This is a genomic window from Vibrio sp. TRT 29B02, from assembly GCF_050113655.1.
Lineage (GTDB): Bacteria > Pseudomonadota > Gammaproteobacteria > Enterobacterales > Vibrionaceae > Vibrio.
On the sequence record NZ_JBNJOJ010000013.1, the window covers coordinates 57672 to 115342 of the forward strand.

General features: G+C 42.0%; 53 protein-coding genes and 4 pseudogenes (1 of these 57 only partly in view). 24 read left to right on the plus strand and 33 right to left on the minus strand.

The genetic code is table 11. The features are described from left to right. From pseG to cysD, 10 genes are all read right to left on the minus strand, one after another. On the minus strand, window positions 1–586 hold the beginning of the coding sequence (gene pseG / locus ACQEXT_RS10010) for a UDP-2,4-diacetamido-2,4,6-trideoxy-beta-L-altropyranose hydrolase (protein ID WP_426951881.1). It extends 917 nt beyond the left edge of the window; the window shows 586 of its 1503 coding nt (coding positions 1–586); the start codon lies at window positions 584–586; the stop codon falls past the left edge of the window. A gap of 15 nt (window positions 587–601) precedes the next feature. After that, the gene (gene pseF, locus ACQEXT_RS10015) at window positions 602–1294 is read right to left on the minus strand and encodes a pseudaminic acid cytidylyltransferase (protein WP_426951883.1); all 693 of its coding nucleotides are present in this window, start codon (window positions 1292–1294) and stop codon (window positions 602–604) included. Continuing rightward, window positions 1294–2457 carry a UDP-4-amino-4,6-dideoxy-N-acetyl-beta-L-altrosamine transaminase gene (gene pseC / locus ACQEXT_RS10020; protein WP_426951884.1) on the minus strand — a complete coding sequence of 388 codons (1164 nt, stop codon included), beginning with the start codon at window positions 2455–2457 and terminating at the stop codon, window positions 1294–1296. Before pseC ends, pseF begins: the two co-directional genes overlap by 1 nt. Before the next feature lie 8 nt (window positions 2458–2465). Beyond that, window positions 2466–3479: a UDP-N-acetylglucosamine 4,6-dehydratase (inverting) gene (pseB, locus tag ACQEXT_RS10025; RefSeq protein ID WP_426951886.1), complete on the minus strand. Its 1014-nt coding sequence runs from the start codon at window positions 3477–3479 to the stop codon at window positions 2466–2468. Window positions 3480–3540: 61 nt separating this feature from the next. Further along, entirely contained in the window at window positions 3541–5322 is a 1782-nt protein-coding gene (locus tag ACQEXT_RS10030; protein WP_426951887.1) for an ABC transporter ATP-binding protein, read from the minus strand. Beyond that, complete coding sequence (gene cysN, locus ACQEXT_RS10035) at window positions 5319–6731, minus strand: sulfate adenylyltransferase subunit CysN (RefSeq protein WP_426951888.1); 1413 nt, start codon at window positions 6729–6731, stop codon at window positions 5319–5321. Before cysN ends, ACQEXT_RS10030 begins: the two co-directional genes overlap by 4 nt. A 9-nt stretch (window positions 6732–6740) precedes the next feature. Further along, on the minus strand, window positions 6741–7706 hold the full coding sequence (locus ACQEXT_RS10040; RefSeq protein ID WP_426951889.1) for a DHH family phosphoesterase: 966 nt from the start codon (window positions 7704–7706) through the stop codon (window positions 6741–6743). A gap of 1 nt (window position 7707) precedes the next feature. Next, window positions 7708–8337, minus strand: a complete 630-nt coding sequence (cysC, locus tag ACQEXT_RS10045) for an adenylyl-sulfate kinase (protein ID WP_426951932.1) — start codon at window positions 8335–8337, stop codon at window positions 7708–7710. A 3-nt stretch (window positions 8338–8340) separates the two neighbouring features. Next, the gene (locus ACQEXT_RS10050) at window positions 8341–10056 is read right to left on the minus strand and encodes an SLC13 family permease (protein WP_426951891.1); all 1716 of its coding nucleotides are present in this window, start codon (window positions 10054–10056) and stop codon (window positions 8341–8343) included. A gap of 34 nt (window positions 10057–10090) precedes the next feature. Then, window positions 10091–11005: a sulfate adenylyltransferase subunit CysD gene (cysD, locus tag ACQEXT_RS10055; RefSeq protein WP_426951893.1), complete on the minus strand. Its 915-nt coding sequence runs from the start codon at window positions 11003–11005 to the stop codon at window positions 10091–10093. A gap of 262 nt (window positions 11006–11267) precedes the next feature. On the opposite strand from cysD, the gene rfaD reads away from it, so the two are divergent. The 7 genes from rfaD (at window position 11268) to ACQEXT_RS10090 (ending at window position 19402) form a co-directional block, all read left to right on the plus strand. Beyond that, the gene (rfaD, locus tag ACQEXT_RS10060) at window positions 11268–12209 is read left to right on the plus strand and encodes an ADP-glyceromanno-heptose 6-epimerase (RefSeq protein WP_426951895.1); all 942 of its coding nucleotides are present in this window, start codon (window positions 11268–11270) and stop codon (window positions 12207–12209) included. A 93-nt stretch (window positions 12210–12302) separates the two neighbouring features. Further along, window positions 12303–14084, plus strand: a complete 1782-nt coding sequence (locus tag ACQEXT_RS10065; RefSeq protein WP_426951896.1) for a polysaccharide deacetylase family protein — start codon at window positions 12303–12305, stop codon at window positions 14082–14084. Continuing rightward, a complete protein-coding gene (locus ACQEXT_RS10070) occupies window positions 14081–15274 on the plus strand; it encodes an O-antigen ligase family protein (protein ID WP_426951897.1) in 1194 nt (397 codons plus the stop codon). The genes ACQEXT_RS10065 and ACQEXT_RS10070 overlap by 4 nt, the downstream gene beginning before the upstream one ends. Next, window positions 15271–16296, plus strand: coding sequence for a lipopolysaccharide heptosyltransferase II (gene waaF / locus ACQEXT_RS10075; RefSeq protein ID WP_426951899.1), 1026 nt, complete (start codon window positions 15271–15273; stop codon window positions 16294–16296). The genes ACQEXT_RS10070 and waaF overlap by 4 nt, the downstream gene beginning before the upstream one ends. 1 nt (window position 16297) lies before the next feature. Next, entirely contained in the window at window positions 16298–17086 is a 789-nt protein-coding gene (locus ACQEXT_RS10080) for a glycosyltransferase family 32 protein (protein WP_426951900.1), read from the plus strand. After that, window positions 17064–18368 carry a lipid IV(A) 3-deoxy-D-manno-octulosonic acid transferase gene (waaA, locus tag ACQEXT_RS10085; RefSeq protein ID WP_426951902.1) on the plus strand — a complete coding sequence of 435 codons (1305 nt, stop codon included), beginning with the start codon at window positions 17064–17066 and terminating at the stop codon, window positions 18366–18368. The genes ACQEXT_RS10080 and waaA overlap by 23 nt, the downstream gene beginning before the upstream one ends. Beyond that, complete coding sequence (locus ACQEXT_RS10090; RefSeq protein WP_426951904.1) at window positions 18365–19402, plus strand: glycosyltransferase; 1038 nt, start codon at window positions 18365–18367, stop codon at window positions 19400–19402. Before waaA ends, ACQEXT_RS10090 begins: the two co-directional genes overlap by 4 nt. A gap of 17 nt (window positions 19403–19419) precedes the next feature. Here ACQEXT_RS10090 and ACQEXT_RS10095 read toward each other — a convergent pair whose 3' ends face one another. The 4 genes from ACQEXT_RS10095 to ACQEXT_RS10110 are packed head-to-tail and all read right to left on the minus strand — an operon-like array spanning window position 19420 to window position 22638. Continuing rightward, window positions 19420–20298: a hypothetical protein gene (locus tag ACQEXT_RS10095; protein WP_426951905.1), complete on the minus strand. Its 879-nt coding sequence runs from the start codon at window positions 20296–20298 to the stop codon at window positions 19420–19422. Between the two features lie 8 nt (window positions 20299–20306). Next, entirely contained in the window at window positions 20307–20840 is a 534-nt protein-coding gene (locus ACQEXT_RS10100) for an acyltransferase (protein WP_426951907.1), read from the minus strand. Then, window positions 20841–21875: a glycosyltransferase family 9 protein gene (locus tag ACQEXT_RS10105; RefSeq protein WP_426951908.1), complete on the minus strand. Its 1035-nt coding sequence runs from the start codon at window positions 21873–21875 to the stop codon at window positions 20841–20843. A gap of 52 nt (window positions 21876–21927) precedes the next feature. Then, complete coding sequence (locus ACQEXT_RS10110) at window positions 21928–22638, minus strand: 3-deoxy-D-manno-octulosonic acid kinase (protein ID WP_426951909.1); 711 nt, start codon at window positions 22636–22638, stop codon at window positions 21928–21930. Window positions 22639–22743: 105 nt separating this feature from the next. Between ACQEXT_RS10110 and ACQEXT_RS10115 the strand changes: the two genes are divergently transcribed. Both ACQEXT_RS10115 and ACQEXT_RS10120 read left to right on the plus strand, forming a co-directional pair. Then, the gene (locus ACQEXT_RS10115) at window positions 22744–23799 is read left to right on the plus strand and encodes a glycosyltransferase family 9 protein (RefSeq protein WP_426951910.1); all 1056 of its coding nucleotides are present in this window, start codon (window positions 22744–22746) and stop codon (window positions 23797–23799) included. Then, window positions 23796–24584, plus strand: a complete 789-nt coding sequence (locus ACQEXT_RS10120) for a glycosyltransferase family 2 protein (protein ID WP_426951912.1) — start codon at window positions 23796–23798, stop codon at window positions 24582–24584. The genes ACQEXT_RS10115 and ACQEXT_RS10120 overlap by 4 nt, the downstream gene beginning before the upstream one ends. A gap of 42 nt (window positions 24585–24626) precedes the next feature. Here ACQEXT_RS10120 and ACQEXT_RS10125 read toward each other — a convergent pair whose 3' ends face one another. Continuing rightward, a complete protein-coding gene (locus ACQEXT_RS10125; protein ID WP_426951913.1) occupies window positions 24627–25661 on the minus strand; it encodes a glycosyltransferase family 9 protein in 1035 nt (344 codons plus the stop codon). Window positions 25662–25768: 107 nt separating this feature from the next. On the opposite strand from ACQEXT_RS10125, the gene coaD reads away from it, so the two are divergent. Then, entirely contained in the window at window positions 25769–26263 is a 495-nt protein-coding gene (gene coaD / locus ACQEXT_RS10130; RefSeq protein ID WP_138972948.1) for a pantetheine-phosphate adenylyltransferase, read from the plus strand. A 308-nt stretch (window positions 26264–26571) separates the two neighbouring features. Here the strand turns inward: coaD and mutM are convergent. From mutM to radC (ACQEXT_RS10155), 5 genes and pseudogenes are all read right to left on the minus strand, one after another. Then, window positions 26572–27379 (minus strand): annotated as a pseudogene (mutM, locus tag ACQEXT_RS10135) (bifunctional DNA-formamidopyrimidine glycosylase/DNA-(apurinic or apyrimidinic site) lyase). Window positions 27380–27498: 119 nt separating this feature from the next. Further along, complete coding sequence (locus tag ACQEXT_RS10140) at window positions 27499–27987, minus strand: hypothetical protein (protein ID WP_426951915.1); 489 nt, start codon at window positions 27985–27987, stop codon at window positions 27499–27501. 129 nt (window positions 27988–28116) lie between these two features. Then, the gene (gene rpmG / locus ACQEXT_RS10145) at window positions 28117–28287 is read right to left on the minus strand and encodes a 50S ribosomal protein L33 (RefSeq protein ID WP_004410866.1); all 171 of its coding nucleotides are present in this window, start codon (window positions 28285–28287) and stop codon (window positions 28117–28119) included. A 13-nt stretch (window positions 28288–28300) separates the two neighbouring features. Beyond that, window positions 28301–28537 (minus strand): 50S ribosomal protein L28, encoded by a 237-nt coding sequence (gene rpmB, locus ACQEXT_RS10150; RefSeq protein WP_004743834.1) that lies wholly within the window; start codon window positions 28535–28537, stop codon window positions 28301–28303. Window positions 28538–28999: 462 nt separating this feature from the next. Continuing rightward, window positions 29000–29668 carry a RadC family protein gene (gene radC, locus ACQEXT_RS10155; RefSeq protein ID WP_138972944.1) on the minus strand — a complete coding sequence of 223 codons (669 nt, stop codon included), beginning with the start codon at window positions 29666–29668 and terminating at the stop codon, window positions 29000–29002. A gap of 233 nt (window positions 29669–29901) precedes the next feature. Here radC (ACQEXT_RS10155) and coaBC point away from each other — a divergent pair, with 233 nt between their 5' ends. From coaBC to lpxM, 4 genes are all read left to right on the plus strand, one after another. Continuing rightward, window positions 29902–31107: a bifunctional phosphopantothenoylcysteine decarboxylase/phosphopantothenate--cysteine ligase CoaBC gene (gene coaBC / locus ACQEXT_RS10160; protein ID WP_426951916.1), complete on the plus strand. Its 1206-nt coding sequence runs from the start codon at window positions 29902–29904 to the stop codon at window positions 31105–31107. 114 nt (window positions 31108–31221) lie between these two features. After that, the gene (gene slmA / locus ACQEXT_RS10165) at window positions 31222–31812 is read left to right on the plus strand and encodes a nucleoid occlusion factor SlmA (protein ID WP_138972942.1); all 591 of its coding nucleotides are present in this window, start codon (window positions 31222–31224) and stop codon (window positions 31810–31812) included. A 5-nt stretch (window positions 31813–31817) separates the two neighbouring features. Next, window positions 31818–32768: a Kdo(2)-lipid IV(A) acyltransferase gene (locus ACQEXT_RS10170; RefSeq protein ID WP_426951917.1), complete on the plus strand. Its 951-nt coding sequence runs from the start codon at window positions 31818–31820 to the stop codon at window positions 32766–32768. Between the two features lie 15 nt (window positions 32769–32783). Further along, a complete protein-coding gene (gene lpxM / locus ACQEXT_RS10175) occupies window positions 32784–33746 on the plus strand; it encodes a lauroyl-Kdo(2)-lipid IV(A) myristoyltransferase (RefSeq protein ID WP_426951918.1) in 963 nt (320 codons plus the stop codon). A 306-nt stretch (window positions 33747–34052) separates the two neighbouring features. Here the strand turns inward: lpxM and pyrE are convergent, their stop codons facing one another. Together pyrE and rph are read right to left on the minus strand one after the other, a co-directional pair. Then, window positions 34053–34694 (minus strand): orotate phosphoribosyltransferase, encoded by a 642-nt coding sequence (gene pyrE, locus ACQEXT_RS10180; protein ID WP_138972939.1) that lies wholly within the window; start codon window positions 34692–34694, stop codon window positions 34053–34055. 114 nt (window positions 34695–34808) lie between these two features. Beyond that, window positions 34809–35525, minus strand: coding sequence for a ribonuclease PH (gene rph, locus ACQEXT_RS10185; protein WP_138972938.1), 717 nt, complete (start codon window positions 35523–35525; stop codon window positions 34809–34811). A 185-nt stretch (window positions 35526–35710) separates the two neighbouring features. On the opposite strand from rph, the gene ACQEXT_RS10190 reads away from it, so the two are divergent. After that, the gene (locus ACQEXT_RS10190; protein WP_331416700.1) at window positions 35711–36577 is read left to right on the plus strand and encodes a YicC/YloC family endoribonuclease; all 867 of its coding nucleotides are present in this window, start codon (window positions 35711–35713) and stop codon (window positions 36575–36577) included. A gap of 235 nt (window positions 36578–36812) precedes the next feature. Further along, window positions 36813–38033 (plus strand): tyrosine-type recombinase/integrase, encoded by a 1221-nt coding sequence (locus tag ACQEXT_RS10195; protein ID WP_426951920.1) that lies wholly within the window; start codon window positions 36813–36815, stop codon window positions 38031–38033. 192 nt (window positions 38034–38225) lie between these two features. On the opposite strand, the gene ACQEXT_RS10200 is transcribed toward ACQEXT_RS10195, so the two are convergent. The 3 genes from ACQEXT_RS10200 to ACQEXT_RS10210 all read right to left on the minus strand — a co-directional run bounded on the left by ACQEXT_RS10200 (window position 38226) and on the right by ACQEXT_RS10210 (window position 42839). Next, complete coding sequence (locus tag ACQEXT_RS10200) at window positions 38226–38966, minus strand: hypothetical protein (RefSeq protein WP_000133662.1); 741 nt, start codon at window positions 38964–38966, stop codon at window positions 38226–38228. Between the two features lie 201 nt (window positions 38967–39167). After that, window positions 39168–41642, minus strand: a complete 2475-nt coding sequence (locus tag ACQEXT_RS10205) for a S8 family peptidase (protein WP_426951921.1) — start codon at window positions 41640–41642, stop codon at window positions 39168–39170. Between the two features lie 18 nt (window positions 41643–41660). Then, window positions 41661–42839 (minus strand): AAA family ATPase, encoded by a 1179-nt coding sequence (locus ACQEXT_RS10210; RefSeq protein ID WP_426951923.1) that lies wholly within the window; start codon window positions 42837–42839, stop codon window positions 41661–41663. A 306-nt stretch (window positions 42840–43145) separates the two neighbouring features. Here ACQEXT_RS10210 and radC (ACQEXT_RS10215) point away from each other — a divergent pair, with 306 nt between their 5' ends. From radC (ACQEXT_RS10215) to ACQEXT_RS10240, 6 genes are all read left to right on the plus strand, one after another. Further along, a complete protein-coding gene (radC, locus tag ACQEXT_RS10215; RefSeq protein WP_426951925.1) occupies window positions 43146–43619 on the plus strand; it encodes a RadC family protein in 474 nt (157 codons plus the stop codon). Beyond that, the gene (locus ACQEXT_RS10220) at window positions 43616–44053 is read left to right on the plus strand and encodes a DUF2787 domain-containing protein (RefSeq protein WP_061898271.1); all 438 of its coding nucleotides are present in this window, start codon (window positions 43616–43618) and stop codon (window positions 44051–44053) included. Before radC (ACQEXT_RS10215) ends, ACQEXT_RS10220 begins: the two co-directional genes overlap by 4 nt. Before the next feature lie 50 nt (window positions 44054–44103). Further along, on the plus strand, window positions 44104–44547 hold the full coding sequence (locus tag ACQEXT_RS10225; RefSeq protein WP_061898272.1) for a DUF2787 domain-containing protein: 444 nt from the start codon (window positions 44104–44106) through the stop codon (window positions 44545–44547). Window positions 44548–44865: 318 nt separating this feature from the next. Then, window positions 44866–45600 (plus strand): WYL domain-containing protein, encoded by a 735-nt coding sequence (locus ACQEXT_RS10230; protein ID WP_426951926.1) that lies wholly within the window; start codon window positions 44866–44868, stop codon window positions 45598–45600. Window positions 45601–45630: 30 nt separating this feature from the next. Then, window positions 45631–45999 carry a hypothetical protein gene (locus ACQEXT_RS10235; protein ID WP_061898274.1) on the plus strand — a complete coding sequence of 123 codons (369 nt, stop codon included), beginning with the start codon at window positions 45631–45633 and terminating at the stop codon, window positions 45997–45999. Window positions 46000–46046: 47 nt separating this feature from the next. After that, window positions 46047–46274 (plus strand): hypothetical protein, encoded by a 228-nt coding sequence (locus ACQEXT_RS10240; RefSeq protein ID WP_061898275.1) that lies wholly within the window; start codon window positions 46047–46049, stop codon window positions 46272–46274. Window positions 46275–47112: 838 nt separating this feature from the next. Here the strand turns inward: ACQEXT_RS10240 and ACQEXT_RS10245 are convergent. The 3 genes from ACQEXT_RS10245 to ACQEXT_RS10255 all read right to left on the minus strand — a co-directional run bounded on the left by ACQEXT_RS10245 (window position 47113) and on the right by ACQEXT_RS10255 (window position 52283). Beyond that, window positions 47113–50199 carry an efflux RND transporter permease subunit gene (locus tag ACQEXT_RS10245; RefSeq protein ID WP_426951927.1) on the minus strand — a complete coding sequence of 1029 codons (3087 nt, stop codon included), beginning with the start codon at window positions 50197–50199 and terminating at the stop codon, window positions 47113–47115. Next, a complete protein-coding gene (locus ACQEXT_RS10250; protein WP_426951928.1) occupies window positions 50196–51548 on the minus strand; it encodes an efflux RND transporter periplasmic adaptor subunit in 1353 nt (450 codons plus the stop codon). The genes ACQEXT_RS10245 and ACQEXT_RS10250 overlap by 4 nt, the downstream gene beginning before the upstream one ends. Window positions 51549–51677: 129 nt before the next feature. Further along, window positions 51678–52283: a TetR/AcrR family transcriptional regulator gene (locus tag ACQEXT_RS10255; RefSeq protein ID WP_158125583.1), complete on the minus strand. Its 606-nt coding sequence runs from the start codon at window positions 52281–52283 to the stop codon at window positions 51678–51680. A gap of 351 nt (window positions 52284–52634) precedes the next feature. Here ACQEXT_RS10255 and ACQEXT_RS10260 point away from each other — a divergent pair. Both ACQEXT_RS10260 and ACQEXT_RS10265 read left to right on the plus strand, forming a co-directional pair. Then, window positions 52635–53549, plus strand: a pseudogene (locus ACQEXT_RS10260) (IS5 family transposase). Window positions 53550–53605: 56 nt separating this feature from the next. Beyond that, window positions 53606–53743 (plus strand): annotated as a pseudogene (locus ACQEXT_RS10265) (OsmC family protein); the annotation flags it as partial. A 75-nt stretch (window positions 53744–53818) separates the two neighbouring features. Here the strand turns inward: ACQEXT_RS10265 and gdhA are convergent. The 5 genes and pseudogenes from gdhA to ACQEXT_RS10290 all read right to left on the minus strand — a co-directional run bounded on the left by gdhA (window position 53819) and on the right by ACQEXT_RS10290 (window position 57657). Next, window positions 53819–55171, minus strand: coding sequence for an NADP-specific glutamate dehydrogenase (gdhA, locus tag ACQEXT_RS10270; protein ID WP_004729629.1), 1353 nt, complete (start codon window positions 55169–55171; stop codon window positions 53819–53821). A 233-nt stretch (window positions 55172–55404) separates the two neighbouring features. Then, window positions 55405–55941, minus strand: a pseudogene (locus tag ACQEXT_RS10275) (IS5 family transposase); the annotation flags it as partial. Between the two features lie 318 nt (window positions 55942–56259). Beyond that, window positions 56260–56706, minus strand: coding sequence for a ribonuclease HI (locus ACQEXT_RS10280; RefSeq protein WP_055467300.1), 447 nt, complete (start codon window positions 56704–56706; stop codon window positions 56260–56262). An 82-nt stretch (window positions 56707–56788) separates the two neighbouring features. Next, complete coding sequence (locus ACQEXT_RS10285; RefSeq protein WP_001211742.1) at window positions 56789–56989, minus strand: AlpA family transcriptional regulator; 201 nt, start codon at window positions 56987–56989, stop codon at window positions 56789–56791. A 68-nt stretch (window positions 56990–57057) separates the two neighbouring features. Beyond that, window positions 57058–57657, minus strand: coding sequence for an inovirus Gp2 family protein (locus ACQEXT_RS10290; RefSeq protein ID WP_047954747.1), 600 nt, complete (start codon window positions 57655–57657; stop codon window positions 57058–57060). Between the last annotated feature and the right edge of the window lie 14 nt (window positions 57658–57671).

Below are 57671 nucleotides of genomic sequence, written 5' to 3' on the forward strand. Positions count from 1 at the left end.
CCCCTCCCATAGAGACAAGAACTCTAAGAGATTGATCAGATAACAGCCTAGAAAGAGCGGCTTCTCGCTTATTAGAGAAGTCCATTCGCAACAGCGCATACTCACTGCCAACGAGAGCCTTGGTATTGGACGAAGCGTAATCCACTTCACTTCGCCCTAAGGTTTGATCTAGAACCAAGTCAGCTCTATGGCATCGTCCTAAATCATCGATAGCAAGCAAGCAACAATCTAGTACTGCAACGATTTTTTCTTGCCATTCAGCATCAATAGCGTAATGGTCAGTAACAACAAGATCTGCCGCCTTGACCGCTGCTAAGAAGTCTTGTGCGTCTTCTGTGACACTCTTTTGAAGCCAAGCCTTATAGTCAGCGTTATGCTGTGGTTCGATGATGCTTTGAGGCTCAGTAAGGGTGATAACATTGAAGCCACGCTCACAAATAAACGTTCGCATATCTCCTTTTAGTGGAGAACAAGCGAATTCAACTTGGTGTCCATTTTTACTCAAAGCCTCAGCAAGGACTAAGCATCGCATAACGTGGCCACTGCCGATCAATACAGAGGCGTCAACCCGAAAAATAACCTTCATAGCATACCCTATTTGTTACTTAGCGAGCTTTAGCGCCGAAAACAAGGACTCCGCCAATTCCCAATCTTCTGGAGTATCAATATCTTGAACTCGATTACGAGGTAGGATCACAGCCTTAGAGTGAGAAGAAAACATAGAGAGCTTTGCTAAAAATGCACTCGTTTTTCCCCAGTAAAACTGCCCTGCATCATGGTAAGCTTCTTCAAGATCTTGCGATCTTACCTGTTCATTCTCAGGCGAAAACATAGAAACCGAGCCAAACTCATCAAGTTTGATAGCTCTTTGAATTGGGAATGGAAATGAGGTTGCACTAAAGGCAAATTGTACGTCAGTGTCTCGCAAAAGGGCATAACTTTGCCGCAAGTCCTCTGGCATTACAAATGGTGCAGTCGCATATAAACAGCAAACTGCTTCAACATCCCAGCCTTCACTTTGGCACCAATGGATAGCATGAGCCATGACATCCATTGTTGTTGCATAATCATCCGAAATATCCGTGGGGCGCAAAAACGGTACCTCCGCACCATATGTTGTTGCGACTTCGGCGATTTCTGAATCGTCCGTAGAAACTATGACTTTATCAAAGCAGCCTGATGCTTTAGCAGCTTCTATCGAATAAGCGATCATAGGTTTACCGTGAAATGGTTTAATGTTTTTTCTCGGAATCCGCTTACTACCACCGCGAGCCGGTATGATTGCAACTTTCATCAGTGTCCTCGCAAAATATCCGCCAAAGTGTTAATTACAGTGTCTTGCTGTAGTTTGGTCATTCCATGAAACATAGGAAGTGAGATAGCTTCTTGGTAATAACGCTCAGATTCAGGGAAATCTCCTTCCGCAAAGCCCATATCTTGATAGTAAGGCTGAGTGTGAACTGGGATGTAATGGAGGTTAACACCGATACCGCGCTCGCGTAGTGCATCAAATATCTGTTTATGAGTTAATTTCAGCTTGTCTAGACTTAAACGAATGACAAACAAGTGCAAACCAGAGTAAGTTTCAGGCAGCTGATATGGCAACACTAGCTGTAAGTTGGCTAGTTTTTCATTGTAACGTTTAGCTAATTGATGACGTTTAGACACAAACTCGTCAAGACGTTTCATTTGACTAACGCCGAGTGATGCTTGAAGTTCGGTCATCCTATAATTAAAACCTAAATCAATTTGCTGATAGTACCAACCACCGTGAGAGTCGCCACTCATTAGTTCAGGATCGCGAGTAATGCCATGACTCCGTAGCAGTGCCATCTTATCAGCGAGCTCCTTACTGTTTGTAAGTGCAGCACCTCCTTCAGCAGTGGTGACTATTTTAACAGGGTGAAAGCTAAATACGGTAATATCCGAGTATTCACAATTCCCAATCGGTTGGTCTTGATATCTGGCGCCAATGGCGTGCGAAGCATCTTCAATCAATTTGAAGCCATACTCCTTAGCCAACTTACCGATTGCTGCCATATCACATGGCTGACCACACAAATGCACAGGCACCACCACTTTTGGCAGCTTGCCTTCAGCTTTTGCTTTAATCAGTTTTTTCTCTAGACGTTGAGGACACATATTGTAAGTGTCTGGATCAATATCAACAAAATCGACCTGAGCACCACAATACAAACCACAGTTTGCTGACGCGACAAAAGTTATAGGAGATGTCCAAAGCCAATCTCCTTTACCTAAACCTAAAGCAAGACAAGCAATATGTAGTGCCGAAGTCGCACTGTTCACAGCTAACGCATAGTTAACACCAGTATGCTCAATAAGTGCTTGCTCAAACGCAGGCACTTGTGGTCCCTGAGTCAAAAAATCCGACTTCAATACATCAAGAACACTATCAATATCTTCTTGAGTAATATCTTGTTTACCGTAAGGAATCATGGCTTATCTCACACTGTAAAACTAGGGTCTACGTGCTCTTTAATTAATTCGCGCAAACCGTCAACAGTTTCCCATTCAGTATTGGTACCTGAATTATACTTAAAACCAAACGGTACTTTTTCAGCTTTATGATGATTAATGTATTCATCTTCTGTGTATGTAAAAGACACAGATGGAAGAATCGCGTAATAGCGACCTAAGTCGATCGTATTAAGAGAGTCGGTATCTGTAATCATTTCTTCATGAAGTTTTTCTCCTGGGCGAATACCAACGATCTTAGTTGGCATCCCAGGAGCAACGGCCTCAGCAATATCTAGAATTTTGTATGAAGGAATCTTAGGAATAAAGATCTCCCCACCTAAGTGGTTTTCAAGCGCATACATCACCATATTTACACCATCTTGAAGAGATATATTAAAGCGAGTCATATCTTCATGAGTAATAGGTAAAACGCCCTCTTCTTTTTTCTGCATGAAGAATGGAATTACAGATCCCCGAGAGCCCATGACATTACCGTAACGGACTACACTAAAACGAATATCTTTTGACCCTTTAATATTATTCGCAGCAGCAAACAGCTTATCTGAAGCCAGTTTTGTTGCCCCATATAAGTTAATCGGAGCGCAAGCCTTATCTGTCGAGAGAGCAACAACATCCTTGACCCCACACTGAAGGGCTGCATTGATCACATTTTCAGCACCATCTACATTTGTTCTAATACATTCTGTTGGGTTGTATTCTGCAGTGTCTACTTGTTTGATTGCCGCTGCGTGAATTATGACATCAACACCTTCACACGCTTGTATCATTCGGTTTCTATCGCGAACATCGCCAATAAAAAATCGTAACTGCGGGTAGTCTTTTTGAGGGTATCGTTGTTTGATTTCAAATTGCTTCAACTCATCGCGTGAGTATATAACAATTTTTCCCACCTCCGGATAGCGCTCTAGAATAGTTTTAATAAACTGTTTACCAAAAGAACCCGTACCACCTGTGATTAACACTCTTTTATTATTTAACATTTTAAACCTAATCATTAAATTACTTAGTTCTATAAGAAACATTAATCATTTTTGTGAGCTATCACGCAAACTTATCCATTTCCCTAAAGCATTCATTATTATCAACTAAATACTGATAACTACCTTCATCAACTAACTCACCTTGTTTCATAAAATATATACGGTCGCAGTTTCTAATAGTTTTTAGTCTATGTGCGACCATAATAATTGTTTTTTTCCCTGATAATTTCTCAATAGATTCCATTATCTGGTTTTCGGTAATGCCATCCAGTGCACTAGTTGCCTCATCGAAGATCAAAATTTCTGATTCTGCATATAATGCTCTAGCAATGCTGATTCTTTGCCTTTGACCACCTGAAATTTGTATACCATTTTCACCAAGCTGGCTGTTAAGACCCTCAGAAAAGCTATCAACGAGATCCGTCAAACAAGAAAGTTCAACAGCTTTATTAACCTTATCCCAATCAATCTTTTCGTAATCGACACCAAATGCAATATTTTCTGCAATCGTAGCATCCAATAAGTTCACAGATTGAGGAACATAAGAGACATTATGATACCAAGCAGATAGATCCTCTATAATTTTACCATCTACTTTAAACTGTCCTCGATTTAATGACAACAAACCACAAAGAACATCAATTAATGTTGACTTTCCTGAACCAGAATGACCAACAAAACCAATTTTTTCATACTTTCTAATCTTCAAGCTAATTTCGTTTAAAGCCAATCGTTCATTATTATCGTATGAGAAACACCCTTGGGATATTTCAAGTGACTCTTCAAAGGGTATTGGATGTATATCCTCCCTTGGCTTGCTATCAATTACACTGAGAGACAATTCCGATTTAAGGATGTCTATCACCGAAATGTTACCTTTGATTGTAGCAAGACTATTATAAACCTGCTGTAGTGACGGTAGTAATTTAAAAGCAGCCAAACCATAAACAGTAAGCAAAGGAATCATGGTTGAAAAGTCATCACCTTTAATAATTAAATTAAACATAATGATAAGAACCATAACTATGTAAGCTAGCCACTCCATCATATATCTCGGAGCTCCTGCCATCGTTACAGTGCTTGCCTGAGCTTGTGATTGCAGAAAACTTTGCTTTTCAAAAGAGTCCACAAAATATTTCCTTTTATCCAAAAGAATTGCAGATTTTGTATTAGTAAGTGCCTCGTTTACTATCTTACTTTTTTGTTGGTTCGCTTCTGAAATCAAAGAACCATTTTTTTGTAGCCGCTTCCTGATCATTATTGAAATAAAAAAGTAACCAGAAACAAATAACAGCATAACAAGTAAACTCGTTTCTATATCATATGATAATATAGCAAAACTGACAAAAAAAATAAAAACCAGTCGAGACAACATGTTAACCGCCGGCATAAGTATGGCATTTTTAAGTCGGTTACTTTCAATTAATACTCGATTTGATAGAATGCTCGAGTTATTCTTTACATAGAAGATCCAGTCTCGAGTTTGATAAAAATCAAACAAACGAACTGTTAGGTCATGTCCAAAACCTAAGGATATTTGATTTATTTTTTTTGTCATAAGCACAGATAGCAAAGAGCTCACGGTTAAAAAGATAAAAATCAAACACGATATAGAAAATAACACGACACTGAATGTTGCACTTTCTGGTAGAGTAATACCCAAATTATTTAGGTAAACATCTAATTTACTTTTGTCTGAAACAATTCCCATAAATCCAGCAATCATACCAATAGTAACAAGCTCAAACAACGAAATTACAACTACCATAATTTGCAATAGCCCTAGCTTTCTTCGTTGCTCATAAGATAGAACTTCCCATAAGTGTCTAAATTGTCTTATCATTTTATCCTCTCACATCCCCACTCAGGAAAGTATTTACGTACATAGGCGTTCAGTTGTTTCTCTGCTTCAGAATAAATGCGAGAGTTCGTACCTTCAGCAGAGTAAACATGATGAACCATACCCGCACCAACCGTTACGTTACTAATGCGATCAATAACTATAAAAGCGCCTGTCTGTGGTAATTGATGGTATTCATCCATCACCACATTATCCATAAGTTTGACGCTAGTTAATGCAATCTCGTTAAGCTCTAAACTTTCAGCCTCTTCCGCATGCTTTTCAAGCGTATTTACATCCACTTTATGGTAGATGTTTGCAACCTTGCCAGAGCAGCTCTTAGTTGCGAACTTGAACAAGTATTCTTTATGCGTCAGCATTGGCTGTTCACCCATCCAAACAAGGTGGGCTTCACACTGGTTAGTCACGTTAGGTTCATGACCTGTATGAACAATCATATCACCGCGAGATATATCAATTTCATCTTCTAGAGTGATAGTAATTGCTTGGCCTGGCTGCGCCGTTTCTAATTCACCATCATGTGTGAATACCGATTTAACTTTAGACGTTTTACCTGATGGCAATGCAGTTACGTCATCGCCTACCTGAACTTGTCCAGACGCTAGTGTGCCGCAGAACCCGCGAAAATCTAGGTTTGGTCGGTTCACATATTGCACAGGAAAACGCATGTGTTCTAGGTTTTTATCTTTATCGACTTTAACCGTTTCTAGCAACTTCATTAATGTCGCGCCCGGGTACCAATCCATTTTGTCACTTGGCGTCACTACATTATCACCTTTAAGCGCTGAAATTGGCACAAAACGGATATCATCAATATTGAAATTCTTTGCCATTTTGCGGTAATCCGCTTTGATTTGCTGGTATACCTCTTGGCTATATTCCATTAAATCCATTTTGTTGATAGCAACAATAATGTGCTTAATACCTAATAGAGAACAAACGTAGCTATGGCGACGCGTTTGCGTCTGAATACCACGACGAGCATCTACCATCACAATAGCTAAATCGCAAGTCGAAGCACCTGTAACCATATTACGCGTGTATTGTTCATGACCTGGAGTGTCAGCAATAATAAACTTACGCTTATCGGTAGAGAAGTAACGGTAAGCAACATCAATCGTAATACCTTGCTCACGCTCAGATTGCAGGCCATCAACCAGTAGCGCTAAATCAAATGCTTCATCCGTGGTATTGAACTTTTGGGAATCTTTCTCGATCGCCGCCATTTGGTCTTCATAAATTAGCTTTGAATCATAAAGTAGGCGACCAATGAGTGTAGACTTACCATCATCCACATTCCCACACGTTAGAAAACGTAATAGATCCTTGTTTTCATGCACTTTTAGATATGCTTCGATATCTTTAGCAATAAGGTCCGAAGAGTGTGACATGTCCTATTCCTACTTCTTATAAAATTCATTTAAAGCCTGAACGAAGTTTTCTATTTCAGACTTTGGTAATTGGTTAATACCTGCTGCAGCTTTTCGACCACCGCCCGTTGCAAACTGACTACACACGTCATCGGCACCTGTTCTATTTTCTAAAGGTGCTCTTACACTTACGGTGTAATCTTCTCCGTTCGCATTCAGGGTTAACACTGCATGTGCTTTACTCGGTGATTGGTTGGCCAATTGGTTACCAAATACACCGCTAATTCTTCTAGCCCAAGCTTCACAAGGCAATACATACACTTCTGCAGACAAGGTTGTAAAGCTTGCTTCCAGCGTTTCTAGATTACTTACATCACTTTCATACCTTTGTTTAAGCAAATGGTATGGTGAGTTAGTGTCTGCTAACAGATCAAACGGTGACTCATACTGCATAAGTTGAGCAAACAGTTCTGCAGGTTCAACATGCAAATCAGACAGAGTGGCTCCATAGCCATTGTAATTGATTAACACACCTAGTTCTTTTAAAAACTCAATCTGTTCAAGTTGCAAATCACACTCTTGAGCCAACTTTTCTGCCTGAGTGTTTAGGTTGTCCCCAAAAGCACCCGCAATCGCCCAATATACGTAGCGTCCACCAATATGTTTATTGATCAGTAAACTTGTACAAATTTGAGCATCAAGATTGATCAAGGCAGTAAAGTTGTCTGCTTGAGGCACTTCACCTGTACGATGATGATCACAATAGAAAACGGGGATACCTCTGTCTAATAACTCATGCAAAGAATCGAGGTTCTTTTCCATGGAAATATCTAAAGCAGTAACACTGCTTACGTTCACCTGAGGGGCTACTTTTTGTAGTAACTTGATGTCTCGCTTAACCCCGGTAATTAGGGTTGAACTTTTGGGTTCATACTTGCGCAGTTGGATGAGAGATAAAATTCCATCCGCATCACCATTAAAAACATCGTAATGCATACTAAATATATTCTTTTTCGGTCAGTGTATCTATTATCTGCTGTGCGCACGCTTCAATAGTCGCCCCAGCTGTTCTTACATGTATCTCAGAAGAGGTTGGCGCCTCATATTCGGAATCGATACCCGTAAAGTGTTTAATTTCACCCGCACGCGCTTTTTTATATAAGCCTTTCGGATCACGCAGCTCGCATATCTCTAGCGGAGTATCAATAAACACCTCTAAAAACTGCTTATCGTCTAAAAGCTCTCGTACTTGAGTTCGATCTGAGATAAATGGAGAAATAAATGCAGTCAGAACAATTGCACCAGAATCAACAAACAGCTTAGCTACTTCACCGATACGACGAATGTTCTCTACTCGATCTTCATCGCTAAAGCCCAAATCTTTGTTTAATCCGTGGCGTACATTATCACCATCAAGCAGATAGCTGTGCTTACCCAACTCCAACAGTTTTTTCTCAACCGCATTAGCAATCGTTGATTTACCAGAACCACTTAAGCCAGTGAACCACAGCACGACTGGTTGCTGTTGCTTTAATCCAGAACGCTCTTGAGGGGATACTGTCGCATTGTGCCAAACAATATCATCACTCACTGACTCATTTTGCTTTTTATTGTATGGATTCATAATTCATTAAAAGGGAAATATTAGTGGTATAGCAATAAGTGCTACGACGATATAGCTCAGTGAGACTTTCCACCCCACTCGAATAAAATCTTTAAAGCTATACCCCCCTGCATTCATCACCATCAAATTTGTTTGGTAGCCGTAAGGGCTGATAAAGCAGGCGCTGGCGGCATAAGCCACACCCATGATAAAAGGCATTGTGCTGACTTGGTATGCATTCGCTAATGACAAACCTATTGGCAACATGATAGCCGCCGCTGCGGTATTCGTAATAACTTCAGTCATAAGTACAGTTACCAGAAAAAGTACTGCAAGAGCTATATAAGGGGATGCTTCCCCCAATAGCAGATAAAGCATCAGCGTTATACTTTCAGCTAACCCTGAGTCACTAAACGCTTGTGCTATTGAAAGGGCGCAAACTAAGATAAGCCAGAGTTCAAAAGGAAAACGTCGGCGGATTGTAGTGCCATCGATAACCTTAATGCCTACCATTATCACGATGTAAGCTCCAATAGATTCCAGCAAACTGACCGCAGTTAATGCAGAAATACTAATCGCATAAACAAAACCAGCTATCGAGCATAAGTTCTGTAGTGGAGTCAGAGTATTATTAAGCTCAATCCCACTGAGTATAAAAAAGTTGCGTGTTAAGTTCTGTCTTTTATTAAAATCTTGCCCTACCGCCAGAACCAACTTATCCCCTGACTGTATTTTTTGGTCTCCCAATTTGCCAGACAAGCGTTGCCCTTCTCGGTTAATCGCTACCACGGCGGCATCAAAGCGAGAACGGAAATCACTACTCTTAAGCGTTTTTCCGATCAATACAGATTCTGGACTAACGATGACTTCTGTTAAATTACTACTTAGTAGTTGGCTATTATCAGCAAAGATCTCTACTCCATCTAGCCGCTTTAATTGTTTGATATTTTCAACGTCGCCGGTAAATACTAATTTATCTTTCGCTTCAATAATCGTCTCAGGCGTAACAGGAGTGATAAGCTGTTTACCTCTCACAATTTCCGCTAAGAATAACCCATCTAGAGAGCGCAACTGATTCTCTTTAACCGTTCTACCCACTAACTTACTGGAATCGTTCACCTCTGCATCAATGAAATAACCATGATTAGGCTCGGATCTTGCGGTATCACGCTTGAGGTGACGACAACTCAATGCGATCACACTACCAACACTCACTAAAAGAATTAAACCGACAGGTGCAAAATCAAAAAAAACTAGCTCGGGTAGTCCCATATCGACGAGTAGCGCATTAACCACCAAGTTAGTTGCAGTACCAATTAAAGTAATGGTCCCACCTAATATGGCGAAGTAGGATAATGGAATCAACAAGCGGTTCGGCACATGCTCTTGATTTCTTTTCACTCCCCCCATTAATGTCGCGACAACAGCGGTATTATTAAGGAAAGCGGAACTGAAAGCCGTGGACACAGCCAAATTAAATAAGGTTTTGGGGTAACTCGTATGGAAAATTTTGCTCGATAGCCAAGTCAACAAATGGCTTTTTTCTAATGCCAGTGACGCGATCATCAAACCAACTAAAGTCAAAACAGCACTATTAGTCACATTGGAAAGTAGTTCATTTTGTTCTACTTGACCAAACATATACAGTATTATTGTTGCAGCAACAAAAAGCGACACTGCCCGATATTGAGTGAATATCAGGCAGAGAAGTAATCCTATAATAGTAAGTGCTGTAACTAACACAGAGCTATATCACTAAAGAACAAGACAAAACCACTTAGAAGTAGCCTTCACGCTTTTTCTTCTCCATAGAACCAGAGCTATCATGGTCAATTGCACGGCCTTGACGTTCTGAAGTCGTGGTTAGCAACATCTCTTGGATAATTTCAGGCAACGTTGTTGCTTCTGATTCCACCGCACCAGTCAGCGGGTAGCAACCAAGCGTGCGGAAACGAACCATTTTCTCTTCAACCACTTCACCCTCTTTAAGCTCCATTCGCTCATCATCAACCATAATAAGCATCCCATCACGCTCAACCACGGGACGCTTCTCCGCTAGGTAAAGGCTTGGAATCTCAATATTCTCTAGGTAGATGTACTGCCAGATATCAAGCTCCGTCCAGTTAGATAGAGGGAAGACTCGAATGCTCTCACCTTGGTTTACTTTACCGTTATAAATATTCCAAAGTTCTGGGCGTTGGCTCTTTGGATCCCAACGATGGTGTTCATCACGAAAAGAGTAAACACGCTCTTTTGCACGAGACTTTTCTTCATCACGACGTGCACCACCAAATGCCGCGTCAAACCCATGCTTATCTAAAGCCTGCTTTAGGCCTTGAGTCTTCATAATATCGGTATGCTTTGAGCTACCGTGTACAAACGGGCTAATGTTCATCGCTAAACCTTCAGGGTTTTGGTGAACAATGAGTTTCATACCAAGCTTCTCAGCCATGTAATCACGGAACTGAATCATTTCCTTAAACTTCCATGTCGTATCAACATGCATTAACGGGAAGGGAGGAACGCCTGGTGCGAAAGCTTTCTTTGCAAGGTGTAACATAACCGAAGAGTCTTTACCGACAGAGTAAAGCATCACTGGGTTATCAAACTCAGCCGCAACTTCGCGCATAATATGAATAGACTCAGCTTCTAGCTGCTTAAGATGGGTCATACGCTCTTGCGTGATAGTCATAATACTCTTTCTTCCTTACTCGCCAGCCCCAGCGCTTTTTGTAGTTCAAAGTAGATAGCAGGCATACTTGCTACACAGCGGGCTCTTTAAATTAGCTGACGCAATACTACTACATCAAAGGTATAGAATCGACAGGCTCTACACACCAGGAGTTAGACATAAGTCATCGTTTGGTAAGTAAGTGACTCACACATGACCTATACGCCTAGCAACTATTGCATGATATACTTGCATCAGTTTAATTACTTACTAGGATTTATTTATGATCATCGTAACTGGCGGCGCTGGCATGATTGGCAGCAACATCATCAAAGCACTTAACGAGCAAGGCATTAATGACATCTTAGTTGTCGATAACCTTAAAAACGGTAAGAAGTTTCAAAACATAGTCGACCTTGATATCGCTGATTACATGGATCGTGATGATTTCCTAACTCAAATCATGGCTGGTGATGACTTTGGTCCCATCGAAGCCATTTTCCACGAGGGCGCATGCTCTGCGACGACTGAGTGGGATGGTAAGTACATGATGCTCAACAACTATGAGTACTCAAAAGAGTTACTTCATTACTGCCTTGAGCGTGAGATTCCTTTCCTTTACGCCTCTTCTGCTGCAACTTACGGTGAGACAGATACCTTCATCGAAGAGAAACAGTACGAAGGCGCATTAAACGTTTATGGTTACTCAAAGCAACAGTTCGATAACTACGTTCGTCGTATCTGGCAAGACGCTGAAGAACATGGCGAGAAGCTGTCTCAAGTAACAGGATTCCGTTATTTCAATGTTTATGGCCCTCGTGAACAACACAAAGGCTCTATGGCTTCAGTAGCATTCCACTTAAATAACCAAATGAATGCGGGAGAAAACCCGAAGCTGTTTGCAGGTAGCGAAACGTTCAAACGAGATTTCGTCTATGTTGGCGATGTGGCAGCCGTTAACCTTTGGTTTATGCAAAGTGGTGTATCAGGTATTTTCAACCTAGGTTCTGGTAACGCTGAATCTTTTGAAGAAGTCGCCAAAGCGGTAATCAAGTACCACGGCCAAGGCGCAGTAGAAACTATCCCGTTCCCTGAGCACTTGAAAGGTGCCTACCAAGAGTACACTCAAGCGGATTTAACTAACCTGCGTGCAGCGGGCTGCAACCATCAGTTTAAAACTGTTGCAGAAGGTGTTGCTGAGTATATGTCGACTATCAATAAGTAGCTCCACGACTTCAAATATCCAGAGTTCCTGCTTTGAACTCTGGATATTTGCAGATTAGAATACAGCGTTTATAAAAGTCTCGTGGGTTAACTGATGAATATTTTAATGGCACTGTCCCAGTTGGAAGTAACTGGAGCAGAAGTGTATGCGACAACTGTTGGTAATCAGCTAACCAAACGCGGTCATACTATTCATTATGTGTCCGACACACTGACTAAACCATTCTTAGGTCAGTTCTTTAAGCTTCGCTTCAATAAGCGCAGCATCCCTCGCCGTTTTTGGCATGTCGCTTATCTTGTCTACCTTATCAAAAAGCACAATATTCAACTGGTTCACGCTCACTCGCGCGCATCCAGCTGGAGCTGCCACGTAGCATGCAAAATCACTGGTACTCCCATGGTTACAACAGTGCACGGCCGTCAACCAGTGCACCGTTCACGTAAAGCATTTCATGCCATGGGTGATAAAGCGATTCCGGTGTGTGAAGCGATTGAGCAGCAACTAATTGAAGAACTGGATGTGCCCGCATCTCAGTTAACAGTAAGCCGAAATGGCATAGAAACTCGAGCATTTTCGCCTACTGAGCCTCCGAATAACACTAAACCTATCATCACGATTGTCGGTCGTTTGACTGGCCCTAAGGGAGATCTGTGCTTTAGGTTACTAGATGAATGTTTAGACCTTGAACAATACGATGTTCGAGTACTGACCGGGTCAGCCATGGAAACTAGATTTGAGAAGTTCGCAAACAAAGCGTCATTCCCAGGCTATACCAACGATGTTGCTCAAGTACTACGACAATCAGATCTGGTAATTGGTGCGGGTCGAGTCGCCATGGAATCTTTATTGTGTGGTCGTCCGACACTCGCGATTGGCGAGGCGATTTCAATCGGCATAGTCGATGAGCATAATCTGTCTCACGCGATGGCGACAAACTTTGGTGATATCGGCCCCAATATACTCGACATCGATTTTAGCTCTATTGCTCAAGAAGTAGAAAAAGGTCTCAATCAGCCGTCGTGTGCTCCAGCAGTCACAGAAGCCATACGTAATAACTACGACCTCGAAAATATCGTCTCCCAAGTTGAGTCAATTTATCAAGATGTGGTGATCAGCAAACTGCAGAAAGAGATGCCTATCTTGATGTATCACCGATTTATCGACAACGAATCGAAAAAAGGTACTCGCGGTCCATACATCGATATTAAGTTGTTTGAAAAACATCTTCATCTGCTAAAACGCTTGGGCTTTGAGAGTCTTACTTTTGAAGATTTCGCAAATAAAGGGACTATCGAAAGACTAAACCCAAATAAGCGTTACTTTATGCTAACGGTGGATGATGGCTTCGTCGACAACTATGAACTTATGTTACCTCTTTTGAAAAAGTATGGCTTCAAAGCCGTTGTCTATGTCGTTACTGGCGAAACTTATAACCGCTGGGATGTTGAGGCAAGCGAGAACCCAGATAAGCCCTTCCCCCTTATGACTAACGAGCAGATTAAAGCGATGGCTGAGTCTGGCTACATAGAGATTGGCGGGCATACACTTACACATCCATTCTTGAGCAAACTTTCATATGAAGAACAAAAGCAAGAAATGGAGCAGAACAAGCTCGAGCTAGAGTCAATCACTGGCAAACCGCTAACTTCATTTGCGTATCCGTATGGCGATTTAGACGAAAACTCAAAGGAAATTGCCAGAGAGCTCGGGTTTGATTTCGCGGTTGCGACAAATAGCGGCCCTCTCTCTTTTCACCAAGACCTATACCAAATCCGCCGTATTGCTGTTTTTCCTAAAACAACCGTATTCGGGTTGTGGCGCAAAGTGCGCGGTAACTATAATTTCAAGAAGCAAATATTAACCAAAAATCTATGAAGAAAATTAATATCAATCAGATAGCTCAGATTGTTAATACCCTCCCTTTTTTATGGCTACTATCAGGTTACTTATTAATTAGTAACGGACAGACCTACTTGGCTTACTTCTTGGTTTTTGCAACTGTATTTAACCTTGTATCAAAGCAAAGAAATAAAAGCCTAAAACTAGCCAGAAAGTCAGTAATAGGGTCTGTTGCGCTCTACGCATTTGTTTTACTTATAAATTACTTGTATACGGAACAATTCTGGCCTGTAATTCGTAGTACTTTGTACTTTGTTCCATTTGCCTTGACCACTCCACTCAAAGCAAAAAGCTTACAAAGAGTATTATTAATTCTACCTATAACATCTGGTGCGCTATGTTGCCTATACTTTATGAATGGTGACTCTAGATTTTTGGATAGTTCAGGTCTAAACCCTATTCCTTTAGGTACAGTAATGGCATTGTATTTATCGTTAACAATCTACGCTATTTTTGAGTTTAGAAAAGAAAAATTATTCACAATCTATATGACCTCTGGATTGTTCCTTATTGTCTTTCCTATTTTGAAAAATGAAACTAGGGGAGTATGGCTAGCCACATTAAGTCTGTTAGTTATTGTAGGGTATCCATTTATAAAGAGTACCATCAGAAAATACAGTCTAGTTATCAAGCTAATATTAGCTTTTATTAGCTTGGCAATCTCGTTTAGCTTCTTTTACAACATTACATCTGAACGCATTGAAAAAACAAAAAATGAAATCGCTAGTATTGAGAGTGGAGACTATAGTAGTTCCATAGGAGTCCGATTGGAACTTTGGAAAACCAGCTTTCAATTGTTAGAAAAAAAACACTTCATTTTTCCCGCAAAAGAAGAGGAAATATTTTCATATTTTGAAGAACAATACAAAGAGCAGAAAATAACCAAGACAACTTATTTTTACAGTAGCAATTCACACAACCAATACATTAATTCTTGGCTAAGAAGCGGAATATTGGGACTAATTTCAACCCTATTCCTCTTATTTTTCCCTTTATGGGTTCAAGTAAAGCAGTATGGCTTTGACGATAGTAAGCTTATAATTATGTTAAGTTGTGTCATCTCCATTTGTGGTTTAACAGAGCTGCCATTAACACAAATTGCCGCTTATCAAGCATTTCTCATGTCGATGCTAGCTAGCGTTATATTGGTGGAACAAAAAGCATGAAGATATTAATCATAGGCCCATCATGGGTGGGAGACATGGTAATGTCTCAAAGCCTCTATAAAACGATAAAACAGAAAAATCCAAATTCAGAGCTCCATGTTGTGGCTCCTGCTTGGTGCAAACCTATCCTCTCTCGCATGCCTGAGGTCGACCAAACGATTGAGATGCCTTTAGGACATGGTACATTTGATCTGAAAAGTAGATATAGAATTGGTAAGTCTCTACGTTCTGAAATGTACACACATGCATATGTGCTACCAAACTCAGCAAAATCAGCTCTAATACCTCTGTTCGCTAAAATTCCAAATCGCACAGGCTGGAAAGGTGAGTTTCGTTACGGATTACTTAATGACCTTCGCCCAAACAAGAAAGTCTTTCAGTTCATGGTTGAGCGCTATGTTGCCTTGGCATTTGATAAACGCTCGATGGAATCTGTTGTTACGTTAGATAATTGTCCTGCGCCTGAGCTTTCGGTTGATTCTAAGAGTCAAAAAATCGCGAGAGAGAGGCTACAACTTAATTCCGTACGCCCAATATTTGGTTTATGTCCTGGTGCAGAGTTTGGTCCAGCCAAACGTTGGCCAGACAAACATTATACGGAAGTCGCTAAACATATAATTGATAATGGCGGTCAGGTTTGGACATTCGGTTCGGCAAAAGACAGAGCCGTCACTCAGTCAATCAGAAATGCATTACCTACTGCGCTTCAGGAGTTTTGTTTCGACCTCGCTGGGGAGACCTCTCTAGTTGAAGCTGTCGATCTGCTGGCACTGTGTAAGGCAGTGGTAACCAACGATTCTGGGCTTATGCATGTTTCTGCGTCTGTAGGATCTCACGTTATTGCAATTTATGGTTCGAGTTCCCCGAGTTATACCCCACCTTTAACCGAAAAATTGGATATACTAAACACCGATATTTCATGCCGCCCATGTTTCAAGCGCGAATGTCCCTTAGGGCATTTAGAATGTTTGACTAAGCTGTCTCCCGTAAACGTAATACAAGCACTAGAATCATTAGACTGATATGAATAACTTTGGCCTGGTTGTAAGCAACCGACTAATACGACTTACCGGTAATATCTTTAAGACACTCTCTTATCCATTCCACTTTGTTTTCAAAGACAAACGGTTTGTCATTCCAGAATACTCTGCTGCAAAAGTAAAACCGTCGACGGTATCCAAAGTACCACGAGTAATCTGGCAAACGAACTACTCTAACAAGTGTGCGTTACCAGTGTACCTTAACTACTTGTTTAACCGCTTATGCAGCCTTAGTTATGATTATCGCTATGTAAGCACGGAGGCACGCAAAGAGTACTTAAAAGAGAATGCGCCTGAAGAATGGTACAAGACATACTGCCGATTAACTGATGGTGCAGCTCAAGCGGATCTCTGGCGACTGTTTGTTCTATATCAAGAAGGCGGTATATATATGGATATTGATGCTACCTTAGTATGGAACTTAGATACTCTAATCAACAATGAAGAGTCTCTGTATATCCGTGTAAGCAATAACACAGAAATCACCAACTATTTCATCGCTTCAAATCCAGGTAACCACTACCTAAAAGAGTGCTTAGATCTGATTGTTCACAATGTTGAGAACTATGACCCAGAGATGGGGGTCTACCACTCAACTGGGCCTACAGTTCTTAACAAGGTACTTGAGGGTAAAGCTATTAATGCTAAGGATCGTAAGTATGTATGTATTCAAGGCACCTTTACTAATGAGTATTTCCAGTACCTAGATAAGCCTCGAGGTAAATGGGTGCATATGGATACTAGAGATCTTGTTAAAAAAGACCATGACTAGAGCAATACTCTTTATATATTCTCTAGCCCTCTACTTAGTGGCACCAGTAGCTCTCTTCTTTCTCACAAGAAAACGTAACAACAAGCCCTATATAGGCAAACGATGGAAAGAGTATTTGGGAGTAGCAAGCACTCCAAAAAATGACCAGCCGTCTATTTGGATCCATACCGTGTCTGTCGGAGAGGTGATTGCTGCCTCACAGGTAATAAAAGAGCTTAGACTGCAGTATCCAAAAACTCCATTTATCGTCACGACGACGACGACGACCGGAGCAGAGAGAGTAGAAAACCTCGGTATTGATGTGGTGCATCAATACATGCCATTTGATTTCAAATGGGCAATAAGAAAGTTCATTAAACGCCATAACCCTGCTCATTTAATCATTATGGAAACAGAACTGTGGCCAAATACTTTAATGACGGCAAGAAAAATGAGAGTGAATGTGGCCATTTTAAATGCCCGCTTATCCGAGAAATCATATAAAAGCTATGCAAAGTTTCAAACGACGTTTAGCAAGGTTATGTCCGGAGTTTCCCTCATTCTCTGTCAAAATAATCAAGATAAAGAACGATTTGCCAGACTAGGTATTAGCGCACAATCACTACACACTACTGGTTCTATAAAGTACGACTTCCAAGTTTCGAAACAACAAATCAACGAAGCAGCACGTATTCGACAAACCCTTCATACCAACAAGTACTGCTGGATCGCTTCAAGTACACATGAAGGAGAAGATTCCATTGTATTGAAAATTCACCAGTCTCTTCTCGCTAAGTACCCAGACCTGCTACTTATTATCGTCCCTCGCCATCCAGAACGTTTCGAGGACGTATATAAAATGTGCCTAAAAGAAGGATTACGATCTATTAAGCGGAGTCAACTCGGCAGCACCATCTCTTATGAACGACCGAATGTTTTGATTGGTGACTCTATGGGAGAAATGCAGATGTACTTAGCTATGTCTGATATCTGCTTTATGGGAGGAAGCCTACTGGGTGATGCAGTTGGGGGGCATAACGTATTAGAGCCAGCTGCACTAAGTATTCCAACGATAACTGGTCCGAGTTATTTTAACTTTAAGGAAATAACCGATAATTTAGCGGAAAAGAATGGGCTGTTCATTGCTAACGGGGCAGAGGATATTTGCAAACATGTCGATTCTCTTCTGGGGGACGAAACGCAAAGATTAACCATTGGCAAAAACGCCAATGATGTTTTCAAATCAAATCAAGGTTCAACTGCCAAAGCTGTTAACCTTCTTCGGAGTCAAATAAATCTATGAAGAACTTTCTTTTTATTATTGATGATTTATATGGTGGCGGAGCAGAAAAAGTACTGCTTACAGTGGCTAGCGGATTAGCATCCAGAGGACACCACGTCAGGGTTTGGTTGCTCCGCGATAAAATTGAACATGAAGTTCCGGATAATATCGAGCTAGAAATTCTCAATGTTATTACTCCTTTTACCAAAGCTATCCGCACAAAACTTGTCCGCCTGTATCAAGCAAAGACAGTACAGAGAAAGTTAGATCAATTAAACATTGATACTTTGATTTGTTGTTCAAGCGAAAATGTGACCTCCTTGGTCAATCACCCAAATCAATACTTCTGGCTACATGCAAACTATGAGCGTACTAAACAGAAGCACCTGCAAAAGCTTAAGGAACGCTACAACGATAGGAATATCATCTCGGTGTCAAAGGGGGTTGAAAAAAGCTTGCTGGATTTAGATATTAGGCCTGCGACTAGTCAGGTTTTTTGGAACCCTATTGATTTTGATAGTATTCGTACTAGGGCTGAAGAGCTGACTGCACCTCATCCGAAAGAGTTTTTCGTATGCGTAGCAGCGTTAGAGGAAAGAAAAGGACATAAGCAGTTGTTGGAATCTTTTGCCCAAAGTGGCTGCTCTGACGACTTACTATTGTTAGGTAAGGGCTCCGAAGAGAACAGCCTAAAGCGACTAGCCGGTGAGTTAGGTATCTCAAACCAAGTACACTTTCTAGGATTTCAGAAAAATCCGTATCCTTATATAAAGCATGCTAAAGCTCTTCTTCTGACATCTAAAAATGAAGGCGCCCCACTAGTGTTAGTGGAAGCTCTGATGTTAGGTACAGCGATATCAGCAATGGACTGCCCATCTGGGCCAAGTGAAATTCTGGGCTATGCGGGACTAGAAGAGTATTTAGTTAAATTAGGAGACACTAAGGGGTTCTCTGACTGCCTAAGAAAGCTTAGTGTGCACCAACCAAAAATTGAGCGCTCTCAGTATGAAAAGTTCTTACCAGAGAGCGCTCTCATACAATTTGAGAAACTCTAACTAGTTTAGTGATACTTTCACTTTGAGCCAACTATACGACGGTATCTCTTAGAGATACTGTTTTTGTACTTAGTTAATTTTGGCTCTTTAACATACTCAGGAATAGTTAAATCATACTGTTTGAATATTTTGAGTGAACCCATCGGATCTAAGCCAAGCATCGCACATTGCGACAAGAATTTATTCACCATCTCATCCCAAGGTACCTTGTTTCCCCAATAATGCTTAATGTGCGAATCTGCTTCCAATGTTTCTCCCGAACTCGTTACAGCTATAGCGAGAGATAACTGCTCAACAAACGTTTCGCGAAGCCCGGTTTCTAAGATGCTATTACACAGCTCTTTAGCCCCATTTAGTACTTCGGCTGGATTATTTTCGTTTGAGACTCCGACTACACCAGAATTCCACATGGCCGTTTTCCCAGAGATATCATAACCAGCAAAACTTTTACCTAGAGTCTTACAACGAATATTCTCCGCTTTACGTCCTTTTAATCTTTTAGAAAAATCATATTCCCATTTATGTAAGTAATTTTTTCCTTCATCAAGTGATGAAAACACTTCTACCAAATTATCATAGATGGCCGTATCAGTATCCAAAAATAGCAAGTGCTCGTTACCACAGCGTTCCGCTATTTGTTTAATTGCTTCAATCTTGGTTAAAAAGAAAAAATCGTATTTACCACGCCAGTGTTTCAACTTGTCTTCATCAACATGTACCACTTCTACTACCGATGAAAGCCATGAGTAATACTCTGGTTTATCCGTAACAACGTGAATATTAACATCTCTACTAGTTTGGTTATTCGCTATTACAGATATCACCGAAAAAGCTAATTGGCTATGGTATACAGGATTACTTCCCACAGCTAAATATACTAAGTTAATTGGGATCATTTCAGTCTCTAAGTCATATAGTTATTCCAAGAGTAGCTGTGCCATTCTTTCGCTTCAGCTAACTTCTTGTAGTGTTCTTCATCTCGATAGGAAAAGACTTTTGCAGGATGCCCTCCTGCGATTGCTAACGCTGGAATTTTACCCGTAACGACACTTCTTGCTTGTATCACAGCACCATCACCGATCTCAGCGCCACCTAAGATCAAAACGTCTTCTCCAATCCAAACATTGTCACCAATGGTGACATCTTTTGACATCCAACCTTCATCGAAAGGAAGCTTCTTTCCTTCGTAATCATGCCAAGATGAAACAATTGTCAGGCCTGTCGCAGCATGAAAATTATCCCCTATGGTAATTTTTCCTTCACCACCAAGTTGAGCTCCATCAAAGCAGACATTGTCACCTAAGTAAGTATTTTCACTAACTTTGACCTTTTTGTTACACCAAATCCTGCCTTTGATATGTGCAGCCTTTCGACGAACACGTTTTTCGTAGTACTGTCGCCTTAACTGTTTTTTCTTTAAGTTTAGATACTTAAACATTTATCCCTCTCGAAGCTTCAACGTTTCGTCGATCGCGCGGATCGCCTCTGCCTCAACCTGTTCTACAGACGCGATGCTTTTATCTGGATTATATACAATATAGTGAGGCTCATAGGTTGGAAGGTAACGAAACGGCACAGTACCAATAAATAACCCAAGAGTTGGAGTGTGCGTCGCAATAGCGGCATTTCGAATACCAGTATCGTTAGATATCACTAATGTGGCTTTAGCTAAAAATTCAACCACATCATCAATCGACATTTTTTCTTGATAAGTTACATTCGAATGACTCGCAAACACGCTTTTCCAAGATTCATGAGACTCTTCTGGTTTAACGCCTTCTAACAACACAAATTTCAGATTCGGGTAGTGTTGCGCAAGTCGGCTAATCACCTCTTTATACTGCTCCATTGGGTAACATTTACTTGGTGCAGCAGAGCCAGTAAAGAAGGCAACATACGGGCTTTCAGTATCCCTTACCGTGCGGTTATCTGGCAAATCGAACTCTAAAGGCAAAGAAGGGCGATGACCAAAGAACATTAACATCTGTAGCATGATCTCTGCTTCACATGAAAATGAGCTACGCTTTAAAGCGACATCGTAAAGTAACCTAGCCTGATGGTCGCGATGAGGATAACTCACTTTTAGTTTTGCCTTAGTTAGCAACGTGACATAGCTAGAGCGATTAGTACATACCAGATCAAAGATAATGTCTTGTGGAGGAAGAGACGACATCTCTTTAAAACGACTAACCACACTTTCTTTACGTCGATCTTTACCAGGAACAATATGAACGCTATCAGCCAAGTCTACCGGTGCCCCTAATAGGGAGTCTGATGTCGTACTTAACGTAATGTGGGCATTTGGAAAGAATTTTCTGACTTCAATCATAAACGGGCGAGTAACAATCATATCGCCCAAAGCAGCTTGACGGATAACGGTTACTCTTTTCACCTCGCTTGGGTGAAATTCATTTAAGTACTTTTGCGCTTTTTTACTAATGTAAACGCCGTCATCATTCCAATAATAGGGCATACGTTACTCTATAGATTAAGTTTAAATACTGATATTGATTACAAAAAAGAAACTAACACTTCTCGTCTCTATATGCACTTTCCAATGACTCAAAATCGGCCAATTGCCATTGAATTTGGTATCGCGATAGTTCTTTCACAAAAGATCGCTTCAATCGTTCCAAATTCCCTTGCTTCCAGTCATCGCCGGATTGCTGGTAACACTTATCGAAATCGATGATCCAAACCTGCTGCTGGTCATCAATCAGGATGTTGTGAATATTGAGGTCAGTGTGATTGACTTGGGCGTCATGCATTTTTCTGATTTCTTGACCAATCTTTTGGTACATCTCTGCACTGAGCGGGGCTTGTTGCAAAATAGCCACTAAATCACGAGCATTCGCTACTTTTTCACTCAGTAAATCAGCGCGGTAGGTCAGGCCGGTGCGAATCGCACATGCGGCTATCGGTCTTGGTACATTAACCCCCGACTCTCTCAGTTGCTTTAAAAGCTGAAACTCCTGAAAACTACGCGTCTTCTCCCAGCCAGTAAACCAGTAGCTATCTGCGACCAATTTGCCAAACAGACCACCACGACGATAATGACGTAGCGCTGCAGCAACGGTCTCTGTCTGTACAAACCATGTTGTACCTCGACCAGTCGCACTACCAATAACCTTACCTTCCTTCTGCCAGTAGTTGGCATCAAAAGCCTTTTCTACTGGCTCTTTCAACAATTGTTCATCATACCAAAACGTATGGTTGTTATGAGTAGCAGTCTTCATTGTACTTGGCAACGTGCCCTAAAATTGGCTGAAATCGGTTCTATTTTACATTTATTCGTTAGCTCTGCATAATTCGATATCACTAACAATAAGTTACTCGACACCATGGCCTTATTTGATACTGCTCCACAATCTCTATGTATATTGCGCCTCTCTGCGATTGGTGATGTGTGTAATACCATCTCAGCAGTTCAGGCCATTCAAAAACAGTGGCCAAATACTAAAATAACTTGGATAACGGGAGCACTAGAAGCAAAGTTGCTTGAGAGTATCGATGGGGTTGAGCTGATTGTTTTTGATAAGAAGCAAGGCTGGCGAGCATACCAACAGCTTTGGTCAAAACTCCAAGGCCGTCAGTTTGATGCGCTGCTGCACATGCAATACGCTTTTAGAGCAAGCATTGCCACATTAGGTATCAAAGCGAGATACAAACTCGGCTTTGACGCTAAACGTAGCCAAGATTTCCAAACCCTTTTCACTAATGTCAAAGTACCTTCGCCTAACAAGCCTCATGTCCTCGATGGTTTAATGGCGTTTGCTGAGCAGATTGGTATTGATGATATAACGCCAAAATGGCGATTAAGTTATACAGAGCGAGATGCCAACTGGGCAGAAAATCATTTAGATGCCAGTAAACGAAACCTTGTGCTGGTACCCGGAGCAAGCAAGTCATATAAAAACTGGCATGCACAAGGCTATAGCGAGCTCATTAAGCATGCACAAGCTAAAGGCTGGAATGTCATATTAGCCGGCAGTCCGGCGAAAGTTGAGACAGACTTGGCTGAACACGTTGTTGAGCTATGCCAAAGTGATGTGACCAACCTTGTTGGACAAAGCTCTCTGATGCAGATGCTAGCGTTGCTAGACAAGTGTGACTTGGTGATCGCCCCTGATACTGGCCCTGCCCATATGGCGAATGCGATGAACACACCTGTGATTGGTTTGTACGCTCACCATAACCCTCAGCGCACTGGTCCCTATCAATACCTCGACTATGTGGTCAGTGTTTGGCAACAGGCGATCGAAGAACAAACTGGGCAATCTGCCGAGCAACTGAGTTGGCGCTCACGAGTGAAAGACAAACAAGCCATGAACAGAATTACTTCTGATCAAGTCATCGCCATGTTCGACTTGGTCTGTGAAAAAGAGTCACTATTATGAATCAAGCCAGTCAAAACCGAGCGACAATTGCCGCCGTTATTATCACTAAGAATGAGCAGGACAGCCTGCGCGATTGCCTAGAGAGTTTACGCTGGGTTGATGAGATCATCATCGTCGACTCAGGAAGTACAGATAGTACTGAAGCTATCGCCCGTGAGTATACCGAGCATTTTTATGTTAATGCCGAGTGGCCTGGGTTTGGTAAACAGAAGCAATTAGCACAAAGCTACGCCACCAGTGATTGGATTTTAGCGGTCGATGCTGATGAGCGTATTGATGATACATTACGTGAGAACATCCTCGCTATGCTGGAAAACCCGCCACAGAACACGGTATACAACCTTAACGAACTCACTTGGGTATTTGGTCGTTTCCTCAAGCACTCTGGATGGTATTACCGTCACGTACGCCTCTACCCAAACAAACTAACTAAGTACAATGACAACCTAGTACACGAATCTGTGATTATCCCACAAGGCTGTCAGGTGGCAGAGTTAGATGGCGATATTCTTCACTACTCTTATCAGAACCTAAATCACTACTTAGTTAAATCGGCAGGCTACGCCAAAGCTTGGGCAGATCAACGCCAAGCCCGCGGCAAGAAGGCGTCTCTATCACAAGGGATGATTCATGCGCTGGGCTGTTTCCTGAAGATGTACCTACTCAAACGCGGCTTTCTAGATGGTAAACAAGGCTTCCTTATCGCGGTGCTTTCTGCGCACTCAACCTTTGTTAAGTACGCAGACTTATGGGCACGTGATAACGACCCTCACTACAAAAAATAAGTCACCGTTAACGCATCAAAAAGGGCTCATCAGAGCCCTTTATCATTTCAGTAATCTCTTGACCCAAGGTTTCAGTTCTACTAAAACCTGTTCAATATCAATACGCGCCATATCTTCCTGACTCGCTTTGTCATCCGCTTTGGGTGGGCAGAAGGCGATATGATTACCTTCTGAGTTGATTGGCTTCCAACGTAATGGCGTTGCAGAACGTTTACTTGGGAAGAAGCCAACAGTAGGCACATCAATCGCAGCCGCAATATGCAGTGGACCAGTGGAACCAGCAATAAACATATCTGCACAGGCAATAGAGCAAGAGAAGTCCACTAAGCCATCATTGTTATCGTAAAGCACCGCACTGCGGCCATTCTCTGCCATCAGTTTTTGTAACTCCGCCGCTTTTTGCTCTTCTCCTGGGCCAGCAGTCAGCACCACCTCAAAATCGCCCTCTAAGCCACATACTAGCTGGGTGTATTGTTGTAGTGATAAATTATTTGCACTACCACCACTTCCTGCATGAACATAGATCCATGGTTTCTCGCTATTTAAACTCAATTGCTGCGCCAGCTTCGCTTTTTGCTCAACAAGCTGTTGGTCGCTAAACGAAAGATAAGGTGCAGAAGGTTCGACAACTTTCACTTTATTGTCGGTCAGGAAGGCACGAATAAGGTCGAGGTTATATTCAAATTCAGGCTTAGCAGATTGCGAACGTTTCTGCTTGATGCGTTTATTGTAAAAAATCTGCGCCAGCTTAGTCGCTGGAGCTAATCGGTAAGGGATTTTACCTTTCCAGACTAACTTAGCGTTATAAGTGGTTGAGAATAGATTGATTGAGGCGTCGAATTGTTCGGCACGAATCTGCTTTATCAATACGATTTGTTTGGCTTTGTCACTTTTCTCTGTTGGATCAACAAGAACACTATCAATCCAAGGACATAGCTCGGCCAATGCCACCGTGTAGTTAGGAACTAGCGCTGTGATGTGACAATCTGGTAGTGAGGCTTTCAACATAGCAAAGCTTGGCCAAGCCAGCATGAAGTCACCAATTTTATCGTTACGCACAACCAGTATCTTTTTCATCGTCCCATCCAATTGTCTAATTTGTCCCAATGATAGCGGCTTCAGTGGGTAATTGTGAGCCTTTTTGTTAAGATTGAAGCAGATGGAATGAATTGAGTATCTTAATCGTGAGCCAAAAACGCCTTTCCCGAGTAATTTATCCGGGCACTTTTGATCCTATTACTAATGGACATTTAGATCTTATCGAGCGCGCTGCTGATATGTTTGACGAAGTCATTATTGCGGTTGCGGCCAGCCCAAGTAAAAACACCATGTTTACCTTAGATGAACGAGTCCATTTTGCTCAGGAGGTCACAAAGCATCTAGATAATGTTACCTCAAAGGGCTTTTCGGGACTGATGGTGGATTTTGCCAAACAAGAACAAGCCAATGTGCTTATTCGCGGCCTTCGAACTACCGTCGACTTTGAATATGAGTTCGGTCTGACCAACATGTACCGCCGTTTGATGCCTGGTTTAGAGAGTGTGTTCCTAACGCCAGCTGAAGAGCACGCCTTTATCTCTTCAACCATAGTGCGCGAAGTTGCTATTCACGGTGGTGATGTGACCAATTTTGTCCCGCAAGTAGTGGCAGAGGCGTTGAAAGAAAAAGCGAAGGTGTAAGCGAGCAACGAGTGACGAGTGACGAGTGACGAGTGACGAGTGACGAGTGACGAGTGACGAGTGACGAGTGACGAGTGACGAGTGACGAGCAAATCTTGGAAGGTTGACGTGAAAGCGTCAACCTTTTTTTCTGTATTTTAGACGTAAGTTCCCAACCAAAAGCTCTGGTTCAGATACCTACCCAGCAGCTATAACGCGCACCTCTCGAAGGACGGAGTCCGGTCTCGATTCTCGGAGCGAAGCGTTCTAGCATCTCGCAGGGCGAAGCCCGAACTCGGAGCGAAGCGTTCTAGCGTATCGCTCTCCCTCTATTTCTGACATTCAGCACAAAAAAAACGTATTACGTTGGCCGATTTTAAGCTCTTCAAGTGGTTCTCCACAGCTTGGGCATGGCTCTCCAGCTTTACCGTAAACCTGAAGCTCCTGAGCAAAATATCCGGGCTTACCATCCGCTTGAGCAAAATCCTTCAGCGTCGTACCGCCTTGCTTAATGGCGGTAGCCAGTACCTGTTTAATCTCGTCGACAAGTAAAGCCCACTCTTTGCCAGTCAGCGTTCCTGCAGGTCGGGTTGGGTGGATTCGTGCACTAAACAGAGACTCATTGGCGTAGATATTACCCACACCGACAACCACTTTGTTATCCATAATAAATTGCTTCACCGCGACTCGCTTACCTTTGGCTTTTTCAGCGATATATTCACAACTAAAATCATCAGTAAGTGGCTCTGGCCCCATCGTACCTAATGCAGTATGAGTCCCATCTTCGGTCCATAGCCAGGCCCCAAAACGTCGTGGATCGTTATAACGCAGTACCTTGCCGTTAGTCAGTTTGAGATCAACGTGATCGTGCTTTGCTGGAGCGATCTCTGCATCCAAAACTCGTAAAGAGCCCGACATACCTAGGTGGACTATCGCGCTACCAATATCGGTCTCAATTAGTAAGTATTTGGCTCGGCGAGAGATATTACGAATCACCTGCCCTTCCATTTGCTTAAGCTCTGTTGGAATGTCCCAACGCAGCTTAGGTGTACGAAAAGTAATTTTGGCAACCGTCTCACCGATTAAGTGAGGGGATATCCCCATTCGGCTCACTTCAACTTCAGGTAATTCAGGCATGTATGGGTCCTAGTTTCGAGTTTCGAGTTTCGAGTTTCGAGTTTCGAGTTTCGAGTTTCGAGTTTCGAGTTTCGAGTTTCTTTAGATTGTTGCTCGGGGAACACAGCAAATCAAAGTGATTAAAGCTCGTTCGGAACAAGATACTCACTTTGCACCGAAATCGCGATCCACTTATCCTGCCAGTTTTTTAATAGCCAAAATTGAGGCGTTTGATAATAAGTGATCCTTTGCGGCTCTTCCTGATCCAAATACCAAGCTTCAATGGATTTCGGGGAGGTTAACTGAGGCTTCAAACTATCAAAGTTCTCTTGTGTCACTTCAGTTCCCACCAAACTCTGCCAACGCTGCGCAAGTTCTTGTTCAGCAATGGAGGTGGGGATAGTACTGCGCCAACGACCTTGGTTCTTTTCCAGTGACCAGTTTGAGAAATGTAATGCTTGCAACTCAGCATCGGGATTGAACAAATATGGGTGCTGGCTTTGCATCACCGGCTCATCAATCAAATAGGTTTTGATCAATGTCGGCAAGTTCAGCAGGCCAATAAACGCAATAATGCCCAAGATAAGGATGTTGTTCCAACGCCTACGGCGCGATGGGGAAACTCGCATGATTCAGTCTTTTCACTGCTATTAACTCGTTAAAAAATAGCAGAAAAAAGAGCAATAAAAAACCCAACCATATTTCTATGATTGGGTTTCTAATTCACGCTTCCCGAAGGAAGTTCAAAGAATAATCAATTACTTGATTTTAGCTTCTTTGTACATAACGTGCTGGCGAACTACAGGATCAAATTTTTTGATCTCGAATTTGCCTGGCATGTTACGTTTGTTCTTATCAGTCGTGTAGAAGTGACCAGTACCTGCAGAAGATACTAGACGGATTTTCTCACGTACGCCTTTCTTTGCCATTGTCTATTTCCTCTTAAACGTTTACGCCGTTTGCACGGATATCAACAAGAACAGCATCGATGCCTTTCTTGTCGATGATACGCATACCTTTAGCAGATAGACGTAGTTTAACAAAACGTTTTTCGCTCTCTACCCAGAAACGATGAGTTTGTAGGTTCGGCAGAAAACGACGCTTAGTAGCATTGCGTGCGTGTGAACGGTTGTTACCCGTTACTGGACGCTTACCAGTTACTTGGCATACTCGTGACATGAATGTCTTCTCCAAAATCGTTTCAGCTCGATATCAACCTTGGTGGCCGAACCTCTCAGTTTCTAAAGTTAGAAGTTTGAGGTCTTATACCGCTATGGAAACCCATACAAGGCTATCAAAGGTCGCGCATTATACTAACTTGCGTAGCATTGCTCAAGACCCGAACAGATCCTTTTTACAGGTTTTCCTGATCTTTTTTAGGCAGAGCTGATTTATGTGCTAAAAAATGTCGGGCGATTGTAGCAGAAATCGACGTTCCCACAACCAAAACTTAAACAAAATCACAGAAAATAGCCGTTTCGAGGTTCTGGAAGGTCGCTCCTAGAAAGATTTCAGCTACTTAACAGTTGCAGATTTGCTGCTAATCAACCCCGAAATCGTCTTATCTACTTCTCTCATCGATCCACTAGCCTCTCTCGAAACTCGAAACTCGAAACTCGAAACTCGAAACTCGAAACTAAATTATATCCAGCCACGTTCCGCGAAAGACACTATCTCACCGTCTCCGATAACAAAATGGTCAAGCACACGAATGTCCACCAGCGCCAGCGCATCACTGATTCGGCAGGTAATTCTTCTATCGCTTTGGCTAGGCTCTGCAATGCCTGATGGGTGATTGTGCGCGAGAATAAGTGCCGCTGAATTAAGTTCTAATGCGCGCTTTACCACCTCTCTCGGATAAACTGATGCGCTATCGATCGTACCTTGAAATAATGACTCACCATGTATCACTCGATGCTGATTGTCTAAAAATAGTACGTAGAATTCTTCTCTCTGCTTATCTCTTAGTAGACCAGATAAGTAAAGTTTCGTCTGCTGTGGACTGGTTAAAGCATCGCCTCGCTGCAAGGACTCAGACAAATAACGTTGAGTCATTTCCAACACGGCTTGCAGTTGAACATATTTGGCAACTCCTAAGCCTTTATAGTGACAAAACTGCTTCAGTTCCGCAGAAAAAAGCCGACGTAATGAACCAAACTCGCCGATCAAGTGATCAGATAACGCCAGCACATTCATTCCTTGCGTACCCGTTCGAAGAAAAATCGCTAATAACTCAGCATCGGTCAGTGCTTGTGGTCCGTGTGACAATAGCTTCTCACGTGGCATCGACGATTTCGGTATGGATTTCATTGTGTTCTCATCATAGTTATCAACCAAGCTAGGCTAGTATCACTCAAAAGGCACTCTGAGCACGAAATGAAATACTCTAACCGCGACACTTCAGACATTCTTGAGCAACACCCTAGTCAATTAAGTAGGAGATGTTTTGCTCCACTTCCAAATTCAATAACTCAGATAGCGACTCTAGGCACGCAATTATTAGCCGTGTTATCTTACGGGCAGAAATTTTAAGGAAGATCATCATGCAAACACTCGCAGGTAAAAAGATCCTTTTAGGTATTAGTGGTGGCATTGCTGCTTATAAATGTGCCGAACTTACACGTCGATTGATTGAGCGTGGTGCACAAGTTCAGGTTGTTATGACAAATGCAGCCAAAGAGTTCATTACCCCACTTACTATGCAGGCAGTCTCCGGCAGACCGGTATCAGATAGCCTGTTAGACCCAGCTGCTGAAGCGTCAATGGGTCACATAGAGCTTGCTAAATGGGCAGACTTAGTTTTACTGGCTCCAGCAACCGCAGATTTAATTGCTCGCATGAGTGCGGGTATGGGTAACGACCTGTTAACGACTTTGGTGTTAGCGACAGACTCTCCGATCGCAGTTTCACCGGCAATGAACCAACAGATGTACCGAAATATCGCCACTCAAGAGAACATTGCAACGCTAGAGCGCCGTGGGATGCACATCTGGGGCCCGGCAGCGGGTGAACAAGCTTGTGGAGATGTCGGCCCTGGCCGCATGCTTGAACCAATGCAACTCGTCGGACTCTGTGAGCAATTCTTCGCTGAAAAACCATTAAAGGGTCAATCAGTGGTTATCACCGCAGGCCCAACACGTGAAGCAATCGACCCCGTTCGCTATATTTCCAATCACAGCTCAGGAAAAATGGGCTTTGCTCTAGCACAAGCGGCACACGCGCTGGGTGCAAAGGTCACCCTAATTGCAGGCCCTGTTTCACTGGCAACCCCTACAGGTGTTGAACGTATTGACGTCGATAGCGCGCAAAGCATGTATGACGCAGCCATGCAGCATGCAACAACAAACGATGTATTTATTGGCTGCGCTGCCGTAGCAGATTACCGTCCAGCAACCATCGCAGAGCAAAAAATTAAGAAAACCGATGATAGCGATCAAATGACCATTAGTATGATCAAAAACCCGGACATCATCGCCTCCGTTGCCGCTCTGACTGAAAATAGACCCTTTACTGTTGGCTTCGCTGCTGAGACTCAAGATGTTGAAAGCTATGCGCGTGGGAAATTGGTCAAAAAGAATTTAGACCTCATTTGTGCCAATGATGTCTCAGTTGAAGGTCAAGGCTTTAATAGCAACAACAATGCAATCACCGTATACTGGAAAGATGGTAAGCAGTCACTTACTCTTGCATCAAAACAACAGATAGCACATCAAATAATGATGACAATCGCGGAAAAACTCGACGCTTAAAGCGCATTCATCTCTAGAGATGGAAATACCGCAGAACAAGGGGTTGTCAGGTTTGAGCACAAAGAGATTCAAACCCTTTTTTATTCAGAATGGTAACAAAATAAGGAAAGCTTCATGGCCGGAACAAGAAAAACCAACCGCCGAGATGAAATTTTGCAAGCATTAGCCGAAATGCTGGAGTCAAATGAAGGTGCTTCACGCATTACAACCGCAAAACTCGCTAAACAAGTTGGCGTTTCAGAAGCTGCGCTATATCGTCACTTTCCAAGTAAAGCGCGAATGTTTGAAGGCTTAATCGAGTTTATCGAAGAGTCTTTAATGTCACGCATTAACCGAATTCTCGATGAAGAGAAAGACACTCTGACGCGAATTCGCCTAGTATTACAATTAATCTTGGCCTTTGCTGAGCGCAACCCAGGTCTGAGCCGAATTTTATCAGGCCACGCTCTGATGTTTGAAAATGAGCGCCTGCGTGATCGAATCAACCAGCTGTTTGAACGCATCGAAACCTCACTTCGTCAAATTCTGCGTGAGCGCATGCTGCGCGAAGGAAAAGCCTTTCCAGTGGATGAAAAAGTATTGGCGGCCCAGCTATTGGGACAAGTTGAAGGAAGCTTGAACCGATTTGTTCGCAGTGACTTTAAATATCAGCCAACCGCTAATTTTGAGGAATACTGGGCGCTACTGAGCGCACAAATAAAGTAATAATTATGAGTAACAGAACCACCGTCGAAAAACCTAAGTTTTCTATTGCCTTAATGCACCCTAAATACTGGGGGGTTTGGTTTGGCTTTGGATTACTGGCCCTAATCGTTAATATCCTCCCATATTCTGTGCTATTTCGCATAGGACGTGGTATTGGACAACTTGGCATGCGAGTCGGTAAGTCACGTGTTCATATCGCTAAACGTAATCTGGAACTCTCTTTCCCTGACCTATCAGAGTCAGAGATCGACAACATGGTGACAGAGAACTTTAAGAACACGGGTATGGCGCTGATTGAAACGGGTATCACTTGGTTCTGGCCTACGTGGCGCTTTAAACGCATACTTGTTGCTAAAGATATCGAAGAGCTAAAACGACTCGATAAAGAAGGCAAAGGGGCTCTACTTTGCTGTGTTCATGCTCTCAACCTTGAAATTACCGCACGCGCTTTTGGTGTACTTGGTCTACAAGGTTATGGGGTTTACCGTCCACACAGTAATCCAGCCTATGAATTTATTCAGTACCGTGGTCGCAGCCACAATGGTAACCAATTGGTATACCGTCGTGATATCAAACAGATGATTCGAGTACTGCGCGATGGGCACCGATTGTTCTATTTACCAGACCAAGACTATGGTCATAACAAATCGGTATTTGTTCCTTTCTTTGCTGTAGAAGAGGCGTGCACAACCACAGGAACGAGCATTCTGGCTTACACAAGTAAATGTGCCATCGTGCCAGGTTCAGGTTTCCGCAATGCTGACGGTAAATACGAGATCATCGCTGATCGTGATATTTCGGCTGATTACCCGAAAAAAAATGAAGTTGCCGCCGCAGCCTACATGAATAAATTTGTTGAAGAGATTATTATGCGCGCACCAGAACAGTGGATGTGGTTACACAAGCGCTATAAATCGCTGCCAGATCATGCCCTGACTAACTCACGTTATAAATAATAAAGGCGTCGCTGAATGAGCACCAACGAAAAAAACAGCATTGATAAACATCTACATAACCCGACTTTTGAGTGGTCTTTTCTCCACCCAAAACATTGGGGGACTTGGCTGGGTATCTTCTTCGCCGCCCTGTTTGCTTTTATGCCATATCGCTGGCGAGACAGCCTAGCACGTAAACTGTCTGTATTTGCTGTACGAAAAAATGGCCGAGTGGTTCGACGTACTCGAGTTAACCTCGAGTATTGCTTCCCAGAAAAATCAGCGCAAGAGCGCCAAGCGATCCTTGAAGAGACGTTTGTAAAAGCCGCTCAGTATCTATTGGGCTACTCAGAGTTTTTGGTTCGTTCAACCAAACATAACCAAGACCGCGGTTTGATGATAGGTGAAGAGAATATCCTACCTCTGCTGGACGCCGGTGAGAATGTCATTATCCTTGCACCACATGCCTGGGCTGTTGACTACCCTGCGGTGATGCTTGCTGCAAAAGGCTACAAAGTGACAACGATTATGAAGCCGCAGCGTAACCCAATTGGCGATTGGCTAATGCAGGTACAGCGCATGCAGTATGGTGGTCGAATTTTTGCCCGTGAAGCTGGGGTTAAACCATTTGTTCGTTCAATAAAGGATGGATATTTGGGTTACTGGCTACCCGATGAAGATTTTGGTCCCGCCAACTCAGTATTTGTCCCCTTCTTTGGTACTGAAAAAGCAACACTTAAGGGATTTGGCAAAATGGCTCGCCTGTCAAAAGCCAAAGTCGTTCCTATTCTGCCTGCTTACAACGATAAAACAGGTAAATACGAAGTCCATATCCTACCCGCTCTCGAAAACTTCCCGACTGGTGATGAAGAAAAGGATGCGCGCGCTATGAATCAAGCGATTGAAGATCTGGTTCGCCCTCGTCCTGAGCAATATATGTGGAACTTATCGTTACTGAAAACACGCCGAGATGGTGTGGGTATTTACGATAATTCGTAAAGGCGGTTGCGAGTTGCGAGTTGCGAGTTGCGAGTTGCGAGTTGCGAGTTGCGAGTTGCGAGTTGCGAGTTGCGAGTTAAAATATTTAAGGGTTGACGCACAAACGTCAACCCTTTTTGTTTAGCTACGCTATGGAGGTGAGAGCTGGATTATTATCTCTTCGAGGGAACAAGTCCTGTCAACACCTTTGCACTAAAGTTTCTTTCACCGTTCTACCAGCTCAAACCTCTCGGTGGACGAAGTCAGTTCTAGAATCTCGCAGGGCGTAGCCCGATCTCGGAGCGCAGCGTTCTCGAGACTCAGTCTCTAAATCCCGTACTCAGCTCGGTACGCTTTCACTGCTTCAAGGTGCTCTGCATCGGTACCTTTCTCTTCTAGAAATGTCACTAAGTCCGTTAGACTAACGATAGAGATAATTGCACAACCAAAGTCACGCTCCACTTCCTGAATCGCAGAAAGCTCACCCTTACCTTTTTCTTGACGGTCAATAGCCACAAGAACACCCGCAAGGTCTGCACCATTTGCCTGAATGATTTCCATTGACTCACGAATTGCAGTACCAGCGGTAATGACATCGTCAACTAACATGATACGGCCTTCTAGTGCACTACCCACTAGATTGCCACCTTCACCGTGATCTTTTGCTTCTTTACGGTTGAAGCAGTAAGGCGTATCTAGATCGTGGTGATCCGCTAGCGCGACTGCTGTCGTTGTCGCAATTGGAATACCTTTATACGCTGGGCCAAATAGTACATCGAACTCAATGCCAGAATCCGCTAGCGCTGCTGCGTAGAAACGACCCAGACGCGCTAAGTCACGACCAGTATTGAAAAGACCAGCGTTAAAGAAGTAAGGGCTCTTACGACCGGACTTCAGAGTAAACTCACCAAACTTCAGTACTTCCTTTTCTAATGCAAACTCAATAAATTCACGCTGGTATGCTTTCATTGCTTTCTCTCTAAATAAAAGGTCTAGTTTTCTAGACGGTTTATAAACAGGTCAAAACTTAGCCTTAACTAAATCTTGATAAAAAAATAGCCCCCGTGATGGGAGCTATCTAAATCAATTTTCTAACGCCGCCTTCTGCGCCGCTACGATCTCGGTAATACCTTTGGTTGCCGACTCGAGCAATTTCATCAGCTCTGCATGAGTGAACGGTTCACCCTCTGCGGTGCCTTGAACTTCGATCATACGACCATCTTCGGTCATCACTACATTCATATCTGTGTCTGCTGCTGAATCTTCTGTGTACTCTAGGTCACAAAGGATATCCTCACCTAAGATGCCAACAGAAACCGCCGCTACGTGGCCTTTCATTGGATTCGCTTTTAGCTTGCCCTTCTCAACTAAGTGTTGGAATGCATCCGCCATCGCTACGCTCGCACCAGAGATAGACGCAGTACGGGTACCGCCATCAGCCTGAATAACGTCACAGTCAACCGTTACCATGATTTCACCCATCGCCTCTAGATCAACAACGGCACGCAAGCTACGTGCAATCAGACGTTGGATTTCCATCGTACGACCACCTTGCTTGCCACTTGTGGCTTCACGACGCATGCGTGAGTGTGTTGAGCGTGGCAACATGCCGTATTCAGCCGTTACCCAGCCTTTACCCTGACCTTTTAGCCAGCGTGGAACGTTCTCTTCAACGGTCGCATTACAAAGTACTTTTGTATTGCCGAATTCAACCAATACAGAACCTTCTGCATAAGCTGTGTAGTTACGAGTAATTTTGATTGGGCGAACTTGATCCGCCTTGCGATCGTTTGGACGCATGGGCATCTACCTTATATGAAGGGGGAGACGTTTTAGGTTGGGGCAGGATGATAGCATAGTTAGTCGCAAGCTCATAGTTTCGAGTAACGAGAAGCTCAACCAGTAAGCTATTCGCCTATCTCAGCTAGGATTTGTGCTACTATTGCCTCGCGTTATTTTCAAAGATGATTAAACAGGAAAATTCGATGATCTATAGTATGACAGCCTACGCACGCCAAGAAGTGAAAGGCGATTGGGGTACAGCCGTATGGGAAATCCGCAGTGTTAACCAACGCTACTTGGAAACCTACTTCCGCCTGCCAGAACAGTTCCGTGGCTTAGAACCAGTACTGCGTGAACGCTTCCGTAAGCGCTTGGCGCGCGGCAAAGTAGAGTGTGCTTTACGCTTTGAAGCAAACCCTTCAGCAAAAGGCGAACTGAGCATCAATGAAAGCTTGGCAAAGCAAGTAATCGACGCCGCTAACCAAGTGATGAAAATGACCGGTGAAGAGAGCCGCCTTAACCCTTTCCAGATTATGAACTGGCCAGGTGTGATGGAAACATCTGAACAAGATATGGACGCGGTAAACAAAGACCTACTCGCTGGATTTGATCGGGCTGTAGACGAGTTTATCGAGGCTCGTGGTCGCGAAGGCGAAAACATGAAAGACCTAATTGTTCAGCGCTTAGATGCTATCACAGAAGAAGTGGTCAAAGTACGCGCTCGCATGCCTGAAATTTTAGAATGGCAACGCGAACGTCTATTCTCTAAGTTTGAAGAAGCAAAAATTGAGCTAGATTCATCACGCGTAGAGCAAGAGCTGATCTTACTGGCGCAAAAATCTGACGTAGCAGAAGAACTTGACCGTCTCGATTCACACGTCAAAGAAGCGACTAATATCCTCAAAAAAGGCGGCGCTTGTGGCCGTCGTTTAGACTTTATGATGCAAGAGTTTAACCGTGAGTCGAACACATTAGCTTCTAAATCTATCAGCACCGATATCACCGCATCAGGCGTAGAACTTAAAGTGCTTATCGAGCAGATGCGCGAGCAGATCCAAAATATAGAATAGATTCCCCTCTACTCCATACACTTCCACAACGCCCTTATTTATAAGGGCTTTTTTATTTTCACCATCCATATACTTCCATAAAATTCATCAACAGCCATGAACAAACGGGGAGTATCTTGGGTAGCACTTTGCTATTCACTCCCCACCGTAGTATAAATATCACAACATACTCCCCACTTCTGGAGGGTGATGTCATGATAACTTCGATTAGAGCGATAAATTCAAGGAGATAGAGATGGGGAATCTCACCGTCAACCAAGTTAAGGCGATAGTAAAAGACCAAAAAACGGGTCGTCATGCCGATGGTGATGGTTTCTATCTAATGATTCCTAGAATAGGTCGACCATACTGGATGCTAAGGTACACCCTTTTTAAGAAAAGAAAGGAGGTGACTATTGGCAAGGTCGATGAACTTTCTCTTGCAGATGCAAGGTTGAAAGCATCTGAGCTTCGAAAGCAAATCAGCGAAGGGATTAACCCAATTGCAGAAAGAAAACGGAGTAAGCAAGCCGATATACAAATAATCGATGATCTCTTCGAAGACTGGTACAAGGATTTGTCCAAAAGGCTCAAGCATCCCAATATACCTAAGCGTATCTATCAGAAAGAGATCTCTCCACAAATTGGTCAATACACGTTGAAACGTGTCACTCCTTTAGATATCCGCAACATCATCCAAATAGTCGCTGACAGTGGCCGTCCAACCACAGCTAACGACACGCTAATGTACTGCAAGCAGCTTTTTAAACACGGTATGAAGATTGGTGTTATTGAGTCTAACCCTGCACTAGCATTTTCTAACTATGATGCTGGTGGTATTGAAGAGAGCCGAGATCGGGTCTTAGAACTGGAAGAGATTAAACATGTTTTTTCCGTCTTCAACCAAAACATTTATAGTTTCAATCGAGACAACTACCTAGCTTGTGCACTGCTTCTTTGTCTTGGCGTTCGTAAATCAGAGCTAACAGAAGCAAAGTGGGCTGAGTTCGATCTAGATAATGCTTTATGGCACCTACCAGCGGAGCGAAGCAAATCTGGGACAGGTTTCACTATTCCGCTTCCGGAGCTGTGCATACAGTGGTTTAAAGAACTGTATATGCGAGCTTGTGGTTCAGAATACGTCTTCCCTAACAGAAGAGAAAGCAAAGTACCGCACATGGGCAAAGACACATTGAACAGAGCTATTTCAAAGCTATTTGGTCGAGAGCCCGGCCGTAAGGTACAACCACCAAATAAAATGGGCGATATCAAACACTTTGCGGTTCATGATCTACGCCGCACATGCCGTAGCCTACTCGCTTCGGTAAAAGTTCCTAGCCATATCGCAGAGCGCTGTTTAAATCATAAGCTGAAAGGAGTCGAGGGTATCTATGATCGGTATGACTACTTGGAAGAGCGCAAGGAAGCTCTGGAAAAAGTCACAGATCTAGTAAAATACTATATTGTGATAGCTTAAAGATTAAGGAGCGTAATATAATCACCCTCTACAATATAGGTCTACAACCATAATTAAAATGATTGAAAATTTAATTTTTGATAATCAAGAGATAACATTTCACTAATTATATCAAAGACATTTTTACAGAAAAAATTAAACACCTTTGGGCACTTAATGTTACAAATCTCGATTATAACTAGAAAAGTATATCTACTTAAACATTCCAGTGGATTTATTTCCCAATGTCGTAATTAAAGTCTTTTCAGAAAACCCGAAAAGAAGGCCTAGTGTTAGTGCTACCTCCAGATTTTTGTCCATACTTTTTGATGATATCCCTCCTATATTGAAATCAATAAAACCTACTTGTAGAAGCATTATAAAAACGAAACTTAGCACACAGGTAAAAATACATCTAATATATGGTTCTCTAACTTCAAAAATACATTGAGTAATATCTTCGAAAGGTAAACCATTACTTCTTATTGCAAAAGATAGCCAAGAACCAAGACTAGTACCTATCAAGGCAATAAAATAGAAACCCCAATCACTTTTAAGAAAAATCGTTAATATATAGAGGATTAAAAACGCACAAGAAATCTTAGTTACTGATTTTCCATAAATAACAAGTGTCTTATTTCTGATTCTTGACCAATGATGCTTGAATATATCAGACTTTATATCAACGATACTTTGAACTGCAACTGGAAAATCATGCTTTTCCCCAGAAAAACAAAGTGATGTAGTATAAAATACCTGTTCATAATAGTTCAGCCTATTACTTTCATCATTCTCGAAAATATTATTTATTGTAGTAATTAAACTTTCAACATCAGATTTAAACTTCAAATATTCTTTTGGTATTGGACTTTCATTTACCGGTGTAAAACCAATGTCTTTGGGTGAGTCACTATTTTTAGGATACTTTGAGATCTTAAAATAACATTCAGTCATGTGCTATTACCGTTTTACCACATATATTGCAATCCATAACATTTTCTCTAGGTAATGTTATGGATGGTTTTATAGAGTGACAGCTAGAACTTATCCTATCAATGGATTTGATGATTGTATCAACATCTGATGTGGTTTCAGGATGAGAGTTCTTTAATTTTTCAAAATAGTCTTTAATTATAAAAAGATCTCTTTGTGGCATTAACTTTTAACCTCTATGTTTGTACTCACATTAATAGATCTAATATCAACCCCTGTAGCTCTAAGAGTTTGATTTAACTCATCAAAAACTTTGCTGGATTCTTTATTGATATCTTCAATTGTTATTATTGCACAGAAATTAATACCGCCAGCTGGAAAGTCTCCTGATTCTCTTTCAGTAGAAGTGACCTGCAATCTCCAGTTACTCGACTTTCCAACACCTTGCGGCATTTCTTTTCTATATTTCTTTACAGGCCACCATTTAAGTCCATGTTCAATTTGGCTTTTTTCATAATATGAATCATTGCCAACTTTCGTTTTCCAAATTGAATCACAATTCTTCCTATAGACCCATTTATTGTTCTCTAGTTTCTCTTGTTGTAATGCTGCGTCTACATTGACTCTACAGTATTCCGCTCCAAATTTTGCTTTGATTATAGGGTCATATACTAATGTTAGAGTGGCTCCACCTTTACATTTTCCATCATCAGTTGTAAGACTTTCTGGCCATTGAAATTTAAATTCTGCAACTTCACCTTTTTTAATATTACCTTCAAACATAATGGTGATAGCATAATCATCTGTCACAAGCATATCTTGTGCTTTACAAGGTAACCCAAAACCCACAAAACGTCGTCTAATAGAAGATTCAATAGACTTGTTGTTCGTCACATCAGGATTATTCGAATGGTGAATAAGAAGCGCTATAAGTGCATTTCTAGAAACAGCTTTATTCAATCGGTTTTCAATTGTAGCCAAAGTTTTTGCAACTAACGGAGCAGAAAAACTAGTCCCACCCTCACTTACTATTTGTCCATCTGAGTTTAAAGACATCAAGCCAGGTATGGATAAGTTTTGATAAAAGCCACCATAGTGTACTACATCAGGTTTAACTCCCATTGCAACACCCGGTCCACGCCTAGAATAAACTGTTGGTGTACAATGAATATGTTCTTTAGAACCCGGAGGATTTAGCGCTCCGACAGTTATAGCAGAAATAGCTTCAGCTGGCTGTTGCAACCTGTCAATATCAGATGCAATAGCGAGCTGAGACGGCCACTTAGCACGAAAATCTATAGGCTCTAAATTCCCTGCTGATATAACAAAAATCACATCATGTTTTTGTGAAATTCTATCTATTTGCGCAGCTGCGTAGCTATAGTTGTCATCACGAACAAGCTCTCTCAAATTTATACTGAAGTTAAATATACGAATGCCGTTTCTCTTCGCTTCTCTCACTTCAATATCGAGCCAATCAAAGAATTCACCATAACCATCAAAATATTCAAAAAATGAATTTTTTTCACTATGTATAGGTGTCCAAATATCATAAATCAAGCAGCCATCGTCTTCTAAATGATCTATATGCGGATTTAATGCTTTAGCACCAACTAACAAACTAGCGACTTGAGAACCATGATCTGGATCACAGTCCATTTCTCCAAACCCTTTAGACTCACCAATTTTCCACTGTGCAATTGATGAATTGCCTGTCCCTGAATCTATCAGTCCTACTTTGGGATAGTCTAGCCCAACTTTTTTAGGAAGAGTTAACTCCTGAAAAAACTCCTTCGATAATGTTTCAGAACGAGAGATTTTAGGAGGTAGCCAAACTTTTTTGACAATAGCGCTTTCCGCTAAAATGCTTAGTAAAAGCTCATGTCTAACGACATCATAGTCCACATAATTCCTATGCTTATAACTATCAAATATAGCATTTTGAAAATCAATAGAACTATCTCTATGACCACCACTGTAAAGTCTCAAATAAAATACATTACTACTGAGGCTATCAGCATTTGCCGGGGAAAGTACAACTCCAGCCCCTAAACGTAAAAGCTGCTCTCTCAACTCATGTTTGAGCTTATTAGATAAAGTATCGGTTGAAGAAGATGATTTGGTGTCTTCAAACTCCATTAGTTCGACAAAGTAGCCACTACATACAGCTTTATCGCTTATCCACTGCGTTGCTTCAACAGCAGAAAAACTCACCTTTTCGTCTTTTGAATACAGAGTTATTTTTTCAATTGCCCCGGTTTCACTACGAGCAATGCTAGGTTTGTATACCATTTTTTTCTTATTTTTATCGTATACAAGATTACTTTCTTCTTCTGTCGAGTAGATCTTCTGTTCTAACCAATTTAAAGAGCTATCAGATACTTGAAATAACAAAGAACCAATTTTCAATCCACCGATATGAGGAGACTTAGTATTAGGAAGTAAGCTCTTCATGGGACGGTGTGATTTTGCGAGCGCAGAAGGATTCAGATCCACTTTAACTACCGCAACATCCCTTCGACTAGAACGTAAAGACTCTTTTACATTTCGAACTTGCCTCAATAGGCTATTTTTGTGTTCGACAAAATCCTCATCTCTCCCACCAAAAAAGTCCTCTTGCGATCCTCCAACATTAGGATCAGGCTTATGTATATACTCATTGGGATTTAAGACAATTTGTAGTGGATTGTTTTTCATAGCCATCCTTTGAGGAACTTAGTTCGATACCTCGTTTATGATACGAGAGACTTTCGAGTGACTGTACTCAAAGATTTTACCAATCTCTCTCTGACTCATACCGATTTTTTTATTTAGAAGATACATAACCTTAGCTTCGTCACCAGCTTTTATTGTATCAACTAACTCAGAAGAAGTACTTGCGTTGATTAGTAATAGTGCTTTAACAATATCGAAAAATCTATGATCACTCTCAGAGAGTGCAACATGTCGCTTAAAATTATTTACTAGCAACTCAATGTCTGAACCACAGAAATCTTCTGTGACAACAGACAAAAACTTAATCTTATCATCCGATAACTCTACCGGAGGAAGATATCTGCAAATGATGCTCTCTCTAGCTCTCAAATCTGGCTTTGGTACATATACCCTAATGTCAAAACGTCTCCATACAGCAGGATCAAGCAGAACTTCGTGGTTAGTAATAGCGATAGACATCCCGACCTTTGAACGCTCATCAATACATTGAAGAAGAGTATTAACAATTCTTTTAATCTCTCCAACTTCTTGATTATCATCCCTAGCTTTAGCTACAGCATCAAATTCATCTAGTAACAAAATACATTTATGCTGAGATGCAAAGTTGAATAAATTGGTTATATTCCTTGCACTGGTTCCAAGCAATGAGGATACTAAACCGTCAAGTTTCGCTAAAACAACGGGCATTGATAACAGCTTTGCAATGTACAAAGCTAACTGAGTTTTACCGGTACCGGGTAAACCAAACAGCAAACAGCTTAGAGATGGGCTAACTCCAAACTTATTTAACTTCTCTACGTTTGACCATTCCTTTATTAACTGCCCAACCGCAGCAGATAAACTTTCAGAAAGTACAGGCATTTGGTTATCAACAAGCTCATTAGGAAAAATGACTTTTGCTAGTGGTGAACCACTCTCTTTATCTACAGGGACCTTGCTGTTAGGAGTCAATGGCTGACCTTTCAAATGAGACACCTTCGACAAACTTACTTGCGAAGGGGAAATCATATTTTTGGTACTAGCTTTTGTAATAAGCCGTTTCAGAACAGTTGCTTCATCTTCAGAACCATTCTCCTTCAATGTCGTATGTAACCTTTCTATTTGCTTCAAAGCTTCGTCAGATACCCCATCTTTCACAACCTGCCGACAGAGTGCTGAAACTATATGAAAGTTATCCACTTTAAATACCTGTATAAATGATCACTATATGGGTTTGATTATAATTTACATACCCACCACCCACAAGAGACAAAAAGTCAATAAACACACAAAAAAGCATAAAAAAATGAACCGAAGCGTATAAAATAGCAACCATTTTATCAATTTATGATACACCAACCAAGATCAGCCCATCGCAATAGAAACGCAAGAATCATGTCACATAAAAACATGCACCTCTAAAATCGATTTACAATTAAATCAAAAAATCTTCAGGCATATGTCATCAATGTGAATACTCACCATTGATTCCGACAGGAGCCTGAAATGAATCCCAAAACTTCCGAGTACCAAAAGCAGCAACGCTATCAGGAAAATGAAATCCTGGAGCATGCGGCGGAGATACTTGCTACACGCTACGTACGTGGCGATGCCCTAATCAATCCTGATGCCACCAAAGAGTATGTGCGCTGTAAGCTAGGCAGCTATGAACGTGAAGTGTTTGCCTTATTGCTACTGGATAACCAAAACCGACTGATTGAGTTTAAAGAGCTGTTTCAAGGAACGGTGGATGCGGCCAGCGTCTATCCACGTGAAGTGGTGAAAGCGGTGTTAGAAGTGAATGCCGCAGCGGTGATATTTGCCCATAACCACCCATCCGGTGATTCTACGCCGTCTCAAGCCGATAGGCGCATAACCGAAAGACTCAAAGATGCTTTAGCGCTGGTGGATGTTCGCGTTCTCGACCATATCGTGACAGGCGATGCCTGCACCTCATTTGCTGAAAGGGGGTGGTTATGATTGAGCGACATTACGGTGAGCTTTCTATTGATGATGCGTTACATGCGTCACTAGAAGCACTGCTTAATCGGTACACTCTCCCAGAGAACGCTGAACGACTCGTGCTGAACTGTCGCCAAATGAGTTACTACCGACATCGACAAGGTTTGCACCCGATAGAGGTACAGTTTAAACGTGAGTCAGCCTCAAGCTCTTGGCTGGTGGTGTTCTTTGCTAGCTTCTCTTATCCCGATGACACCAGCACAACCGTTGAGCCTGAGTTGTACTTTCACCTTGCTAATCGCTGGTGCTATCAACCCGATGTGGGGAGCACAGATTTATCCCATCCGGAGGTACAAGAGCTACTCTCGGTATGGATGAAAGCCTTTGCTCGTCACCTTTCCAGAAACGTCTTTGATGACGTGCAACTGACGATGGTCGGTACGTTTCACTAAATCCTAATCTCTCATTTCTTATTTGAATCCTGAAACAAGGAGGACTCACTATGTCCAAATTAATCTTCACAGCATCATCACTACCTGTATCGAAGAAACTGCATAAGCTGCTAAGTGAGCAACTCACCGCTCATTTGCTGAGTAATGAAGCACTGACCACCAGCCGTTATCTGGTGTTTAACTTTCGTGATAAAAGTTACAGCGCGGATGAAGGCGGTTTCCATCCGGTTGAGATGGCGATTTGCCAAACCTCAACAGGAGAATGGAGCATTGAGTACATCACCGACTTTGCTTACATGGGGAACTACTATCCAGAGCTAGAACGCAACTTGGATTTTGATTTTCGGGTTGGGCAGTTCTTTGTTGCTTATCGTGGCTGGCTACCAATGCAAGGTAGCCGTGATGCCAAAGAGCTGTATCGGCTATGGGAGAATAACTTTCTTGCCTATGTCGATATGGACGCTTACAACGAGATAGCCGTCACCCCGCAATAACTCATGACTTCCCTTCTTCTACAAACCATCAAACTTGTCACCGCCCTCATCACGCTGTTTTCACTTTCCCCGTTCTTCGGTGCCATTGGAGTCCTATCCACTTTAGGATTTCTGGTGGTGCTGTTGATTGGGTTATTGGCAGCCATTGCCGAGCTCAGTGATAAGCATAGGCCTCGTTAATGTTAATCGGCTCACGCTTTGGTGATGCCGATTGATGCTGTTTACACCGTTGGACATTATGTGTCTGACCCACCTCTATTCTCCCGACATTAAATGTCCGACTCCGGTGTGGAGCTTTGATGTATTGAGAGCGTAGTCATGAGCAATAAAACCAGCATTGAAGGGTTATCCGCTTTGCTGCACACGCTGATGCTTATTCCTCAACATCGATGGATCACCGTTAGGGAGTTGCAGCAGCAGTTAGCCCTACTCGATATCCACCGCACCACGCGCAGCATTAAACGCTACCTCGATGAAGTTATTGTGGAGGTGTTTAACGTGGAGTGTGATTCGATGAGCATGCCCCATGTTTATCGCAAAACCTCAGAGCAATTACTGAAGCTCAACAAGCAGGAAATGCTCTATTGGCAACTGACCAACAAGTACTTACTACCGCTTGTTCCTGATGCACTGAATTATGGACAAGGGTCCTCCTCGGAGAGAGACAAACCCTTATCACACAAGGGTTCAGCACATTCAAAAGAGCAAGCATGGTTGGCAAAAGTACATGTGGTATTGCCCACGATTCGCGAGTGGAGTGACGAGCAACGGCAAGTGTTGAATGCGGTACATACGGCATTACTGCACAACCGTATGCTCAAGATATCTAGCCAAGTATTGCAGCAAGAGAAGGCGCTCATTGAGCCACTGGGACTCTCGGTTCAGTGTGACGCGCTCTTGCTGCTCTTTCGTTTATCCGGTCAACACACGATACGCACCCTAGCCTTGCCTTTGATTGATGAGGCCAGTGTATCGACGTTTTCTTTTACCTATCCGACTGATTTCAATCTTGAGCGGCTCATGCGTGAACACGATGGAATCAGTGCATCCTGAATTGCACTCACCGATAAGGAGAGCACCGTTATGACATTAATCAACACCCTAATCCGATACGCCGCTATGAGCGTGCTGTTTATCGGACTCACTGCTTGTGGCGATCAAGAAGAGACTCAAGCAGCAACGGCAGATATTGAAGTGTCGATATCAACTAACCCTCACTGGGGAACATTGGTCTTTGACCTGCAAGCCATCACCGACAACACCGTAATCAGCGATGTAGTGATTAACCGTGGCAACTGCCGATTACCCGCAGGTACAACCTCCGAGCTATCAAGAAGCGTTTCATTGAAGTTCGGCCAGACCTACACCGGATACAGCAACAACTGCACCGTGGACAACGTGAAAGAAATCGAAGTCACCTCCAGCGCTGGGACCTTTGTTTACACCTTCTAACTTTCAATTCCCAAATAACACACTCAACCAACTCGTAAGGATCAACTATGAACAAGTCAACTCTACTCATCACAGCAGCATTAGCTTTCTCTGCCTCTTCCGCCTTTGCTGGTGGAACACTGGGCGGTAACCCATCTGCGGATTCGGGTGCAGTTAACGTCAGTGTGGGCAAATGTACTCAATACAAAATGGATGTAAAGGCGGCGCAACAGGCAGGTAAGGATGCATCAACCATCATCGTTCCTGAAGGCTGTGAAGCCATCAAAGAAAAGTAATGCCAGCACAGCAAGGTTAATAGTAAAAATTAAGTGGTATTCCTTGCGTCGGAGTGCGTTTAGTATTTAACTTCTACGACAGAGAACATCCATTACACTCCGTATTTTTGCCGAATAATAACTTTTAAGCGTTATTTGTATACTCTGTCCTTTAACCTTAATGCCTTTCGGGCAGAGCCCAAAAGGACAATCCCCCCCCTTCGTAGAAGGTGGTTTAAGGGTAAAAAGCACAATGAGGAGCATGATTGCTCCTCATTTTTGTTGAACAAGTCAAATACACTGCTAGCCTAATTAGGCGTATGTCGAATAATGGCTATTCTTTCAGGGATATCGCGCCTTATGGCTTTTTTATGAAATTGTGATATCCCCCTCCCCCAAAAAAACTTGAGCATTGTGATTCTTCTTGATGAGTCGTCAAGCTAATAATAACTTCACTCGGTACATCTCTGTTTCTAATAAAGTTGCAATGTAGACACAATATAAGAATCTAGGCAAGAGACCTAGACATTAAGTACATTTAACTCATCAGTTGGCAGCATTTTGACTTAGTGCCATCTACTTAAGCACCAAAATCCAATCAAACGCACATCAACAACATTTAACATCCAGTTTTTTTATTTATCACCGTTTTCAATATCGTTACAATTTTATCTAGATCAACTTTGATAGCCATAATTCCTTAAATTTATTTTTAACCTATCAGTTTATAATTGTAAATTGATATTACTTCTTCATGTTCAATTACTAGGCATTTATTTTTCTAGCTCTATGAAATGTAAAAATCTCTGACATTGCGAATGCTAAATAAATATTTTGGTCACAACAATAATGTTAAGTGTTATCTATCATCCTCTCGGGTCCATCCAAAGTCATCAAAAACAACATACAGGGCTGGAATGATGAATAATACTAATACTGTCGATGACAATAAACCGAATACAACAGAAATGGTTAATGGTTTAAGTGATGCTGATTGAGTACTAGTTTCAGTTAATAATGGTAACAACCCAGCAATAGTTGTGGTGGATGAAATCAATATGGCTCGAAGTCTATCACGGCTTGCCTGTCCAGCGGCCACAGCAGTGGGTAGCCCAGAAAATCGGTGCTCATTGATAAACTGAACCAAGAGAATAGCGTTGTTTACTACAATTCCAGCTAATGAAGCGGCACCAATTAAAGACGGACTAGAGATATACCATCCCATAGCAACATGTCCCCACATAGCGCCAATGAACGCAAGCGGTATAGAAAGCATAATGATCATAGATTCAGAGTAACTTCTGAATTGAAATGACAAAATAACAAAAATACCGATGAGACCGATAAGTAGGCCTTTGGCAATAGATCCTCCCGTTTCATTTGAACTCGCAACCTCTCCTTCATAAGAGACTGCAATAGTTGGGTATTTCTTCAGGAAATAACTTAACCAGTTCTGATCTATCTCACTGATAATATCCTTCGCACTGGCAAGATCTGACTTAACTTGAGCCTGAACTGTTACTGTTCTTTTATCATCAATTCTGGTTATTGTTCCCCAACTTTGTTCGTCCGTAACTTTAACCAAAACATCGAGTGGAATCTTACGCCCATCATCCAACAGGATGGTTTGCTCAGTAATATCGTCTAAGCTAGAGCGATCACTACCAGACTGGCGCACTAAGATATCGACATCTTGTAATCCCACTCTTTGGGTATCTGCGATATCGCCCAGAAAAGCAGATCGAAGTTGGCTCGCTATACTATCGGTAGTCAAACCAAAGCTATAAGCTCCTTCAAGAACTTCAAACCTTCTCTGAGGTTTACCCGGTCTTAGGTTATCACTTACGTTATAGATGGCTTCATAAGTTTTCAGGTGATTAGACAATTCTTCTGCACCAAGTTTAAGTTCATTCAAGTCATCTCCTTGAAGACGTATCTCGATTGGAATGCCCGCAGGCCCAAAACCGGGTTCTTTGATGATTAGACTTAGTAGACCTGGAATATTTCCAATATTTGAATACCAACGTTCCGTTAGCTCATTCAAGGTGATGGAACGCTTTTCTGCAGTTAACAAATCGACCATGACAGTAGCAAGATGAGCCCCAACCTCTCCAGCACTAGGATTATAATTAAATCGCACCTGTGTAAGTTTTACTAACTCTTCACCAGTTTCAGATTTATGTTGGTTGTGTATAGTCCATATAGCGGATTCTATTGCACGAGCTACCTGCTCCGTACTAACTAAAGGAGTTCCCTGTGGTAATAATATTCGAGCTTCCAGTGTATCACCATCCATGTCTGGCATTGATTCTGTGCTTATATGCCCCCCAGCTATATAACCTATAGAGCTAAGCATAACCACCGTTATTACAGCTACAACATGGTACCTATACTTAATGGCCTTATCAGTCAGCACTCCGACATGTTCTTTAAATACTTCAAACTTTTCGTCTATGTACCGTCGAATTTTCGACGAGTCATGTTCAGCGGTTTTTTTGATACTTCCTTTAAGGTGATGAGGCAATATAAAGAATGCTTCTATTAGACTGGCAGTTAATGCTGCTATCAATACCACTGGTAGCACTTCAAGTACTGCCCCCAGTTCTCCAGAGAGAAATGACAAGGGCAAAAAAACCGAAACTGTGGTAAGAAAGGAAGACATCACTCCCGGCACAACCTGTATTGTACCTTTTGTTACAACCTGTACTGGGGTCAGGTCTTTATCTGTGTTAGCAACAATATTGTCGGAAATTACTATGGCATCATCCATCACGATACCGATAGACATCAATAAAGCGACGAGGGTTATCATGTTAATAGATAATCCAGTTAAACTCATCACCCAGAAGGCACCCATAAATGCAATGGGAAGCCCCAGCACAGCCCAAAAAGCCAACTGGGGTCGAAAAAATAAACTCATCACAAGAATTACCAATATAAGTCCAATGACACCATTTTCAATCAACATGGTTAGTCGATCTTTCACGATACTAGTCATATCTTGAGTGATAAAGTAGTTTAGGTTGCTATGTTTTTGACGTTCATTCTCTGTCAATTCCGTAAGAGAATCCATTATATCCAGAGCATCATCACGCAAAGACTTACTCAATTCTAATACAAGCCCTCGTTGCCCGTTGATAAGGATTTTATCTTCCGGTTTTTCTCCAATTTCAGTTAATGTTGCGATATTGCCAAGCGTGACTTCTCCCCCGCCTTCAGCAGAAGAAACAACTACTATATCTGAAAGCGCTTTTAGCGAATTTCTCTTTTCAGTAAAGCGTAATTGAATATCACGATCATAAGTTTCCAAAGTGCCCATCGGTATATCGACACTCTGTTTTGATAATATTTCGGAAAGTTTATTTATAGAAAGATCGTATTGAGCCAATACGTCACGAGGTACTTCAACTAGCCATTGTCGTTGAGACATCCCTCGAATGGTGACATTAGACACTCCCGGCAGTGACATAATTTTCCTTTCCAACGAAAGTGCATAATCTTCCAGTTGTGAAATAGGTAGATCTCCGGTAATTCCGACTGCGGCAACAAGATCGCTTCGGTTAAGTTGCCGAATAATAGGCCGTTCAGCTCCTTTAGGCATACTTGTAATTGCATTAACTTCTGTTTCTATTTCACTAATAAAACGAACAACATTGCCTTTTGGTTTCATTGTTGCCGTAGCGTTAGCCGCATTGTCCTGTGCTGTACAGACTACCTCATCCAAATAATCGATGCGTTTCAAAGAGTCATAAATTCGCGCACAGATTTCTCCTTCAACATCTGATGCACTTGCACCACGATAAACTACCTCAATACCAACTTCTATCGGGCGATAATCTGGAAACGTTTCTCTTTTTAAAGACGGCATAGAAAACAAACCAGCCGCAATTATAATTATTAGCAGTAAATTTGAAGCCGTTGGATGAGCAGCGAACCACTTAATCATAGTTTCACTCCAGAAGCTGCTTCTCGGATATATTTTTCAAGTTCAATGTTATGGTTCTTTTTTACTGGCATTCCAGTAAGCGCCATTGATAGGTCATCAGTAACAATAATGTCTCCTGGCACTAAACCTGTGGAGATAACCGACAAACCGCGTTGTTCAAAACTTACTTCCACTTTTTGACGCTTTAGCCTATCGCTTTCATCAACTACATAAACCTCACCCTGATGAATTGCTGAAGTCGGGATAACGATAAGTGGATGATGACTTGGAACTGACATTAATACTCGAACATACATATTGCTCTGCAATGCTGGCCTTGTTGAATTATTGCCTAAATGATAAGGATCCGATACAACAACAACTACACGAGCACTACGTGTTGCAATATCAAGTCCATTTGCAACCTGTTGAACTTTTGCAGCCCAAATGATATTGGGAGATTGAGCTAACCGAACTTCTGCATTAATGTCATCAAACTTAAGAAACTGTAGCCTATTTATAAGATGACTTTCTTCATCATTGCTTTTAAACTGACTTTGCATGAAATATCTAAAAAGATTAAAAGGAATGTTAGCTTCCACTTCAGCCTTATCAATATTATCAGCACTAAAAACAACCGAACCACTATTAACAAATTGGTGCAGATCAACGTTAACCTCTGTAATTCTTAGATCATAAGGTGCAATAAATAGAGTATCTTCTAGATCATTTCGTGCTTGTTTAAGTTTAACTTGTACCTGCTGTTTTTTGGCCTGAAGGATATCATATCGTGTAGGTATCGATAATAACTGGTCTTTTAGTGACTGAACTTCCTGTCGAGCAGTAATTGTATTTAATAGTTGCTTATCTCTTTCCGATGCAGAAATAGACTTATTTCTGGCAAGTAGATTGACTCTAGAAAGCTCTTTTTCCATTAGATTAAGTCTTTCCGTACTTAATGATAATGATGCTTCTAAGCTTTCTCTGTCTATCGTTAGCTGTGCCAACTCTGCTATTACTGAAGCTAAATCTGATTTAGCTTCTTCAATAGCTAGTTGATATCGACTAGGATCTATTGCCATCAATTCTGTGCCTTTCCGAAAAATAACTCCACTTTTGAGGTTAGGATGGACTTTAACTATATGTCCAGATACATTCGTAATCGCATTCCATGTTTGAACTGGACGAGAAATACCAAATCCTTCAGCCTTAAATACAAAATCAACAGCATTGACTTCAATAACATTCATTAATGTTGGTAAAGCCAGCGTATCATCAGTCTTAGGGTGTTTTTGAGTAATTTTAAAAAATAAGAATACACTTATACCAATAACTAACCCTATAATTAAAACCACCCCTTTATTATTCATACTATTTGATATTTTTATACACAAAGTCCAACTCCACATAAAATCCAAATATAATTAAAGTCAAATTCATTAATCATATAATTAAGGCAAGCAATCTATCTTACGAAGGAAAATAATAAAAATCACCTTTCATACCTTACTTTCAATACCTTCAATAAATATATCAAATATATTATCAGCCAATAAATTCATGTTGACTTCTTTATTATCTAATAATAACGAAACTGCCAAACCTTGAATAGAACCAATATACAATGATATTGCAGCATCAACATTGACTTTAGAAGATATACAACCTCGCTCAATTCCTTTTTTAATTTGTTCAGCAAGTATATTTCTATACTGAAACATAAGAGAAGATATGATTTTTTGAGATGGATTTTTATCCCTATCAATAAGTTTACTGAACATAAAACGAGGTATTCCCGGATGACTAGATATAAACTTAACGTGTGCTTTATAGATCGAATTTAAATTCTCAATTGGTGTTTTTTCTTCAGAGACTTCACTCTCAAGAAGCTGAAGTATATGTCCTGATACCCATAATGCCACAGCCTCCCAAATAGAGTCCTTTGATGGAAAGTGCCTAAATAAAGCTCCCTGAGTCACGTTCATCTCTTTAGCTATATTAGCTGTTGTTAATGAAGAAGGTTCTTCTTCTTTACACAGTTTTACAACAGCTTGAACGGTTTTCTTTTTTCTTTCTTCTGAGGTTAAATTGCTCGTTCTTACCATAAATGTTCCTACATAAGTTAATTGTTGATATCAGTATTGCTCATTTTCTATAGCCTAAAACTTAGCCAAACAGACAAAAAGATAGTAATTGATCACTATCTTTTTGTCTATATGCATGCTCTAACAAATTCTAAAAATAAAAACAAAACCCTACAAATCAATAATTTACACTTACAACTTTCTAAAAGTAGTAGATAAAAATGGTAGAGCGGACAATGTCACTGCACATTGCTTTTCACACATTTTTGATGGGTATTTTTGCTGTTTCAATAGGCTTTTTGCGTAATTCGATGATACTAAATCAAGAAACTACGATCTGATCTGGCTACATCAGTTAATCGTCGTAGCCTCATGCCTAAACCTCGTTACAAAACAACTGACTGGAAGCAGTATAATAAAGCCTTAATCAACCGTGGTTCTCTGACCTTTTGGACTGATGAGGAAGCGATAGCCGAGTGGAAGCAAAACAAACAAGGCAAGCGTGGTAGGCCTCGCCGATTCAGCGACTTAGCCATTACTACTGCACTGATGGTGAAACGCGTTTTCTCTAAGCCATTGAGAGCGCTGCAAGGTTTTCTAGACTCAGTATTTAAGCTTGCTAACATCCCGCTAGTTTGTCTGCGCACTACACCTGTATAAGCCGCCGAGCCAAGGAAGTTGAGGTTTCATTTAAAACCAAAAAAACAGAGGTGCGATACAACACCTCGCCATTGATGCCACTGACCTCTAGGTTTATGGCAAAGGTGAATGGAAGGTTAATAAGCATGGTACTCGTAGGGTTTGGCGTAAGCTGCATATCGCAGTAGATACAAGCACCCACGAAATAGTCGCAGCAGAGCTGAGTTTATCTAACGTAACCGATACTGAAGTGCTTCCCAACTTGCTTAAGCAGACACGTCGAAAAATCATTGAGATATCAGGCGATGGCGCTTATGACACAAGGAATTACCATGATGCCATACGGGTCAAGCGAACGGTTCCGCTTATCCCACCACGAGAAGGGGCAGTCTTCTGGGAGCAAGGACACCCTCACAATTTAGCAGTAGGTTGTCAGAATCTTTATGGCTCGAAAAGAAGTGGAAAAAGCGGTATGGCTATCATAAGCGCTCGCTATCAGAGACAGCAATGTATCGAGTGAAACAGTCGTTAGGTGGAAAATTAAGCCTGAGAAACTACAACGCTCAGGTTGGCGAGACTTACGCCATGATCAAAGCACTGAACAAACTTACAGGGCTTGGTATGCCTGAAACTCCGTATATTGTATAAAAGTCGCTCAACTTTAGGAGGTTTGGTTTCTCGTCTGAATTACGCAACAAAGCCTACTAAACTCTAAGATAACATTTGCTGGTGATAATCAACCGACACGATCTCAATTAGAAAAAATGCACCACATGGCTCATGAGAATTGTTTTATCGCCAATTCGGTTAAAACTGAAGTGACGACGCTTATTGCAGATTAAATGAAGCTCTTTGTCAAAGCGCAGTGTATCGCCGAATAGTGTTAAGCCAGCAGTCCGGCTGCTGGCTATTGTGAACTAAACGATGCCTTGCTCGATCATGGCATCAGCGACTCTTCTAAAGCCGGCAATGTTTGCGCCTAAAACTAAATTACCAGGTTGACCAAACTCTCGACTGGTTTCGTTTGCATTAATAAAGATGTTTTTCATGATGGTCTGCAACTGGCTATCGACTTGCTCGAAGGTCCAGTTTTGCATGCTGGCATTTTGTGCCATTTCAAGCTGACTGGTTGCAACGCCGCCTGCATTGGCTGCTTTCGCTGGCCCATAAGCCATTTCGGAATCCACGATGATATTGACCGCATCACGAGTGGTTGGCATGTTTGCGCCTTCACTAATCAAAACACACCCATTATCGATAAGAGCAAGAGCATCGTTTGACGTCAGTTCATTTTGGGTCGCGCAAGGGAATGCGGCGTCAGCTTGATATCGCCATACAGCATGCCCTTCATTAGGATAGTCACCCAACGGCGTATACTCTGCTTCAGGGTAAGTGTCTAAATACTCTTCTAAACTTGCTCTTTTCACTTCTTTTAGTTGCTTGAGGAGCTGCAGATCAATACCGTGTTCATGATAAATCGTGCCTCTAGAATCGCTGCATGTTACTGGGGTTGCTCCCATGTGGTATAGCTTTTCAATTGCATAGATAGCGACGTTACCTGCGCCAGAAACGAGGCAAGTTTTGCCTTTTAGTGAATCATTACGGTCATTGAGCATGCATTCCGCAAAATATACGGTTCCGTATCCCGTTGCTTCTTTTCTAACAAGTGAGCCCCCCCAAAGAAGGCTCTTGCCTGTAAGTACTCCTTCGTAGCGGCCCGTCAATCGTTTATATTGACCAAACATATAACCAATTTCACGCGCACCGACGCCGATATCGCCAGCAGGAACATCGGTAACGGGACCAATGTGGCGGTATAACTCGTTCATAAATGATTGGCAAAATCGCATGATTTCACCGTCAGATTTTCCTTTAGGATCGAAATTTGAACCGCCTTTTCCGCCACCAATTGGAAGGCCAGTAAGCGCGTTTTTAAAAATCTGTTCAAAGCCGAGGAACTTTATGATGCTCGCGTTCACTGAATGATGGAACCTCAGTCCGCCTTTGTATGGACCTAACGCGGAGTTAAACTCGACGCGGTAGCCTTTGTTTACTTGCACATTCCCTGCGTCATCGACCCAAGGAACTCGAAACATGATTTGACGTTCTGGTTCTACGATTCTTTGGATAATCGCTTGTTCTTTATATTTATTATTGCTTTCTATGACTGGAGCGAGAGAAGTTAATACTTCTTCTACGGCTTGGTAAAACTCTTTTTGAGCCGGGCTACTGTGTTGTAACGCAACAATAGTATCGTGTATGTGTGACATAGTCCTCTTCCTTGATATGAATAAGTAATCAGTTTATATGAATTTATTCCCATTAAATAGTGATTTTGACCAATTCTCAATGGCTATACCTATTCAACTTGAAGATGCAGGTTTCAATATCTGAAAATTATCCGTAATTCTGGATACGAGTGAGCCTGCAACTTTTGGTAATGTCGCATGGCGTTGTTGAACAAATCAGGTGAAGGACATATCTTGCCTACGTTCTATCAGCATTAGTTTTGAACTGGCATACCTAGTCCTATTACTTTGTTCATGGCTTTGACATTGGCAAGCGCTTCACCTACTTGAGCATTATAATTCCTTAAGCTCAATTGGCCACTCGTTAGCCCTTTGTATCGTGACATTGCCGTTTCAGATAGAGAACGGTCGTGATAACCAGAGTTAATTTTCCATTGAGCCAACGTATCACTTTTTAACGCTTTTACTGCTTCGTTTCTTGGGTGTCCATCATCCCAGAAGCTAGCATTTTTACGTGGCGGTATTAACGGAGTAATGCCTTTTCTTTGTAACACGTTATGGCAACCCTTCGTATCGTATGCACCATCGCCAGAGACTGAACCTATTTTTCTTCGTAATGGATTAAGCAGCGTCGGAAGCACTTCACTATCACCGACATTAACCAAGCTCACTTCAGCACTGATGACTTCATGCGTATCTACATCTACAGCAAGATGCCGTTTACGCCATGTTCTGCGCTTTTCGTTTCCGTGTTTTTTGACTTTCCACTCTCCCTCTCCAAAGACTTTAAGAAATGGCGATATGACGAATGCAGCCTTTAGACTTGTTACGATACCGTACTGTAGGAGAGGAATAAAGTTTCATACTAAACAGTCAATGACCTATGTTGATTGTCATGAGAAAAAGTATCGAAAATTTGGTGGTGTCATTCATCGCTGAGAATGTACGTTAAAACATAAAGGGGCAGAAACTTGCTAAGAGAACGGTTAGTCTAATACTCGCTCTCGCTCCCACATCGCATCCACCTTCAGATATATGTTATCTAGAAAAACGTAAATAACAGGCAATAGCGGCTTGTAGGTATCAACCCTACAAACCGCATTATTACATCAATCGATATCACTTCTAGCAGCATCAACTGCTAACGAATCCGCTATCTCATTACCTCTAACACCAGAATGAGCTTTGACTTTAAGTACCTCGACATACTTTCTAGAACGCAGTTCATCGATTTGTTTCCAGAGTTGCCGATGCTTAACCGGCTTCTTATTCGCTTTACGCCACCCTCGATCTTTCCAGTCATCAAGCCAAATGTTGAAACCTTTAACACAGTAATCATTATCTGAATAGATAACATCACCATCTTCGGCATACTCTAGCCCTTCGATAAATGCCAGTAACTCCAGCTCCGCACAATCCGTCTCTCGGTCAATGGTAATGCTCTCTTCATGGACTATCTCATTGTCTTCATCCATGACCACCAGCCCGATACCACCTCGTGTACATCCGTGTTGATTGTTTGGTGCAGCGCCGTCTACGTAAATTGAATAACTCATTTTTTATCTCTCTCTAATTGCAAAAAGGGCGCATGACTTTGCTTAGCCAGCGCCCTGTTGATGATGTGATTTGATGTTTGTGTTACTGAAAGGATTCTTGGTTGTCTCGCATACTAAGACGCGATTCCATCCATTCCTCGATTTCACTTTCGACCCAAGCTACCGCTCGTCCACCGAGTGGCACACTTTTAGGAAAGTCGGTTTCATCTGCCATGAACTTGTAGATAGTTGAACGGCCTAACCCTGTTAGTGACATCACGTCTTTAAGTCGTAGAAATCTCATGGGAATTGTCTCCTCTTGTATATACCCATGGATAAGCCGCCACGGTAAAAAAGTGCAGTCGGCCTAATCTAATCTAGGCTAGAGCCAAAGCAGTAACGCTCTTCTTTCCACGCTTCAGCAAGACTGCTCATGCGGTGGAAGACAGTGTTCTTTATGTTGGTGTCTTTACTACGACAACGAGTCCCCACCCCATAATTGCCTCGGTCATTGAGAAACACCAATGAACGCGCTTCGCCGCTGTAGTGCTTTTCTATCGCGTCTTGCCAAGCCGTTTTAAGGTGCCCAACCAATTCATTGCGCTTGTCCCAACAAATAGCGGGACCAAAGTGCTGGCTATAGTCACTAAACAGCATCACGCGATAGTTGTGGGATGGCACCTTGTCCTCCCGCTTACGCCATACATAAAACAGAGAATCCGTATCAAGCTTTTCTTTAAGCAGATTAAAGTAATCGTTGAGGATACTGAGGTCGGTATCTTGATGGTCTTCTGGCAAAAACAAGTCCAAACGTGTAGCAAGAGCGATGTCAAACTGACTGAGTGCCTGTTCAAAAACATCGACCATTGAGGTCAGTGCTGACTCGTATAACCCCTTGTCGCTGTAATACAGCGGGTAATCTTCAAAAGTTCTATCAAGGGTAATGCTTGGGAGGTAGGTTCTATTCGCCATGAGTAATGCCTTTT

Coding starts and splice junctions, on each gene's coding strand:
- cysD (WP_426951893.1), bottom strand. CDS start 11,005: ATGACTATCACGCAAGAGCGTATGACCCATCTTAAGCAGCTAGAAGCT.
- ACQEXT_RS10205 (WP_426951921.1), bottom strand. CDS start 41,642: ATGAAAAACAATCCACTACAAATTGTCTTAAATCCCAATGAGTATATA.
- ACQEXT_RS10090 (WP_426951904.1), top strand. CDS start 18,365: ATGAAGAACTTTCTTTTTATTATTGATGATTTATATGGTGGCGGAGCA.
- ACQEXT_RS10240 (WP_061898275.1), top strand. CDS start 46,047: ATGAACAAGTCAACTCTACTCATCACAGCAGCATTAGCTTTCTCTGCC.
- waaF (WP_426951899.1), top strand. CDS start 15,271: ATGAAGATATTAATCATAGGCCCATCATGGGTGGGAGACATGGTAATG.
- ACQEXT_RS10030 (WP_426951887.1), bottom strand. CDS start 5,322: ATGATAAGACAATTTAGACACTTATGGGAAGTTCTATCTTATGAGCAA.
- cysN (WP_426951888.1), bottom strand. CDS start 6,731: ATGTCACACTCTTCGGACCTTATTGCTAAAGATATCGAAGCATATCTA.
- ACQEXT_RS10100 (WP_426951907.1), bottom strand. CDS start 20,840: ATGTTTAAGTATCTAAACTTAAAGAAAAAACAGTTAAGGCGACAGTAC.
- rfaD (WP_426951895.1), top strand. CDS start 11,268: ATGATCATCGTAACTGGCGGCGCTGGCATGATTGGCAGCAACATCATC.
- radC (WP_426951925.1), top strand. CDS start 43,146: ATGAATCCCAAAACTTCCGAGTACCAAAAGCAGCAACGCTATCAGGAA.
- ACQEXT_RS10220 (WP_061898271.1), top strand. CDS start 43,616: ATGATTGAGCGACATTACGGTGAGCTTTCTATTGATGATGCGTTACAT.
- ACQEXT_RS10140 (WP_426951915.1), bottom strand. CDS start 27,987: ATGCGAGTTTCCCCATCGCGCCGTAGGCGTTGGAACAACATCCTTATC.
- slmA (WP_138972942.1), top strand. CDS start 31,222: ATGGCCGGAACAAGAAAAACCAACCGCCGAGATGAAATTTTGCAAGCA.
- ACQEXT_RS10070 (WP_426951897.1), top strand. CDS start 14,081: ATGAAGAAAATTAATATCAATCAGATAGCTCAGATTGTTAATACCCTC.
- ACQEXT_RS10195 (WP_426951920.1), top strand. CDS start 36,813: ATGGGGAATCTCACCGTCAACCAAGTTAAGGCGATAGTAAAAGACCAA.
- ACQEXT_RS10125 (WP_426951913.1), bottom strand. CDS start 25,661: ATGAAAAAGATACTGGTTGTGCGTAACGATAAAATTGGTGACTTCATG.
- ACQEXT_RS10250 (WP_426951928.1), bottom strand. CDS start 51,548: ATGAATAATAAAGGGGTGGTTTTAATTATAGGGTTAGTTATTGGTATA.
- rph (WP_138972938.1), bottom strand. CDS start 35,525: ATGCGTCCAAACGATCGCAAGGCGGATCAAGTTCGCCCAATCAAAATT.
- ACQEXT_RS10290 (WP_047954747.1), bottom strand. CDS start 57,657: ATGGCGAATAGAACCTACCTCCCAAGCATTACCCTTGATAGAACTTTT.
- pyrE (WP_138972939.1), bottom strand. CDS start 34,694: ATGAAAGCATACCAGCGTGAATTTATTGAGTTTGCATTAGAAAAGGAA.
- rpmG (WP_004410866.1), bottom strand. CDS start 28,287: ATGGCAAAGAAAGGCGTACGTGAGAAAATCCGTCTAGTATCTTCTGCA.
- pseC (WP_426951884.1), bottom strand. CDS start 2,457: ATGATTCCTTACGGTAAACAAGATATTACTCAAGAAGATATTGATAGT.
- ACQEXT_RS10040 (WP_426951889.1), bottom strand. CDS start 7,706: ATGCATTACGATGTTTTTAATGGTGATGCGGATGGAATTTTATCTCTC.
- ACQEXT_RS10065 (WP_426951896.1), top strand. CDS start 12,303: ATGAATATTTTAATGGCACTGTCCCAGTTGGAAGTAACTGGAGCAGAA.
- ACQEXT_RS10235 (WP_061898274.1), top strand. CDS start 45,631: ATGACATTAATCAACACCCTAATCCGATACGCCGCTATGAGCGTGCTG.
- ACQEXT_RS10190 (WP_331416700.1), top strand. CDS start 35,711: ATGATCTATAGTATGACAGCCTACGCACGCCAAGAAGTGAAAGGCGAT.
- gdhA (WP_004729629.1), bottom strand. CDS start 55,171: ATGTCACACATACACGATACTATTGTTGCGTTACAACACAGTAGCCCG.
- lpxM (WP_426951918.1), top strand. CDS start 32,784: ATGAGCACCAACGAAAAAAACAGCATTGATAAACATCTACATAACCCG.
- ACQEXT_RS10115 (WP_426951910.1), top strand. CDS start 22,744: ATGGCCTTATTTGATACTGCTCCACAATCTCTATGTATATTGCGCCTC.
- ACQEXT_RS10200 (WP_000133662.1), bottom strand. CDS start 38,966: ATGACTGAATGTTATTTTAAGATCTCAAAGTATCCTAAAAATAGTGAC.
- ACQEXT_RS10170 (WP_426951917.1), top strand. CDS start 31,818: ATGAGTAACAGAACCACCGTCGAAAAACCTAAGTTTTCTATTGCCTTA.
- rpmB (WP_004743834.1), bottom strand. CDS start 28,537: ATGTCACGAGTATGCCAAGTAACTGGTAAGCGTCCAGTAACGGGTAAC.
- radC (WP_138972944.1), bottom strand. CDS start 29,668: ATGAAATCCATACCGAAATCGTCGATGCCACGTGAGAAGCTATTGTCA.
- ACQEXT_RS10280 (WP_055467300.1), bottom strand. CDS start 56,706: ATGAGTTATTCAATTTACGTAGACGGCGCTGCACCAAACAATCAACAC.
- ACQEXT_RS10255 (WP_158125583.1), bottom strand. CDS start 52,283: ATGGTAAGAACGAGCAATTTAACCTCAGAAGAAAGAAAAAAGAAAACC.
- ACQEXT_RS10245 (WP_426951927.1), bottom strand. CDS start 50,199: ATGATTAAGTGGTTCGCTGCTCATCCAACGGCTTCAAATTTACTGCTA.
- ACQEXT_RS10095 (WP_426951905.1), bottom strand. CDS start 20,298: ATGATCCCAATTAACTTAGTATATTTAGCTGTGGGAAGTAATCCTGTA.
- ACQEXT_RS10225 (WP_061898272.1), top strand. CDS start 44,104: ATGTCCAAATTAATCTTCACAGCATCATCACTACCTGTATCGAAGAAA.
- ACQEXT_RS10110 (WP_426951909.1), bottom strand. CDS start 22,638: ATGAAGACTGCTACTCATAACAACCATACGTTTTGGTATGATGAACAA.
- ACQEXT_RS10230 (WP_426951926.1), top strand. CDS start 44,866: ATGAGCAATAAAACCAGCATTGAAGGGTTATCCGCTTTGCTGCACACG.
- coaBC (WP_426951916.1), top strand. CDS start 29,902: ATGCAAACACTCGCAGGTAAAAAGATCCTTTTAGGTATTAGTGGTGGC.
- pseF (WP_426951883.1), bottom strand. CDS start 1,294: ATGAAAGTTGCAATCATACCGGCTCGCGGTGGTAGTAAGCGGATTCCG.
- ACQEXT_RS10080 (WP_426951900.1), top strand. CDS start 16,298: ATGAATAACTTTGGCCTGGTTGTAAGCAACCGACTAATACGACTTACC.
- ACQEXT_RS10285 (WP_001211742.1), bottom strand. CDS start 56,989: ATGAGATTTCTACGACTTAAAGACGTGATGTCACTAACAGGGTTAGGC.
- ACQEXT_RS10120 (WP_426951912.1), top strand. CDS start 23,796: ATGAATCAAGCCAGTCAAAACCGAGCGACAATTGCCGCCGTTATTATC.
- pseB (WP_426951886.1), bottom strand. CDS start 3,479: ATGTTAAATAATAAAAGAGTGTTAATCACAGGTGGTACGGGTTCTTTT.
- ACQEXT_RS10105 (WP_426951908.1), bottom strand. CDS start 21,875: ATGCCCTATTATTGGAATGATGACGGCGTTTACATTAGTAAAAAAGCG.